Annotated in this window: 51 protein-coding genes and 1 pseudogene (2 of these 52 cut by a window edge); 17 read left to right on the top strand and 35 right to left on the bottom strand. The window is 60.6% G+C overall.

Annotated elements, in window-relative coordinates; all coding sequences use genetic code 11:
• Window positions 1–624: the 5' portion of a bifunctional DNA-formamidopyrimidine glycosylase/DNA-(apurinic or apyrimidinic site) lyase gene (gene mutM, locus BLV61_RS16985; protein WP_047534590.1), read on the bottom strand. It extends 189 nt beyond the left edge of the window; only the first 624 of its 813 coding nucleotides appear in the window; it begins with the start codon at window positions 622–624; its stop codon lies beyond the left edge, outside the window.
• A 44-nt stretch (window positions 625–668) separates the two neighbouring features.
• Window positions 669–1,484 carry an HDOD domain-containing protein gene (locus BLV61_RS16980; RefSeq protein WP_177329364.1) on the bottom strand — a complete coding sequence of 272 codons (816 nt, stop codon included), beginning with the start codon at window positions 1,482–1,484 and terminating at the stop codon, window positions 669–671.
• Window positions 1,485–1,712: 228 nt separating this feature from the next.
• Between BLV61_RS16980 and BLV61_RS16975 the strand changes: the two genes are divergently transcribed.
• From BLV61_RS16975 to ilvD, 4 genes are all read left to right on the top strand, one after another.
• Window positions 1,713–2,909, top strand: a complete 1,197-nt coding sequence (locus tag BLV61_RS16975; protein WP_034147578.1) for a class I SAM-dependent rRNA methyltransferase — start codon at window positions 1,713–1,715, stop codon at window positions 2,907–2,909.
• 200 nt (window positions 2,910–3,109) lie between these two features.
• Window positions 3,110–3,568 (top strand): REP-associated tyrosine transposase, encoded by a 459-nt coding sequence (locus tag BLV61_RS16970; protein WP_090466546.1) that lies wholly within the window; start codon window positions 3,110–3,112, stop codon window positions 3,566–3,568.
• A 203-nt stretch (window positions 3,569–3,771) separates the two neighbouring features.
• Window positions 3,772–4,974: an MFS transporter gene (locus BLV61_RS16960; RefSeq protein WP_090466542.1), complete on the top strand. Its 1,203-nt coding sequence runs from the start codon at window positions 3,772–3,774 to the stop codon at window positions 4,972–4,974.
• A 259-nt stretch (window positions 4,975–5,233) separates the two neighbouring features.
• A complete protein-coding gene (gene ilvD, locus BLV61_RS16955; protein ID WP_047534601.1) occupies window positions 5,234–7,075 on the top strand; it encodes a dihydroxy-acid dehydratase in 1,842 nt (613 codons plus the stop codon).
• 20 nt (window positions 7,076–7,095) lie between these two features.
• On the opposite strand, the pseudogene BLV61_RS32145 reads toward ilvD, so the two are convergent.
• A pseudogene (locus BLV61_RS32145) lies at window positions 7,096–7,221 on the bottom strand (outer membrane lipoprotein carrier protein LolA); the annotation flags it as partial.
• 35 nt (window positions 7,222–7,256) lie between these two features.
• Complete coding sequence (locus BLV61_RS16945) at window positions 7,257–8,312, bottom strand: HAD family hydrolase (protein WP_047534604.1); 1,056 nt, start codon at window positions 8,310–8,312, stop codon at window positions 7,257–7,259.
• A 240-nt stretch (window positions 8,313–8,552) separates the two neighbouring features.
• Here BLV61_RS16945 and BLV61_RS16940 point away from each other — a divergent pair, with 240 nt between their 5' ends.
• A complete protein-coding gene (locus BLV61_RS16940) occupies window positions 8,553–9,944 on the top strand; it encodes an L-cystine transporter (RefSeq protein WP_090466538.1) in 1,392 nt (463 codons plus the stop codon).
• Between the two features lie 122 nt (window positions 9,945–10,066).
• Here BLV61_RS16940 and BLV61_RS16935 read toward each other — a convergent pair whose 3' ends face one another.
• The gene (locus tag BLV61_RS16935; RefSeq protein WP_047534610.1) at window positions 10,067–10,579 is read right to left on the bottom strand and encodes a dihydrofolate reductase; all 513 of its coding nucleotides are present in this window, start codon (window positions 10,577–10,579) and stop codon (window positions 10,067–10,069) included.
• A gap of 100 nt (window positions 10,580–10,679) precedes the next feature.
• Between BLV61_RS16935 and BLV61_RS16930 the strand changes: the two genes are divergently transcribed.
• Both BLV61_RS16930 and BLV61_RS16925 read left to right on the top strand, forming a co-directional pair.
• Complete coding sequence (locus BLV61_RS16930; protein ID WP_090466536.1) at window positions 10,680–12,050, top strand: DUF2868 domain-containing protein; 1,371 nt, start codon at window positions 10,680–10,682, stop codon at window positions 12,048–12,050.
• On the top strand, window positions 12,043–13,407 hold the full coding sequence (locus BLV61_RS16925) for a GTPase/DUF3482 domain-containing protein (protein ID WP_047534616.1): 1,365 nt from the start codon (window positions 12,043–12,045) through the stop codon (window positions 13,405–13,407). The genes BLV61_RS16930 and BLV61_RS16925 overlap by 8 nt, the downstream gene beginning before the upstream one ends.
• 114 nt (window positions 13,408–13,521) lie before the next feature.
• On the opposite strand, the gene BLV61_RS16920 is transcribed toward BLV61_RS16925, so the two are convergent.
• From BLV61_RS16920 to BLV61_RS16890, 7 genes are all read right to left on the bottom strand, one after another.
• The gene (locus tag BLV61_RS16920; protein ID WP_090466534.1) at window positions 13,522–14,079 is read right to left on the bottom strand and encodes a phosphonate degradation HD-domain oxygenase; all 558 of its coding nucleotides are present in this window, start codon (window positions 14,077–14,079) and stop codon (window positions 13,522–13,524) included.
• Window positions 14,079–15,212 (bottom strand): TIGR03364 family FAD-dependent oxidoreductase, encoded by a 1,134-nt coding sequence (locus BLV61_RS16915; RefSeq protein ID WP_090466532.1) that lies wholly within the window; start codon window positions 15,210–15,212, stop codon window positions 14,079–14,081. Before BLV61_RS16915 ends, BLV61_RS16920 begins: the two co-directional genes overlap by 1 nt.
• A gap of 145 nt (window positions 15,213–15,357) precedes the next feature.
• Window positions 15,358–16,383, bottom strand: a complete 1,026-nt coding sequence (locus BLV61_RS16910; protein WP_090466531.1) for a putative 2-aminoethylphosphonate ABC transporter substrate-binding protein — start codon at window positions 16,381–16,383, stop codon at window positions 15,358–15,360.
• A gap of 39 nt (window positions 16,384–16,422) precedes the next feature.
• Window positions 16,423–18,147, bottom strand: a complete 1,725-nt coding sequence (locus BLV61_RS16905; RefSeq protein ID WP_090466528.1) for a putative 2-aminoethylphosphonate ABC transporter permease subunit — start codon at window positions 18,145–18,147, stop codon at window positions 16,423–16,425.
• The gene (locus BLV61_RS16900) at window positions 18,147–19,223 is read right to left on the bottom strand and encodes a putative 2-aminoethylphosphonate ABC transporter ATP-binding protein (protein ID WP_090466526.1); all 1,077 of its coding nucleotides are present in this window, start codon (window positions 19,221–19,223) and stop codon (window positions 18,147–18,149) included. Before BLV61_RS16900 ends, BLV61_RS16905 begins: the two co-directional genes overlap by 1 nt.
• Before the next feature lie 256 nt (window positions 19,224–19,479).
• Window positions 19,480–20,343 carry a LysR family transcriptional regulator gene (locus BLV61_RS16895; RefSeq protein WP_090466523.1) on the bottom strand — a complete coding sequence of 288 codons (864 nt, stop codon included), beginning with the start codon at window positions 20,341–20,343 and terminating at the stop codon, window positions 19,480–19,482.
• A 16-nt stretch (window positions 20,344–20,359) separates the two neighbouring features.
• Window positions 20,360–22,645 (bottom strand): heavy metal translocating P-type ATPase, encoded by a 2,286-nt coding sequence (locus tag BLV61_RS16890; protein WP_090466521.1) that lies wholly within the window; start codon window positions 22,643–22,645, stop codon window positions 20,360–20,362.
• Window positions 22,646–22,730: 85 nt separating this feature from the next.
• Here BLV61_RS16890 and cadR point away from each other — a divergent pair, with 85 nt between their 5' ends.
• On the top strand, window positions 22,731–23,180 hold the full coding sequence (gene cadR, locus BLV61_RS16885) for a Cd(II)/Pb(II)-responsive transcriptional regulator (RefSeq protein WP_090466519.1): 450 nt from the start codon (window positions 22,731–22,733) through the stop codon (window positions 23,178–23,180).
• A 130-nt stretch (window positions 23,181–23,310) separates the two neighbouring features.
• Here cadR and BLV61_RS16880 read toward each other — a convergent pair whose 3' ends face one another.
• From BLV61_RS16880 to BLV61_RS16870, 3 genes are all read right to left on the bottom strand, one after another.
• A complete protein-coding gene (locus tag BLV61_RS16880; protein ID WP_047534640.1) occupies window positions 23,311–24,282 on the bottom strand; it encodes a thymidylate synthase in 972 nt (323 codons plus the stop codon).
• Between the two features lie 48 nt (window positions 24,283–24,330).
• A complete protein-coding gene (lgt, locus tag BLV61_RS16875; protein WP_047534642.1) occupies window positions 24,331–25,143 on the bottom strand; it encodes a prolipoprotein diacylglyceryl transferase in 813 nt (270 codons plus the stop codon).
• A gap of 83 nt (window positions 25,144–25,226) precedes the next feature.
• Window positions 25,227–26,009 (bottom strand): sulfite exporter TauE/SafE family protein, encoded by a 783-nt coding sequence (locus BLV61_RS16870; protein WP_090466516.1) that lies wholly within the window; start codon window positions 26,007–26,009, stop codon window positions 25,227–25,229.
• A 132-nt stretch (window positions 26,010–26,141) separates the two neighbouring features.
• Between BLV61_RS16870 and BLV61_RS16865 the strand changes: the two genes are divergently transcribed.
• Window positions 26,142–26,888 (top strand): NRDE family protein, encoded by a 747-nt coding sequence (locus tag BLV61_RS16865; RefSeq protein ID WP_090466514.1) that lies wholly within the window; start codon window positions 26,142–26,144, stop codon window positions 26,886–26,888.
• 114 nt (window positions 26,889–27,002) lie between these two features.
• Here the strand turns inward: BLV61_RS16865 and ptsP are convergent, their stop codons facing one another.
• Both ptsP and BLV61_RS16855 read right to left on the bottom strand, forming a co-directional pair.
• Entirely contained in the window at window positions 27,003–29,282 is a 2,280-nt protein-coding gene (ptsP, locus tag BLV61_RS16860; protein WP_047534645.1) for a phosphoenolpyruvate--protein phosphotransferase, read from the bottom strand.
• A gap of 22 nt (window positions 29,283–29,304) precedes the next feature.
• Window positions 29,305–29,784 (bottom strand): RNA pyrophosphohydrolase, encoded by a 480-nt coding sequence (locus BLV61_RS16855; RefSeq protein WP_007897732.1) that lies wholly within the window; start codon window positions 29,782–29,784, stop codon window positions 29,305–29,307.
• Between the two features lie 143 nt (window positions 29,785–29,927).
• Between BLV61_RS16855 and BLV61_RS16850 the strand changes: the two genes are divergently transcribed.
• Window positions 29,928–30,584: a histidinol-phosphatase gene (locus BLV61_RS16850; protein ID WP_047534646.1), complete on the top strand. Its 657-nt coding sequence runs from the start codon at window positions 29,928–29,930 to the stop codon at window positions 30,582–30,584.
• 108 nt (window positions 30,585–30,692) lie between these two features.
• Here BLV61_RS16850 and BLV61_RS16845 read toward each other — a convergent pair whose 3' ends face one another.
• Together BLV61_RS16845 and ilvA are read right to left on the bottom strand one after the other, a co-directional pair.
• Window positions 30,693–31,118, bottom strand: a complete 426-nt coding sequence (locus tag BLV61_RS16845) for a DUF2269 domain-containing protein (protein WP_090466512.1) — start codon at window positions 31,116–31,118, stop codon at window positions 30,693–30,695.
• 39 nt (window positions 31,119–31,157) lie between these two features.
• Complete coding sequence (gene ilvA, locus BLV61_RS16840; RefSeq protein WP_090466510.1) at window positions 31,158–32,672, bottom strand: threonine ammonia-lyase, biosynthetic; 1,515 nt, start codon at window positions 32,670–32,672, stop codon at window positions 31,158–31,160.
• A gap of 315 nt (window positions 32,673–32,987) precedes the next feature.
• On the opposite strand from ilvA, the gene rpiA reads away from it, so the two are divergent.
• Window positions 32,988–33,662, top strand: coding sequence for a ribose-5-phosphate isomerase RpiA (gene rpiA, locus BLV61_RS16835; protein ID WP_090466508.1), 675 nt, complete (start codon window positions 32,988–32,990; stop codon window positions 33,660–33,662).
• A gap of 80 nt (window positions 33,663–33,742) precedes the next feature.
• On the opposite strand, the gene BLV61_RS16830 is transcribed toward rpiA, so the two are convergent.
• From BLV61_RS16830 to BLV61_RS16815, 4 genes are all read right to left on the bottom strand, one after another.
• Window positions 33,743–34,660: an SdiA-regulated domain-containing protein gene (locus BLV61_RS16830; protein WP_090466506.1), complete on the bottom strand. Its 918-nt coding sequence runs from the start codon at window positions 34,658–34,660 to the stop codon at window positions 33,743–33,745.
• Between the two features lie 103 nt (window positions 34,661–34,763).
• Window positions 34,764–35,690 carry an SdiA-regulated domain-containing protein gene (locus BLV61_RS16825; protein WP_090466504.1) on the bottom strand — a complete coding sequence of 309 codons (927 nt, stop codon included), beginning with the start codon at window positions 35,688–35,690 and terminating at the stop codon, window positions 34,764–34,766.
• Window positions 35,691–35,858: 168 nt separating this feature from the next.
• Entirely contained in the window at window positions 35,859–36,524 is a 666-nt protein-coding gene (locus tag BLV61_RS16820) for a fumarylacetoacetate hydrolase family protein (RefSeq protein ID WP_047534660.1), read from the bottom strand.
• A 36-nt stretch (window positions 36,525–36,560) separates the two neighbouring features.
• A complete protein-coding gene (locus tag BLV61_RS16815) occupies window positions 36,561–37,955 on the bottom strand; it encodes an FAD-binding oxidoreductase (protein WP_090466502.1) in 1,395 nt (464 codons plus the stop codon).
• A gap of 204 nt (window positions 37,956–38,159) precedes the next feature.
• Here BLV61_RS16815 and serA point away from each other — a divergent pair, with 204 nt between their 5' ends.
• On the top strand, window positions 38,160–39,389 hold the full coding sequence (serA, locus tag BLV61_RS16805) for a phosphoglycerate dehydrogenase (RefSeq protein WP_047534672.1): 1,230 nt from the start codon (window positions 38,160–38,162) through the stop codon (window positions 39,387–39,389).
• Between the two features lie 218 nt (window positions 39,390–39,607).
• Here the strand turns inward: serA and BLV61_RS16800 are convergent, their stop codons facing one another.
• Window positions 39,608–40,033: a DUF4399 domain-containing protein gene (locus BLV61_RS16800; RefSeq protein ID WP_047534675.1), complete on the bottom strand. Its 426-nt coding sequence runs from the start codon at window positions 40,031–40,033 to the stop codon at window positions 39,608–39,610.
• Between the two features lie 135 nt (window positions 40,034–40,168).
• On the opposite strand from BLV61_RS16800, the gene BLV61_RS16795 reads away from it, so the two are divergent.
• On the top strand, window positions 40,169–40,753 hold the full coding sequence (locus BLV61_RS16795; RefSeq protein WP_090466499.1) for a transporter substrate-binding domain-containing protein: 585 nt from the start codon (window positions 40,169–40,171) through the stop codon (window positions 40,751–40,753).
• A gap of 113 nt (window positions 40,754–40,866) precedes the next feature.
• Here the strand turns inward: BLV61_RS16795 and BLV61_RS16790 are convergent, their stop codons facing one another.
• Window positions 40,867–41,361 (bottom strand): 2-thiouracil desulfurase family protein, encoded by a 495-nt coding sequence (locus BLV61_RS16790; RefSeq protein ID WP_047534678.1) that lies wholly within the window; start codon window positions 41,359–41,361, stop codon window positions 40,867–40,869.
• Window positions 41,362–41,363: 2 nt separating this feature from the next.
• On the bottom strand, window positions 41,364–41,996 hold the full coding sequence (locus BLV61_RS16785; protein ID WP_090466497.1) for a 2OG-Fe(II) oxygenase: 633 nt from the start codon (window positions 41,994–41,996) through the stop codon (window positions 41,364–41,366).
• Between the two features lie 108 nt (window positions 41,997–42,104).
• Between BLV61_RS16785 and BLV61_RS16780 the strand changes: the two genes are divergently transcribed.
• Window positions 42,105–42,857: a DUF2059 domain-containing protein gene (locus BLV61_RS16780; protein ID WP_047534682.1), complete on the top strand. Its 753-nt coding sequence runs from the start codon at window positions 42,105–42,107 to the stop codon at window positions 42,855–42,857.
• A 117-nt stretch (window positions 42,858–42,974) separates the two neighbouring features.
• Here the strand turns inward: BLV61_RS16780 and bipL are convergent, their stop codons facing one another.
• A complete protein-coding gene (bipL, locus tag BLV61_RS16775) occupies window positions 42,975–43,925 on the bottom strand; it encodes a phospholipase BipL (RefSeq protein ID WP_090466495.1) in 951 nt (316 codons plus the stop codon).
• A gap of 96 nt (window positions 43,926–44,021) precedes the next feature.
• Between bipL and BLV61_RS16770 the strand changes: the two genes are divergently transcribed.
• Complete coding sequence (locus tag BLV61_RS16770) at window positions 44,022–44,603, top strand: DUF6436 domain-containing protein (protein WP_090466492.1); 582 nt, start codon at window positions 44,022–44,024, stop codon at window positions 44,601–44,603.
• A gap of 112 nt (window positions 44,604–44,715) precedes the next feature.
• Window positions 44,716–47,127 (top strand): penicillin acylase family protein, encoded by a 2,412-nt coding sequence (locus tag BLV61_RS16765; RefSeq protein ID WP_090466490.1) that lies wholly within the window; start codon window positions 44,716–44,718, stop codon window positions 47,125–47,127.
• Window positions 47,128–47,251: 124 nt separating this feature from the next.
• On the opposite strand, the gene BLV61_RS16760 is transcribed toward BLV61_RS16765, so the two are convergent.
• Window positions 47,252–48,217 (bottom strand): GlxA family transcriptional regulator, encoded by a 966-nt coding sequence (locus BLV61_RS16760; RefSeq protein WP_047534694.1) that lies wholly within the window; start codon window positions 48,215–48,217, stop codon window positions 47,252–47,254.
• A 305-nt stretch (window positions 48,218–48,522) separates the two neighbouring features.
• Between BLV61_RS16760 and BLV61_RS16755 the strand changes: the two genes are divergently transcribed.
• Window positions 48,523–49,164: an HD domain-containing protein gene (locus BLV61_RS16755; RefSeq protein ID WP_090466487.1), complete on the top strand. Its 642-nt coding sequence runs from the start codon at window positions 48,523–48,525 to the stop codon at window positions 49,162–49,164.
• Between the two features lie 143 nt (window positions 49,165–49,307).
• On the opposite strand, the gene BLV61_RS16750 is transcribed toward BLV61_RS16755, so the two are convergent.
• The 7 genes from BLV61_RS16750 to BLV61_RS16715 form a co-directional block, all read right to left on the bottom strand.
• On the bottom strand, window positions 49,308–50,198 hold the full coding sequence (locus BLV61_RS16750) for an ABC transporter permease subunit (protein WP_047534698.1): 891 nt from the start codon (window positions 50,196–50,198) through the stop codon (window positions 49,308–49,310).
• Window positions 50,195–51,115 carry an ABC transporter permease subunit gene (locus BLV61_RS16745; RefSeq protein WP_047534701.1) on the bottom strand — a complete coding sequence of 307 codons (921 nt, stop codon included), beginning with the start codon at window positions 51,113–51,115 and terminating at the stop codon, window positions 50,195–50,197. The genes BLV61_RS16750 and BLV61_RS16745 overlap by 4 nt, the downstream gene beginning before the upstream one ends.
• Window positions 51,112–52,254 carry an ABC transporter ATP-binding protein gene (locus BLV61_RS16740; RefSeq protein ID WP_090466485.1) on the bottom strand — a complete coding sequence of 381 codons (1,143 nt, stop codon included), beginning with the start codon at window positions 52,252–52,254 and terminating at the stop codon, window positions 51,112–51,114. The genes BLV61_RS16745 and BLV61_RS16740 overlap by 4 nt, the downstream gene beginning before the upstream one ends.
• Window positions 52,255–52,327: 73 nt before the next feature.
• Window positions 52,328–53,425, bottom strand: coding sequence for a polyamine ABC transporter substrate-binding protein (locus tag BLV61_RS16735; protein WP_090466483.1), 1,098 nt, complete (start codon window positions 53,423–53,425; stop codon window positions 52,328–52,330).
• Between the two features lie 240 nt (window positions 53,426–53,665).
• Window positions 53,666–54,778, bottom strand: a complete 1,113-nt coding sequence (locus BLV61_RS16725; protein ID WP_090466479.1) for a polyamine ABC transporter substrate-binding protein — start codon at window positions 54,776–54,778, stop codon at window positions 53,666–53,668.
• A 168-nt stretch (window positions 54,779–54,946) separates the two neighbouring features.
• Window positions 54,947–56,311, bottom strand: a complete 1,365-nt coding sequence (locus BLV61_RS16720) for an aspartate aminotransferase family protein (RefSeq protein WP_047534711.1) — start codon at window positions 56,309–56,311, stop codon at window positions 54,947–54,949.
• Between the two features lie 61 nt (window positions 56,312–56,372).
• Window positions 56,373–56,773, bottom strand: partial view of a glutamine synthetase family protein gene (locus BLV61_RS16715; RefSeq protein ID WP_047534712.1) — the 3' portion only. The gene runs 958 nt beyond the window's last position; 401 of the gene's 1,359 nt are visible here — the last part of the coding sequence; its start codon lies beyond the right edge, outside the window; its stop codon occupies window positions 56,373–56,375.

Here is a 56,773-nt window from a genome sequence, read left to right as displayed (position 1 = left end):
GGCCAGGATGCGTTTGATTTCGATCGCCAGCTTCAAATAGCGCGCCCGGGAAATGCTCTTGGCCTCGCGACGCGGGTCGATCCCGGCGGCGAACAGCGCTTCGGTCGCGTAGATGTTGCCGACGCCCACCACCACCGCGTTGTCCATGATGAACGGCTTGACCGCCATCGAACGCCCGCGGGACTGCTGGAACAACCGCTCGCCATCGAACAGGTCGGTCAGTGGCTCTGGCCCGAGGCGAATCAACAATTCGTGGTTGAGCGGGTCGAGGCTCCACAACATCGCACCAAACCGTCGCGGGTCGGTGTAGCGCAGGGCCAGGCCCGATTCGAGCTCGATATCCACGTGCTCATGCTTGGCCGCCGGCGTGCCGACCTCCACCAGCCGCAGATTGCCCGACATGCCCAGATGACTGATCAACGTACCGACCTCGGCATTGATCAGCAGGTACTTGGCGCGCCGCTCGACCAGCACGATACGCTGCCCGGACAACCGCACATCGAGGTCTTCGGGAATAGGCCAGCGCAGCCGACGATCGCGCACGATTACCCGACTGACACGCTGGCCTTCCAGGTGCGGTGCAATGCCTCGACGGGTGGTTTCGACTTCTGGCAGTTCAGGCATGGTGCTCTCGAATCGGGCGCTCGAAAAAGAAGAAGGTCCGACACTCAGCGGTGAGTGCCGAGATCGCGAATGGTCTGCTTGAGGGTTTCGAAGTCGTAGTCCGACAAACCGACGTAATCGAGCACCAGATGCCCGATGCTGTTCCATTCGTGGTCTTCGGTCTGATTGCCCAGCACGCGGTAGGACGCACAAATGTGCTCGGCCATCTTCAGGATCGCCAGCAGGTTTTTCAACGTGCTGTTGCGCGACGATTCATCGCTGAAGATCGCCAGGGCATTGTGATGGTTGGCAATCGCAGCCGTTACGTGTTCCGGCAGGCGCCAGGACTTGGCCGTGTAGTAACCGACCACCGCGTGGTTGGTGTTGAACGCTTTGTTCTCGGTATCCACCACCCGGCACTCGGGGCCGGCATTGGCATAGGCCTGTTCCAGAACGCCCATGTAGTCAGGGAAGCGCTGGAGCATCAGCGGTACGCCACAGTCGTGGAACAAGCCCAGGGCATAAGCTTCATCGCCAGCCTGGGTGCCGGTGCGCTTGGCCAGGGTCAGGCAAGTCATCGCCACGTCCTGGGCCGTATCCCAGAAACGGTTCAGGGTGACGATGGTTTCATCGTTCATCTCACCCTTGATCGACTGGGCGTTGATCAGGTTGATGATCGAACGGCTGCCCAGCAGATTCACCGCGCGCTGGATCGAGGCGATCTTGTTCGTCAGGCCGTAATAAGGTGAGTTGACGATCTTCAACAGGGAGCCCGAGAGACCTGGATCCTGGGAAATCAGCTTCGCGATCACCTCCAGATCCGGGTCCGGCATGTACTGCTCCATCTGCAAATCCACCATGATCTGCGGTTGGGCCGGCACACTGATGCCTTGCAGGGATTGCTGGATTTGTTCGGGAGTCAGCTCTTGGGACATAAGTACACACTCTGGGTCAGGCGCAGATTCTAGCGTCTAAAAGCGGGATTCGACATGACAAATCGAGAGACAGGGCTTTATCGCGAGCGGACAGCCCCCTCACCGCATGTCTACCGCTGACCCTGCATACGTCTCAACACGCTATACTCCCGCTCTTTTTTCTGGAGCGACGTCATGTCCCTGCCTAGCCTGCGCCTCAAAGCCAACGCCGACCGTCGTCTGCGCAACGGTCATTTGTGGGTCTATAGCAACGAAATCGATGTAGCGGCGACCCCTTTGCACGGTTTCAAGGCCGGCGACCAGGCGATCCTCGAAGCCGCAGGTGGCAAGCCCCTGGGTATCGTGGCCATGAGCCCGAACAACCTGATCTGCGCCCGCCTGCTGTCGCGCGACATCAAGCTGCCGCTGGACAAGTCGCTGCTGGTGCATCGCCTGAACGTCGCCCTGTCGCTGCGCGATCGCCTGTTCGACAAACCTTTCTATCGCCTGGTCTACGGCGACTCCGACCTGCTGCCAGGTCTGGTGGTCGATCGTTTCGGCGACATCCTGGTCGTGCAGATCGCCTCGGCGACCATGGAAGCCCATAAAGATGACGTGATCGCAGCGCTGACCCAAGTGCTCAAGCCAAGCGGCATTCTGTTCAAGAACGACTCCGCTGCCCGTGATGCCGAAGGCCTCAATCGCTATGTAGAAACCGTCTTCGGCCTGGTGCCGGAGTGGGTTGCACTGGAAGAGAACGGCGTGAAATTCGAAGCGCCCGTCATCCAGGGCCAGAAAACCGGCTGGTTCTACGACCACCGCATGAACCGCGCACGCCTGGCGCCGTACGCCAAGGGCAAGCGCGTACTGGACCTCTACAGCTACATCGGCGGCTGGGGCGTACAGGCTGCTGCCTTCGGCGCCAGTGAAGTGTTCTGCGTCGATGCGTCGGCCTTCGCCCTCGACGGCGTCGAGCGCAACGCCGCGCTGAACGGTTTCGCCGACAAAATGACCTGTATCGAAGGCGACGTCTTCGAAGCCCTGAAAGAGCTGAAAGCCAGCGAAGAACGTTTCGACGTGATCGTGGCCGACCCGCCGGCGTTCATCAAACGCAAGAAGGACATGAAGAACGGCGAAGGCGCCTACCGTCGCCTGAACGAGCAAGCCATGCGCCTGCTCAGCAAGGACGGCATCCTAGTCAGCGCTTCGTGCTCGATGCATTTGCCTGAAGATGACCTGCAGAACATCCTGCTGACCAGCGCCCGTCACCTGGATCGCAACATCCAGATGCTCGAGCGCGGCGGCCAGGGCCCGGATCACCCGGTACACCCGGCCATTGCCGAAACCCGTTACATCAAGAGCATCACCTGCCGCCTGCTGCCAAACAGCTAACACCCCCCTGCAGGAGCGAGCCTGCTCGCGAAAAACGCAAAGACACCGCGGACAACCAGACACACCGCGTTATCGTTGACGTTCATCGCGAGCAGGCTCGCTCCTACAGGTGCAGGACATATCCTGATCCACTGTCGATACGACAACCACCCGCCCCACGCCTACCGTTTTCTCTTCCCACCATTGAAGAGGACAACGGAATGTCCAACACGCCAAAAGCCCATCGATTACGCACAGGTCGACACTCGCAATCCGGTCGCCTCTATCACCTGACCGCTGTCACCCATGAACGACAACCTTTCTTCCAGGATTGGCGCACGGGCCGATTGTTGGTGCACGAGTTCAGAAGGGCTCAGGAAGCCGGCCATGCCACATCTATAGCCTGGGTAGTCATGCCTGATCACTTCCACTGGTTGATTGAATTGCACAACGGTGACTTGCCGAAACTGGTGCAGGCCACCAAATCTCGCTGCACACGCCTCATCAATCAGAAACGAGATCTATATGCTCCTGTATGGCAAAAGGGCTACTTCGACCGAGCCCTGCGTCGAGAGGAAGATCTGAAAGCCATGGCTCGATACATCATCGCCAACCCGCTTCGTGCAGGGCTAGTCGACCATGTCGGTAACTATCCACTCTGGGACGCCATCTGGCTCTAATACCCCCCCTGTAGGAGCGAGCCTGCTCGCGAAAAACGCAAAGACACCGCGGATAGCCAGACACACCGCGTTATCGTTGACGTTCATCGCGAGCAGGCTCGCTCCTACAACAAACTCAGAAAGGGCCCACACCCTGTCGCATTGACTTGCGTCTTCATCAAATCAATTCTCGCTCACCCCTCACGGAACGAGCGCGTTGATGTATGCCGCACGCCAATGACGCCAACGAAAAGCCGTTAATCGTCCTGCTGCTGATGAGCATGACCCTGCTGGGCGTATTCCCGTTAGACGTGGTTCTCCCCTCCTTTCCAGACCTGTCGGCCTGCTTCCGGATTTCGCCTTCCGAAGCTGCCCTGTCTGTCAGCCTGTTCGCCGTCAGTCTGGCGTTCTCCGTAATGCTGGTTGGTCCCCTGTCCGACATGTGGGGCCGCAAGAAGCTGTTGTTGGGCGGTATCGCCATCGCGGCCATTGGTGCGGTGGGATGCGCAGTTTCCAGCGAATACTGTTGGTTCCTGGGTTTTCGTGTGGTCCAGGCAATCGGCTGCGGGGCCTTCTCGCTGTCACAGGCGCTGGTGCAGGATTTGTTCGAAGGCCAGGAAAGGCAGCGACTGAGGATCTGGATGGTGACCGCCAGTGGCGTATTCATTTCGATTTCGCCGTTGCTGGGGACCTGGTTGCAATTGCAGCTTGGCTGGCAAGGCAGCTTTTATGTATTTGTCGCACTGGCCGTTTCAGTCGGGTCAAGCGCCTGCTGGCTGCTCAAGGAGTCTTCAGCCATGCGCACCGCATCGCGAGGGGGATTTTTCAGTGCCTATTGGCATGTCTGTTCGAATGCACGCTTCATGGCTTACTGGCTGATTTCGGCCCTGGCCTTCGCCTGCCATTTTTCGTTCATCGTGACGTCACCCATTATTTTCATGGAACACCTGGCCCTCTCACCCTATGAATACGCCTGGACGCTAATGCTGTACGGCGTTGCGTACGCGAGCGGCGGCGCAGTCGCCAACGCCTTGCAAGAACGCCTGCGAGGGCATACGCAGATCGTTGTTGGCTTGGGGCTGATCGCGGTTTCGGGTGTGCTGATGCTGTGGCTGATTCGCCACTTCGGCCTGTCTGCCGCTGCCGTGCTGGTATCCATGCTGATCTGCACGATCGGGACCACCATCACCAGGCCAGTCGTCAATAACAAGGCGATGAGTATCCACCCGCAATACGCCGGAACCTCGACTTCGGTCGGTGCCGTGCTGATCTTCATGGGCGGCGGCGTCACCAGCGTGGTGATCAATCTCGTGTCCGGGGACCTGACCACGACACTGGCCATTGGTTTTCTGACATTGAGTCTTGCAGGTCTGGGTCTGAATGCGTTGATCGACCACGAGAATCAAAGGGCGCTGGACGGTGTATGACACCTGCCGGTCGTCATCCCGTACGCGCCACCGATACCGGATCGACGCTTCCCGGCATTCCCTCCTGACGCCAGCCGTGTAGAATCGCGACATTCATCGCCAGTCATCCCCCGGCGGGTTTATGAGCTCAAGCTGAAGCGCGCGGCGATCCCGCAAAGTTTTCGGCAACTTCCGGACACACGGCCATTTCTGAGTGTTCCAGACGTCAATAGAAGCTCACTTCCCTTTTGATACCTGATTTAGCCGCCCGGAGTGCTTCATGCCTGATTATCGCTCGAAAACATCCACCCACGGCCGCAACATGGCCGGCGCCCGCGCACTGTGGCGCGCAACAGGGATGAAAGATGACGACTTCAAAAAGCCGATCATCGCCATCGCCAACTCCTTCACCCAGTTCGTACCGGGCCACGTGCACCTCAAGGACCTGGGCCAACTGGTCGCCCGCGAAATCGAACGCGCTGGCGGTGTGGCGAAAGAATTCAACACCATCGCCGTCGATGACGGTATCGCCATGGGCCACGACGGCATGCTGTATTCGCTGCCGAGCCGCGAGATCATCGCCGACTCCGTCGAGTACATGGTCAACGCCCACTGCGCCGACGCGATTGTCTGCATCTCCAACTGCGACAAGATCACCCCTGGCATGCTGATGGCGTCCCTGCGCCTGAACATCCCGGTGATCTTCGTTTCCGGCGGCCCGATGGAAGCCGGCAAGACCAAACTCGCCTCCCACGGCCTCGACCTGGTCGACGCCATGGTGATCGCCGCCGACTCCAGCGCTTCTGACGAGAAAGTCGCCGAGTACGAGCGCAGCGCCTGCCCGACCTGCGGTTCGTGCTCCGGCATGTTCACCGCCAACTCGATGAACTGCCTGGTCGAAGCACTGGGCCTGGCACTGCCGGGCAACGGTTCGACCCTGGCCACCCACAGTGACCGCGAACAGTTGTTCCTGCAGGCCGGCCGCACCATCGTCGAGCTGTGCAAGCGTTACTACGGCGAGAACGACGAGTCGGTATTGCCGCGCAACATCGCCAACTTCAAGGCGTTCGAAAACGCCATGACCCTGGACATCGCCATGGGCGGTTCCACCAACACCATCCTGCACTTGCTGGCCGCTGCCCAGGAAGCCGAGATCGATTTCGACCTGCGCGACATCGACCGTCTGTCCCGTCACGTGCCGCAACTGTGCAAGGTCGCACCGAACATCCAGAAGTACCACATGGAAGACGTGCACCGTGCCGGCGGGATCTTCAGCATCCTCGGCTCGCTGGCTCGTGGCGGCCTGCTGCACACCGACCTGCCGACCGTGCACAGCCGCAGCATGGAAGAAGCCATCGCCAAGTGGGACATCACCCAGACCACCGACGAAGCCGTGCACCACTTCTTCAAGGCCGGCCCGGCAGGCATCCCGACCCAGACCGCGTTCAGCCAGTCGACCCGCTGGGAAACCCTGGACGACGACCGTGAAAACGGCTGCATCCGCAGTGTCGAGCACGCCTACTCGAAAGAGGGCGGCCTGGCCGTGCTGTACGGCAACATCGCGCTTGATGGCTGCGTGGTGAAAACCGCGGGCGTCGACGAGTCGATCCACGTCTTCGAAGGCAATGCGAAGATCTTCGAAAGCCAGGACAGCGCCGTACGCGGCATCCTCGCCGACGAAGTGAAGGAAGGCGACATCGTCATCATTCGCTACGAAGGCCCGAAAGGCGGCCCGGGCATGCAGGAAATGCTGTACCCGACGTCCTACCTGAAATCCAAAGGCCTGGGCAAAGCCTGCGCCCTGCTCACCGACGGCCGTTTCTCCGGTGGCACCTCGGGCCTGTCCATCGGCCACGCTTCGCCTGAAGCGGCTGCCGGTGGCGCCATCGGCCTGGTGCAGGACGGCGACAAAGTGCTGATCGACATTCCGAACCGCTCGATCAACCTGTTGGTCAGCGACGAAGAACTGGCCGCGCGCCGGGTCGAGCAGGACAAGAAAGGCTGGAAGCCGGTGGAAGTGCGTCCACGTAAAGTGACCACCGCCCTGAAGGCCTATGCCCTGCTGGCGACCAGTGCCGACAAGGGCGCAGTACGTAACAAGGCAATGCTCGACGGGCTGTAAGGCTTAACCGTCGAACAAAAAAATACCCCGCCAAGTGCGGGGTATTTTTTTGGACAACATCCGGTCAACTTAGGAGCGAGCCTGCTCGCGAAAAACCTGAGAGCACCGCGGGGTATCAGGCTTCCAGCGTTATCGTTGACGACCATCGCGAGCAGGCTCGCTCCTACAGTGAAGCAAATCCTTACTGAATTTCCTCAGGTTTGACGATCACCCAGTTCTTGTCCGCCGTTACCGCCAGCCCTTCCTTGGCCTGGGCCGCAGCGTTTTTGGCCATCATGCCCTGGATCTGGGTCATGTACTTATCCTTGCGGTTGACCCACAAGTGAATACCGCCCTTGGCCACGTCGACCCCGTGGAACAGCATGTAGCCGTCACTTGTCGGGGTGTCACCGCCGACCAGCACCGGTTTTTTCCACTCGTCGATGTAGGTCAGGATCGCCGCGTGCTTGCCGGCCATCCAGGTCGCAGGTGTCCACAGGTACGGGGTCAGTTCGAGGCCGAGGTTGGCTTTCTCGTCATACTTGCCAGCGGTGATCTGCTTGCGCGCGGTGGTCAGTTCGCCGGTCTTGCGGTCCTTGAGCAGCGTGGTCACGCCGATCACGTTCTGCGGTTTGACGTTGTAGCCGTACTTCGGGTCGGCCGCGACCATGCGCACCAGTTCTTCGGAGGCGGCGGTCATCACGTAGACCTCGATGCCGTTCTCCATCAACTTGTTGTAGAGCTCTTTCTGGCCGGTGAAGATTTTCGGCGGGTTGACGTCGAGGTTCTTGACCACGTCGCCATCGTAATACGTGGTCGGCACCGGTTTGCCGGAGGCCATCATCTCGTCGACATAGCCCTTGAGTTCTTGCAGCGTGAAGCCCGAGAACACCTGGGCAACCCATGGGTAGCAAACCATGTCGTCGACTTCGCAGAGGCGATAGTAGTAGCTGAACAGGCTTTCCTTGTGGTCGGCGGTGTCCTTGAACGGCATCAGTTTCAGGGAGGGATCAAGGGTTTCGCGAGTGATCAGGCCCTTGTTTTCCATGAACGGCAGCAACGACTCTTCGAGGTCGTAGCGGTAACTGGTGTTGTCCATGTCGAACACCGCGTAGTTACCCTTGTTGGCGTTGGCCGCGATCATTGCGTCCAGTGCCTTGGCCTGATCGGCAGGCCAGTGTTTAAGATCCGTTGCAAACACTTGGCCCGCGAGACCCAGGCAAAGTGCTGCTGCCAGAAATTTCGGTGCGAACTTCATCGGCATTTCTCCCTGATAGAAAGACATCGACGCTAACAAATAAGTGTGACAGTCCTCGTCTGTCAGCGACCGCCAACGTACCTATCGCGCCAGTTGCATCTCCGAGAGCGACACACGCTTATTCCAAAAACGACAGTTACGAGATGTTTTTGATATTAATTCATTAGATATCAAGCTGTTAGGCTTGCCGGTTCGCAGCTGCCCCGCAAGGCAGTTGGCACATGTCTAATGGGAGTTCCAATGAATCTGCCACTGATTCTGAATCTGCTGGTGTTCCTCGCCCTGCTCCTGGGCCTGGCACAAACCCGCCGCTCCAACTGGAGCCTGGCGAAAAAAGTCCTGCTCGCACTAGGGCTGGGCGTGGCATTCGGCGTGGCCCTGCACACGGTCTACGGTGCCGGTAACCCGGTGCTCAAAGCCTCGATCGGCTGGTTCGATCTGGTGGGCAACGGCTATGTGCAGTTGCTGCAAATGATCGTGATCCCACTGGTGTTCGCCTCGATCCTCAGCGCCGTGGCCCGTCTGCACAATGCTTCGTCGCTGGGAAAAATCAGCGTCCTGACCATCGGCACGCTGCTGTTTACCACCGCCATCGCGGCGCTGATCGGCATTGGCCTGACCAACCTGTTCGGCCTGACCGCCGAAGGCCTGGTCGCCGGCACCCAGGAGTTGGCCCGCCTGCAAACCATCCAGACCGACTACGCCGGCAAGGTCGCCGACCTGAATGTGCCGCAGCTGTTGCTGTCGTTCATCCCGCAAAACCCGTTCGCCGATCTGGCGCGGGCCAAGCCGACGTCGATTATCAGCGTGGTGATCTTTGCCGCCTTCCTGGGTGTCGCGGCGCTACAACTGCTGAAGGATGACGTGGAAAAAGGTCAGAAAGTGATCAATGCCATCGACACCCTGCAAGCCTGGGTGACGCGCCTGGTACGCCTGGTCATGAAGTTGACCCCGTACGGCGTGTTGGCGCTGATGACCAAAGTGGTCGCCGGCTCCAACCTGCAGGACATCATCAAGCTCGGCAGTTTCGTGGTGGTGTCCTACATTGGCCTGGGCCTGATGTTTGTGGTCCACGGCGTGCTGGTGTCGGCGGCCGGGATCAATCCGCTGCGCTTTTTCCGCAAAATCTGGCCGGTGCTGACGTTCGCTTTCACCAGCCGCTCGAGTGCGGCGACGATCCCGCTGAGCATCGAAGCGCAGACCAGCCGCCTGGGCATTCCACAATCCGTCGCCAGTTTCGCCGCCTCGTTCGGTGCGACCATTGGCCAGAACGGCTGTGCCGGTCTGTACCCGGCGATGTTGGCAGTGATGGTCGCGCCAACCGTGGGCATCAACCCGTTGGACCCGTTGTGGATCGCGACGCTGGTGGCGATTGTGACGCTGAGTTCGGCCGGGGTGGCCGGGGTGGGCGGTGGCGCGACCTTCGCCGCGCTGATCGTGTTGCCGGCAATGGGTTTGCCGGTGTCACTGGTGGCGTTGCTGATTTCGGTCGAGCCGCTGATTGATATGGGGCGCACGGCGTTGAACGTGAGCGGTTCGATCACGGCCGGGGCGATTACCAGTCAGGTGATGCAACAGACGGATAAAGCGTTGCTGGATGCGGATGAGCATTCGGCGTTGGCGCACGCTTAAATTCTTTAGCGTCTGATTTGGCCTCATTGCCAGCAGGCTGGCTCCCACAGGGATTTTGGGTGTTCACACATTCTGTGTTTCACCTCAAACCCACTGTGGGAGCCAGCCTGCTGGCAATGCTTTTAGGCTTTTTCCCAGACTTCGAAGCTGTACGCCGGTTTGTCGCCTTCGGCCGGGTTCGGCACATTGGACACCAGCTTCCACTGGCCCAAATCAAACTCCGGAAACCACGCGTCTCCCTCCGGGCTCAACGCCACACGCGTCAGGTACAGGCGATCGGCCTGCGCCAGCCCTTGCGCATACAACTGTGCGCCGCCAATCAGCATCAGCTCATCGACGCCTTGTGCCTTCGCCCATTCCTCGGCGCGAACCACAGCGGCCTCCAGCGACGGATAGACTTCCGCGCCTTCCAGCACCAGATCGACCTGACGGCTGACCACGATGTTCAAGCGGCCCGGCAGCGGACGACCGAGGGAATCCCAGGTCTTGCGACCCATGATGATCGGCTTGCCCAGGGTGGTGGCCTTGAAGTATTTGAAGTCCCCCGGCAAGTGCCAGGGCATGCTGTTATCGACGCCGATCACACGGTTTTCACCGAGGGCTGCGATCAGGCTGAGGGGGAGTGATTTAGTCATGCCGGCGAGGATACCAGAGGCTCAGCTTCTCGCAACGCAGCCCCCCGACGAGCGCCACAGCGGTTATGCTCACGACTCAATCTAAGCGACGGGATGCCGCGTGACTGAACTGAATACCCTCTGGCTGACAGAAACCATCCGCCTGCGCGAAGCGCACGCCGGCCCACTGGAAGATCAGGAAGCCAATCGCCTCGCCCGCAGCGCCGGCGGTGACTTGCCGACACGCATTCAACGCCGCGCCCTGTGGCTGGCCGAGCGCGATGGCCTGAGCGACGCGCTCAAACACTGGCTGCAAGGTGCGCGGCTGGCGCTGCTGGTATTGGCCGTGCTGTCCGTGATCAGTGGCGCCGGTCTGGCGTTTGCCGCCCTGGGTGACGGCCAGATGCCGGTCAATGTGTTCTGGGCCTTGGGCAGTTTGCTCGGATTGAACCTGATCCTGCTGCTGAGCTGGGCGTTGGGCCTGGTGTTTGCCGGCGAACATGGCGCCAGCCTCGGGCGCTTGTGGCTGTGGCTCAGCGAAAAGCTCGCCCGCGACGCCAAAGCCGCGCAACTGGCCCCGGCCCTGATCCTGATGTTGCAACGACACAAACTCAATCGCTGGGCCATCGGCGTCCTGGTCAACAGCTTGTGGTTGCTGGCGATGCTCAGCGCGCTGGTGATTCTGCTGACGCTGTTGGCGACCCGGCGCTATGGCTTTGTCTGGGAAACCACCATTCTCGGCGCCGATACCTTCATCAGCGTGACCCAGGCGCTCGGTGCGCTGCCGTCCTTGCTCGGGTTCAGCGTGCCGACCGTGGAGATGATCCGCGCCAGTGGCGATGCCGCATTGAACATCGAAAGCGCCCGCCAGGCCTGGGCCGCCTGGCTGGTGGGCGTGCTGCTGGTCTACGGCGTTGTGCCGCGCCTGCTGCTCGCCGGGTTTTGTCTGTGGCGCTGGAAAACCGGCCAGGCGTCCTTGCACCTGGATTTGAACCTGCCCGGCTATGCGCAATTGCGCGAACGCTTGATGCCGACCAGCGAACGCCTGGGCATCAGCGATGCCGCGCCCGAGCAACTTCATCGGGTCGAAAGCGGTGTCAGCGACCAGCAAAGCGATGGCGCGCTGTTGGTGGCCATCGAACTGGACGACCAGCGTCCGTGGCCGCCGCCACTGCCGAAGAATGTGAGTAATGCCGGCATCCTCGACAGTCGCGAATCGCGGCACAAACTCCTCGAACAACTCAGCCGCTTCCCGCCTGCGCGCCTGGCCATCGCTTGCGATCCACGGCGTTCGCCGGATCGCGGCAGTCTTGCGCTGATCGCCGAACTGGCCCGCAGCGCCAGCGCCACCCGCATCTGGTTGCTGCAAGCACCGCCCGGTGAGGCGCTGGACGCCGAGCGCCTTGGCGACTGGCACGTCGCGTTGCAACAGTTGGAGCTGCCATTTGCCGATTGCGCACCGCTCAATTGGCTGGAGACGGGTCATGACTAAACCGCTGAAGCTCGCCGTCGTCGGCCACACCAATGTCGGCAAGACCTCATTGCTGCGCACCCTGACCCGTGACGTCGGCTTTGGTGAAGTGTCCCATCGCCCCAGCACCACGCGACACGTCGAAGGCGCGCGCTTGTCGGTCGACGGCGAGCCCTTGCTCGACCTCTACGACACCCCCGGCCTGGAAGACGCCATCGCCCTGCTCGATTACCTCGAACGCCTGGAGCGCCCCGGCGAACGCCTCGACGGCCCGGCCCGGCTGGCACGCTTCCTCGAGGGCAGCGAAGCACGACAGCGTTTCGAACAGGAAGCCAAGGTGCTGCGGCAATTGCTGGCCTGCGACGCCGGCCTCTATGTGATCGATGCCCGCGAGCCGGTGCTGGCCAAGTACCGCGATGAACTGGAAGTGCTGGCCGGTTGTGGCAAACCGCTGCTGCCGGTGCTGAATTTTGTCAGCAGCGCCAACCACCGCGAACCGGCCTGGCGCGAAGCCCTGGCGCGCCTCGGCCTGCATGCGCTGGTGCGTTTCGACAGCGTCGCACCGCCCGAGGATGGCGAACGCCGACTCTATGAAAGCCTCGCGCTACTGCTCGAACATGCCCGCCCTCAGCTGGAGCGCTTGATTGCCGATCAACAGGCTCAACGCCGGGCACGCCAGCAGAGTGCGGTGCGCTTGATCGCCGAGTTGTTGATCGACTGCGCTGCGTGCCGACGCAGCGTGGCCAGTGACGCCGAACAGGAACAACAAGCCATCGGCGAATTGCGCAAAGCCGTGCGTCAACGGGAACAGCGCTGCGTCGAAGCCTTGCTCAAGCTCTACGCTTTCCGCCCCCAGGATGCGGCGGCCAGTGATCTGCCGCTGCTCGATGGTCGCTGGGGCGATGACCTGTTCAACCCCGAGACCCTCAAGCAACTGGGCGTGCGGGTCGGTGGTGGCATCGCCGCCGGTGCGGCCGCCGGAGCCGGGGTCGATTTGCTGGTCGGCGGCCTGACCCTTGGCGCAGCGGCACTGGCCGGGGCCATCGCGGGTGGCGCCCTGCAAACCGCGCGCAGTTATGGCAGCCGGTTGCTGGGCAAGATCAAAGGCCAGCGCGAACTGACTGTCGATGACAGCGTGTTGCGGTTATTGGCGCTACGCCAACGGCAGCTGCTGCAAGCGCTGGACGCACGAGGGCACGCGGCGATGGACAGCATTCAAGTGGCCACGCCCCAGGACAAGACCTGGCGCGAAGGCAAACTGCCGGAAGCCTTGAACAAGGCGCGGGCGTATCCGCAGTGGTCGTCGCTCAATCCCCATGGGAAGTTGAATCAGGCGGAGCGGCAGGAGCAGATCGAAGTCTTGGCAAAAGATTTATAGCGTCTGGTCTGACGCCATCGCGAGCAGGCTCGCTCCCACAGGGGATTGGTGCCGGTCACAGATCCAATGTGGGAGCGAGCCTGCTCGCGATGGCCGCGACTCGGTGCCAACGGTTTACGCCGCCAACAACCGCGATGCCTTGTCCTTCAATACCGCCAGATCAATGAGCGGCACATGCCTCTCTTTGGCCTGTTCATCCCAGTGCCGCATGCGCAGGCTGATTTCGCACAAAGGATCCCGTTCAAACGCCTGGGCCTGCGCCTCGGTCATCACCCCGCCCTGATACTCCAGCGTCCGGCGGCTGGCTTCGCTCAAGCGTTCGTAGTACCCCGGCTCCTTGAGCGTCAGATAACGCTTGGCCTGAACGTGGTACTCCACCAGGCGCGCCACGCGCTCGCTGAAGCCAGCACTGCGCAAGTAATCGGCACCCAACCGTTCATGGCTGACCACGCCGAAGCCGCCCATGTTCTGCGCACCTTTCGTGCAGATATGCCCGATATCGTGAAAGAACGCCGCCAGCACCACTTCGTCATCGAAGCCTTCGGCCAGCGCACACTGCGCAGCCTGGGACATGTGCTCGATCTGCGACACCGGCTCGCCGATGTAATCGCTGTCGCCAAAACGCTCGTACAACCCGAACACTTCAGCGATCACTTGCTCATGACGCGCCATCAGATTTCTCCAAGAACAGTGGCCACGTTGCGCTCGGCCATCGCGGGCCCGACGCTCATGCCGACGCCGGTGTGCATCAATGCCACACTCAAGCCTTGCGCCGGACGCAGGAACGAAAACGGCCCCGGCCCCCGTGAACCATAGACACCCTGCCAGCGCTCAACCACTTGCACCTTGCAGCCCAGCGTCTGTTCGGCCAGCCCGATCATCCAGTCGTCGACCTGTTCGGCATTGAAGGGCGAGGGATCGCGGCCGTAATGATGGGAATCGCCGATGATCAGCTCGCCATAAGGCGTCGGGCTGATCAGCAGGTGAATGCCGTTTTCGTGCAGATGCGGTGCGTCCCGCAGGATCTCCGCCTGCACCGCCGCGGCTTCCGGCAGGTCGGAGAAGGCGCCGTAATGCACGCCACTCAAACCGGTGAGCAAGGCGTGTTGCAGGTTCAGCTTGATTTGCGGTCGGGCGCGGAGCATTTGCAGGCGGCAGATTTGCGGATCGAGTTCGGCGATCTGCTCGGCCAGCAAGGTCTGATAATCGTGGCCGGAACAGACAATGATCTGCTCGGCACTGAAGCTGCCGGCGGTGCTGTACAAGCGCCCCGGCTCGATATCACACACCAGCGTGGAGAAGTGGAACTCGACGCCCAGGTCGCGGCGCAGGAAATCGATCAGCGCCGGAATCGCTTCGCGGGAATACAACTGTTGATCATCCATGCCGTGCAACGCGGCGCGATGATGACTGAATTGACCGCCATACAAATCGCGCAGGGCGGCACCGCGCAACAGTTCGACGTGATAACCGTGCTCCACGGCGCGACCGGCGCAGAAAGCTTCCAGCAATTGCTCTTCTGCCTCGGTGCGGGCGAACAGGTACGAGCCATTGCGCTTGAGTTGCAGGCCGGCGAGTTGCGCCCAGTCGCCCCAGATGCCGCGACTGGCGCGGGCTAGCTCCAGCATCGGACCCGGCGGTTGGCCGGTGACCAGTGCCTGGCCGAAGTTACGCACCGAAGCACCGACCGGCGTTTCGCTGCGCTCAAAAACGGTGACCTTGAGACCGCGTTTGGCGGCGGCATAGGCGTGGGACAAACCCAGGATGCCAGCGCCGACGATCAGCATGTCGTTGTGTTGTGTCATGTAGATTTTCCCTGAATGGGAGACCGCTACCGCTAGCAGGCTAGCTCCCACAGGAAATCGGGGGTGTTCACAAAGTTTGTGTCCACTGAAGATCCAATGTGGGAGCTAGCCTGCTAGCGATGAGGCCCTGTCAGACTATGAGGAACTACTTGGCCACGACTTTCTCTGACTTGCCGTCATAGCGCTTGCGCCATTCGGTCAGGATCTCGTCGCGGTTTTTCGAGGCCCAGGCAAAGTCGTTCTTGATCAGGCGCTGCTCATAATCGGCCGGCAGTTCGGTCTGCGGCTTGGCGATGCCCGGTTGTGCGAGGACGGCGAAGTTCTCTTTGTAGAGTTCCATGGCCTCCGGGCTGGCCGAGAAGTCCGCGAGTTTCTTCGCCGCGTCTTCGTGTGGCGTGCCTTTGATCACAACGGTGGCTTCAATTTCCCAGCCCAGGCCTTCTTTCGGCAGGATGATGTCCAGCGGCGCGCCTTGGCGCTTGAGCTGTACGGCCGGGTATTCGAAGGAAATACCGATCGGGAATTCACCGGCGGCCGCCAGTTTGCACGGCTTGGAGCCGGAGTGAACGTACTGGCCGATGTTCTGGTGCAGGCCGTCCATGTAGGCCCAGCCTTGCTTCTCGCCGAAGGTTTGCAACCAGGCGCTGACGTCGAGGAAACCGGTGCCGGACGACGCCGGGTTCGGCATGACGATCTTGCCTTTGTACTCAGGCTTGGTCAGGTCCTGCCAGCTCACTGGCTTGCTCAGGCCCTGCTTCTCGGCTTCGACGGTGTTGAAGCAAATGGTCGCGGCCCAGACGTCCATGCCGACCCAGGCTGGCGGGTTGGCGGCGTCGCGGTAGTTGCCGCCGATCTTGCCCAGGTCCTTTGGCGCGTAGCTTTGCAGCATGCCTTGCTGGTCGAGGATTGCCAGGCTCGAAGCGGCCAGACCCCACACGGCATCGGCCTGTGGCCGGGCTTTCTCGGCGAGCAGTTTGGCGGTGATGATCCCGGTGGAGTCACGCACCCACTTGATTTCGACGTCTGGGTTGGCCTTTTCGAAAGCGGCCTTGTAAGCGGTCAACTGTTCGGCTTCGAGGGCGGTGTACACCGTCAACTCGGTTTTCGCCGCGAAGGCGTTCAGGCTGAAAGCGGTGAGGACAGCAGCGGCCAGGGCCATAGGCTTGAACATGATCTTTTCCTGTTTTTGAGTTGAGGGGGTTGTACGCAATCAGTGACCGGGCGCGGTCTGCCGCCAGGCCTGGGAACGGCGCAGCAAGCCGCGCGAAGCCCAGGCCAGCAGCAGGGACACGCCCGCCGAAGTGAACAGAATCAGGGTCGACATCGCCGCTGCGCCACCAACGTTGCCCGCGTCGTCCATGTTCAGCACCGCCACCGCCGCGAGGATGGTGTCGGGGCTGTAGAGGAAGATCGCCGCCGAGACGGTGGTCATGGCCGAGACGAACAGGTAGCGCACGATGTCCAGCAGCGCCGGCAGGCAGATCGGCACGGTGACGCGCAAGTAGTGCCGGTACAGCGGCGCCTTGAGCGAGAGCGCGGCGGCTTCGAACTCGGCATCGAGTTGGCGCAGCGCGGTGGTGGCGGTCATTTGCGCGGTGGTCAAATAGTGAGCAATGGTGCACACGATCAGCAGCGTCATGGTTCCGTAGAGCACATGCAGCGGGTTGCCGGTGAGGTTGAAGAAGAAGACATACCCCAACCCCAGCACCAGGCCCGGCACCGCCATCGGCACGAAACTGAGCATGCGCAGGGTCAGGTTCAGGCCGCGCTGGCCCTTGGTTTTTTCCATCAGATACGCGCCGGTGAAGATCAGCAGGCTGCCGATCAACGCTGTGCCCAGGGCCATCTTCAGGCTGTTGCCATAGGCCAGCCAGCCACCGCCGGCGGTTTCGTTGAACTGGTAATGATTGAGCGACAGCGACAGGTTGTATGGCCAGAACTTCACCAGCGAAGAGAACACCGCCATGCCGAACACCAGCAACAGCGCGGCACTGATCAGCAGGACGATGGCCAGGTAGCAACCGTCGCGCCGCTTCGATGGCGCCGGTTTGAACACCTGGGCCCGCCCGCTCATGGCGTCACCATGACGACGGCGCAACCAGGCATCGACACCGAAACTGAACAGCGCCGGCAGCAGCAACACCATGCCGATCAGCGCACCGCGACCAAACTGTTGCTGGCCGACTACGGCCTTGTAGGCTTCCAGCGCCAGCACTTGATAGTCGCCACCGACCACCACGGGCACGCCGAAGTCGGTGATGGTCAGGGTGAATACCAGGCAGAACGCGGCGAACACGGCCTGACGCGTCGCCGGCCATGTGATGCTGCGAAAGGCTTTTGCCGGGCTCGCGCCCATGCTGGAAGCGGCATCGAACAGCCGCGCATCTGCCAGGGACAAGGCCGACAGCAAAATCATCAGCGCGTGGGGGAAGGTGTAGATGACCTCACCGAGCACAATGCCCCAGAAACCATAGATGTTGTCCGAGAGCAGACCACGCAACAGGCCTTGGTTACCGAACAGGTAAACCAACGCGATCCCCGGCAGCATCGACGGCGCCATCAACGGCAGCAAGGAAATGCCACGCCAGATGCCTTTGGCCGGGATCAAGGTGCGTTGCAGGGCGTAGGCAAACAGGTAGGCCAGCGGTACGACAATGGCCGCGACGCTGAGGGAAACTTTCAGGCTATTGCCCAACAACCAGTGGAAATTGTCGCTGGTCACCAACTCCCTGGCAGCGACCCAACCACCGCCCTGCCCGGCTTCAGCACTGAACCCACGCCAGAAAATCGCCAGCAACGGCATCAACACCGCGACGCCCAGCAACACCAACAAGAGGACTTTGCCGCCGACCACGAACAACCGATCGCCGATCTCGGCACGGGAAGTCTGCCGCACTTGTTTGTGCGGTAGCGGCAGCGCGATGTTTGCGCTCATCAGGCAAACACCTGCAGGCTGCGCGGCGGCAAGGCGACCATGATCTGTTGCGAGCCCAGACGCGGCATGGCTTCCGGCGCCAGTTCGGCCAGCAGCGCGTGCCCCGGCAACTGATCGAGTTCAAAGCTCATGCGGCAGCGATTACCGAGGAAGGTGATTTCGCGAACTTTGGCCGGGAACAGGTTTTCTTCGTGCACCGGCGGGTTGACGTTGATCGCTTCAGGGCGACAGAACAAACGGCCCGAGGCACTTTTGGCGCTGCCGTCGGCCAGGCGCATGTTCATGCCGCCGACCTGGGCGTGACTGTCACTGCTGCGATGGAAGGGCAGCCAGTTACCCTGGCCGACGAACTCCGCCACGAATGGCGTGGCCGGGCGGTTGTAGATTTCCTGTGGGGTGGCGTATTGCTCGACCTTGCCGTTGTTCATCACCGCGATGCGGTCGGCCATCAGCATGGCCTCGTCCTGATTGTGGGTGACCATCAGGGTGGTGATGCCGAGGTTGCGTTGCAGCTGGCGCAGCTCCGTGCACAGATGCTCGCGGACTCGAGCGTCGAGGGCCGACATCGGCTCATCCAGCAGCAACAGCGAAGGTGCCGGTGCCAGGGCGCGCGCCAGGGCAACGCGTTGCTGCTGACCACCGGACAACTGGCCGGGGTACTTTTTCTCACTGCCGCTCAGGCCGACCAGTTCCAGCATCTGACCGACGCGGCGGCGTACTTCATCGCGACCGCTGCCGGCGAGGCCGTAGGCAATGTTCGCTTCGACCGTCAGATTGGGAAACAACGCGTAGGACTGAAACAGAATGCCGTAGTCACGGGCCTGGGGCGCCAGATGGGAAACGTCGCGATCACCCAGGTACAACTCGCCGCCGTCCTGCTTGTCCAGACCGGCGATGCAACGCAGCAAGGTGGTTTTGCCACAGCCCGACGGGCCGAGCAGGCACACCAGCTCACCGGCCGCCACGTCGAGGGAAACGTTATCCAGCGCAGTGAACGCACCAAAGCGTTTCTGGACGCCACGCACTTTCATGGGTGCGCCCGGGTTGGTCAGGGCAGTTGCGATCGAGTGGTTCATGGACAGGCCTCATCAAGCAGATGAAGCTCATCCTAGGGATGTAATGCGTCCGTCATGTGGCAGTGAGGCCAAAACGGCTGATAGTGGTATTCAGGGATTTGGGTTGGGCCTTCAAGGCAGGTGGTGTCTGGACTGACGCCTTCGCGGGCAAGCCCGCTCCCACAGGGTTCTCCAGTGAACACAGATCTTATGAACACCAACGACACCTGTGGGAGCTGGCTTGCCAGCGAAGAGGCCAGCACAGGCAACACAACTCTCAGGCCGGTGACATTTCCTGCGCCAGCCCCAGAAATGCCGCCGGCAACCGCGCGTTTTTCCGCTCCTTGAGGCAGTACAAATACTCGGGGATCTGCGGAGCGTTCTCGATGGTCAGCACCCGCAATTGCGGATCATGTGGGACTTCCTGGCGGGCAATGATGCTGATGCCGATGTTGCGCAGCACCGCCTCACGGATCGACTCGCGACTGCCAATCTCCAACAAAGGCCCAAAACACACGCCTGCACCAGCCAACAGCTCTTCGGTCAGGCGACGGGTGGTCGAGCCCGGCTCACGCATCAGCAGGGTATGCCCCGCCAGTGCCCTGAGCGGCACATGATCGTGCACCGCCAGCGGATGATTGCGATGCACCGCCAGCACCAGCGGATCGCTGCCAAGCACCCGGCGAATCAGACGCGCATCCTCCAGCAGTTGCGAGGATGCCGCGACATCGACCCGATACTCCTCGAGCGCTTCAAGCACTTGTTGCGAGTTGCCGATTTCCACCGACACTTCGACCTGGGGCAAACGCTCACGAAAGGTCTTCACCAGATCGAGGATGTAGTAAGGCGCCGTGGCCGCGATGCGCAGCGTGCCTTGAACCTGGCCGCTGTTGCGCAGGAAAAACTCGATGTCGGCTTCCTGCTGCATCAGCGCCTTGACCATCGGCAACAGCCGCGCGCCCTCGTCGCTGACGCTGAGGCGGCGGCCGCCACGGTAGAACAGTTCTACCGAGTACTGACTCTCGAGGTTGCGAATCTGCGTCGTCACCGTCGGTTGGCTCAGGCCGAGCTTTTTTGCCGCCAGGGTAATGCTGCCCAGGCGCGCCACCATGTAAAAAGCCTTCAGCTCGGCACTCAGCACACCCGTCCCTCTCCTTCTACTTGCGCAACAGGCGCAAACCGTTGAACACCACCAACAGGCTCACGCCCATGTCGGCGAACACCGCCATCCACATGGTCGCGAGTCCGGCGAAGGTTACCCCAAGAAAGACCGCTTTGATGACCAATGCCAACGCGATGTTCTGTTTGAGGATGCTCGAGGTTTGCCGTGACAGGCGAATGAACGCCGGGATTTTGCGCAGATCGTCGTCCATCAGGGCGACATCAGCGGTTTCGATGGCAGTATCGGTACCCGCGGCGGCCATGGCGAAACCGATTTCCGCCCTGGCCAGTGCCGGCGCATCGTTGATACCGTCGCCAACCATTGCGACGCGATGGCCCTGTGCATAAAGCGCTTCGATGGCTTGCAGTTTGTCGGTCGGCAACAGGTCGCCTTTGGCCTCGTCGATACCGACTTGAGCCGCAATGGCCTGGGCGGTGTGCACGTTGTCGCCCGTGAGCATCAGGGTTTTGATGCCCAGCTCATGCAGTTGCTGGATCGCTTCGCGGCTCGATTCCTTGACGGTATCGGCCACGGCGAACAGCGCCAGCGGGCCGGACTGGTCGAGTAACAGCACCACGGATTTGCCCTGTTTTTCCAGCGCGAAGAGTTTCTCTTCCAGTTCAGGCGAGCAGAGATTCAGCTCTTCCACCAGGCGGTGGTTACCCAAGTGATAGACCTGCCCCCCCACCTCGCCGCGCACCCCACGACCGGCCAGGGCCTCGAAGTTATCCACAGTCAGCGGCGCGAGCTGTTTATCCACAGCCGCGTTGGCGATGGCCAGAGACACCGGGTGATCCGAGCGACCGGCCAGCGCCGCCGCAAGGGCCGGGGCCAACGTTGCGGCAACGGGATCGAGTGACAGGTAATCGGTCTGTACCGGTTTGCCATGGGTGATGGTGCCGGTCTTGTCGAGGGCCAGGTAATCGAGCTTGTGACCACCCTCCAGATAAACGCCACCCTTCACCAGAATGCCTTTGCGCGCCGCCGCCGCGAGGCCGCTGACGATGGTCACCGGGGTTGAGATCACCAGGGCGCACGGGCAGGCCACCACCAGCAACACCAATGCGCGGTAGATCCAGTCGAACCACAGCGCGCCCATGAACAACGGCGGGATGACCGCTACCGCCAGGGCCAGGATGAACACGGCCGGGGTGTAGATTTTCGAGAACTGGTCAACGAATCGTTGGGTTGGCGCCCGCGCGCCCTGGGCCTGCTCGACGGCGTGGATGATCCGCGCCAGGGTCGAATTGTTGGCGGCGGCCGTCACGGCGTACTCCAGGGAGCCGGCCTGGTTGATAGTGCCAGCGAACACTTTATCGCCGACGGTTTTCTCCACCGGCAGACTTTCGCCGGTGATCGGCGCCTGATCGATGGTCGACGTGCCGGACAGCACCTCGCCGTCCAGGCCGATGCGCTCACCGGGGCGTACGCGCACCCGTGCACCGAGCTCGATGGTTTTGACGTCCTGTTCGACCCAGGTGCCGTCGGCCTGCTGCACCGTGGCCCGCTCGGGAGTCATCTGCATCAAGCCGCCGATGGCGTTGCGCGCGCGGTCGAGGGATTTGGCTTCGATCAACTCGGCCACGGTGAACAGGAACATCACCATGGCCGCTTCCGGCCACTGCCCGATGAGGATCGCGCCGGTCACCGCGATACTCATCAATGCGTTGATGTTCAGGTTGAGGTTCTTCAGGGCGATCCAGCCCTTTTTATAAGTACCCAGCCCGCCGCTGAGGATCGACACCAGCGCAATGATCGCTACCACCCAGTTCGGCGCGGCACCGGTGAAATGAATGACTTCGGCCAGCAATGCGCCCACGCCGGACAGCGCCAAGGGCCACCAGGGCTTTTTCTCGACGGCCGGGGCTGGCGCTTCAACGCCCTGCTCCAGCGGCTCGGCCTGCATGCCGAGGGACTTGATGGCATCGATGATCGGTGCGGTGTTCGGCAGGTCGTGGGTCACACCCAACACCCGGTTGATCAGGTTGAATTCCAGCTGCTGCACACCCGCCAGCTTGCCGAGTTTGTTCTGGATCAGTGTTTGCTCGGTCGGGCAGTCCATCGCTTCAATGCGGAAACTGCTCAGCCGCGCGCCAGCCGTCGGCGTTTCGCTCAACTTGACCAGCGACGGTGCCGTCACTTTGGCCGAACAGCAGGAATCGCCGTGACCACCATGCTCATGCTTCTGCACAGGCTGCAGCTTGTGGCTGTGATCGTGATCGTGATCGTGATCGTGATCGTGATCAGTCTCGGGTTTGTGGGTGTGAAGGGAATCGCTCATTGGGTCGCGTCCATGAAGGTGCCTGTTGCCAAGTAAAGACCCTGTAGCCACTATAGGGTCAAGCACCCATTTGGAGATTGCCGTCATGAAGATCGGAGAACTGGCCAAACTCACCGACTGCGCCGTGGAGACCATCCGCTACTACGAGCGCGAAAACCTGCTGCCGGAGCCGGCCCGCAGCGACGGCAACTACCGCGTCTACACTCAGGCCCACGCCGAGCGCCTGACTTTCATCCGCAATTGCCGCACCCTCGACATGACCCTCGAAGAAATCCGTAGCCTGCTGGCTTTGCGCGACAGCCCGCAGGATCAGTGCGAAAGCGTGAATGCGCTGATCGACGAACACATCCATCACGTCAAGGCACGGATCGATGGGTTGCTCGCACTACAGGCACAACTGCTCGACCTGCGCCAACGCTGCGGCGAAGGGCCGGATATTGATCAATGCGGGATTTTGCAACGGCTGGAAGTGAGTGGCGGGGTGGTGGCGACGGAGGTTGAGCATTCACATGTGGGCCGTAGCCACGGCCACTGAAAACATGCCCCTTGTAGGAGCGAGCCTGCTCGCGATGGATTCAAGGACGCCGCGTGGTATCAGGCTCCCCGCGTTATCGTTGACCACCATCGCGAGCAGGCTCGCTCCTACAGGGGTACAGCGTACGGCTTCAGACCGCCATCGGCGCCGTCATCGGCGGATGGTGCTCGTAGCCTTCCAGCGAGAAATCGCTCGGCTCGACCAATTCGAGCCATTCCGGCTGGTAGACACCCGTCTTGGCAAACTCCGGCACACGATCACTGATCACCAGTTTCGGCATCGGGAACGGCTCGCGCTTGAGCTGCTCGTTGAGCATGTCCAGGTGGTTTTCGTAGACGTGGGCGTCACCGATGAAATAGGTGAACCAACGCGGCGTGTAGCCGGTCAGGCGACCGATCAGGCTCAGCAGCGCGGCGCCTTCGGTGAGGTTGAACGGCGTGCCCAGGCCCAGGTCGTTGGAGCGGATGTAGAGGGTCAAGGAAATCTCTTTGGTCTCGACATTCGGGTGGAACTGGTACAGCAGGTGGCACGGCGGCAGGGCCATTTCATCGAGCTGGGCGACGTTCCAGCCGTGGAACAGGATGCGGCGGCTGCCCGGGTCCTTGATGATGGTGTCGACGCATTGACGAACCTGGTCGATGGCTTTGTACAGCACCACATAGGCCTGGCCGTCCTCTTCGCCTTCGGCGATCTGGCGGTAGCCTTGTTTCAGGGTCTGCTCGATGGCCGCCTGGTTGTTGACCGGGATCTGTTTGTACGCCGGCCACTTGCGCCATTGCACGCCATAGATCTCGCCGAGGTCGTCTTCGCCCTGACGGAACGGGTTGGCCAGCCACTGGGCGTTTTCGTTGGCGTTCTGGTCCCAGACCTTGCAGCCCAGGGCGCGGAATTCTGCCGCGTTGTTCACGCCACGCAGGAAGCCACACATCTCGCCGATGGCGGATTTGAAGGCCATCTTGCGCGTGGTGATCGCCGGGAAGCCTTCCTTGAGGTCATAGCGCAGCATCGCGCCAGGAAAGCTGATGGTGTTCACGCCCGTGCGGTTGGCCTGTTTGGTGCCGTTCTTGATGACGTGGGCGACCAGTTCGAGATATTGCTTCATGAGTTACCTGTGTCCTTGAACCCGGAGCCGTGGCTCCGGGGTTCGAATTTATACAGCTGCCGCTGGCGTTGCCGGGGCGCGGTGATACGCCAGCCAGATCAGGAACAGCCCGCCAACGATCATCGGCACGCACAGCACCTGGCCCATGGTCAGCCAGTTCCAGGCCAGATAGCCCAGTTGTGCGTCCGGTACGCGGACGAATTCGACGATGAAACGGAAGATGCCGTAGAACAGCGCGAACATCCCGGAAACCGCCATGGTTGGCCGCGGCTTGCGCGAGAACAGCCAGAGGATCAGGAACAGCGCCACGCCTTCGAGGGCGAACTGATACAGCTGCGACGGGTGACGCGGCAACTGCGCCGGATCGCTGAACGGCGGGAAGATCATCGCCCACGGCACGTCGGTCGGCTTGCCCCACAGCTCGGCATTGATGAAGTTGCCGATGCGCCCGGCACCCAGGCCGATCGGCACCATGGGTGCGACGAAGTCCATCAGTTGGAAGAACGACTTGTTGTTCTTTTTACCGAACCACAAGGCCGCCAGCATCACCCCGATGAAGCCGCCGTGGAACGACATGCCGCCCTTCCATACTTCGAAAATCAGCGTCGGATTGGCCAGGTACGCACTCAGATCGTAGAACAGCACGTAGCCGAGGCGGCCGCCGACGATCACCCCCATCGACATCCAGAACACCATGTCGGAGAGCTTTTCCTTGGTCCAGGTCGGGTCGAAGCGGTTCAACCGGCGCGACGCCAGCAGCCAGGCACCGCCGATGCCGATCAGGTACATCAGACCGTACCAGTGGATTTTCAGCGGACCGATGGCCAGGGCCACCGGGTCGATCTGCGGGTAAGGCAGCATTGCGACTCCTCGTTAGAGTTCAAATCTCAAAAATTCCCGGGCGACGCTGCCACCTCAGGATTAAGCCAGGATTGCGCCGGGTGTCAGAGCAAGAAGTTCAGGCCGACGCAGAACAGCAAAGCGGCAAACAGTCTTTTCAGCAACTTGGGCGACAGCTTGTGGGCCAATCGCGCGCCGATGCGGGCGAAGAACATGCTGGTCAGGGCAATGCCCAACAACGCCGGCAAATAAACAAAACCGAGACTATGGGCCGGCAGCAATGGATCGTGCCAGCCTAGAATCATGAAAAATAATGCACTGGACAACGCAATCGGCAAGCCGCAGGCCGATGACGTGGCCACCGCTTGCTGCATCGGCACACTGCGCCAGGTCAGGAACGGCACGGTCAGCGAACCGCCACCAATCCCGAAAATCGCCGACGCCCAGCCAATGACACTGCCGGCCACGGTCAGACCGAATTTACCCGGCACCGTTCGGCTGGCCTTGGGTTTGAGGTCCAGCGCCAGTTGCGCGGCGATGACCAGGGCGAACACACCAATGATTTTCTGCAGGTTTGGCCCGGAGATCGCTTCGGCGGTCAGTGCGCCGAAACCGGCGCCGATCAGGATGCCAACGGTCAGCCAGACGAAAATCGGCCAACGCACGGCGCCGCGCCGGTGATGCTCGCGAATGGCGTTGACCGAAGTAAAAATGATGGTCGCCAGGGACGTGCCGACTGCCAGGTGCGTGAGGATCGACGGATCGAACCCTTGCGCCTTGAAACTAAAGACCAGCACCGGGACGATAATGATCCCGCCGCCGACGCCAAACAGCCCGGCCAGCACGCCGGCACAGGCGCCAAGCGCCAGATAGAGCAGAAATTCCATGGTGCTTCACCACCCAACCCCAAAACCGGAGCGGCATGGTAACGGATGCATGGCCCCCGGCTCCACTGGATGGCGATGGATACCCGCACGATGACTGCGTAGAGTGAGCAAAAAACACACAAGGACAACCTTATGTGCCTGATTGTTTTCGCCTGGCGCCCGGACCATGCCCAACCACTGATCGTGGCGGCCAACCGCGACGAATTCTACGCTCGCCCCAGCCTGCCGCTGGCGCAATGGCCCGAAACACCGCAGGTCCACGCCGGACGCGACCTGGAGGCGGGTGGAACCTGGCTCGGCATTGGCGCCAACGGGCGCTTTGCCGCGCTGACCAATATCCGCGATCCGCATCGACAACCCGGCCGCCGATCCCGCGGTGAACTGGTGGCACGCTTTCTCACCGGCGAACTGCCGATTGATGACTATTTAGACGACGTTGTCGCACGTTCGCCGGAATATGGCGGCTTTAACCTGCTGGTGGGCAACATGCATGAGTTGTGGCACTTCAACGCCCGGGAGTCGGAAGCCGTGATGCTGCAACCGGGAACCTACGGGGTGTCGAATGCCGGGCTGGATACGCCGTGGCCGAAGCTGATCAAGGCGAAAGCAGCCCTGGGCAAAGTACTGGATGATCCCCAGCCTCAAGCATTGTTGGACTTGTTGAGCGATCCGCAGACCGCGCCGTTCGCCGAGCTGCCGGATACGGGGGTGGGACTGGCGACCGAGACGTTGCTGTCGAGCGTGTTCATTGCCAGCCAGAGTTACGGCACTCGGGCGAGTACGGCGCTGATTGTGCACGCGGACGGTTCGCGGCATTTGGTCGAAAGGAGCTTCGGGCCCTATGGCGGACATTTGGGCGAGATAGAGATCAGGCTTTAATTTTGTATTGCATGGACAGGCCTCATCGCGAGCAAGCTCGCTCCCACAAGGGATTTGCGTCGTTCGCAGATCCAGTGTGGGAGCGAGCTTGCTCGCGATGGGGCGGTCAGTGTTTCAGAGGGTTTTGACCGAAGCCGGATTGATCATCCGCGACAACCCAAGGTTCTTCAGCGCCAGTTGCAGCGAGCTGTGGATCACTTGCGGGTTGTCGATGGTCATCAGCTCGGCCAGCAATTCCTTGGCCTTGCTCAGGTTGATCTGGCGCAGCATCCACTTCACTTTCGGCAAGTTGGTGGCGTTCATCGACAGGCTGTCGAAACCCATGGCCATCAACAGCACCGCCGCCGCCGGATCACCGGCCATCTCACCGCAAATGCTCACCGGCTTGCCTTCGGCATGGGCATCGCGCACCACGTTTTGCAGCGCTTGCAACACCGCCGGGTGCAGGTAGTCGTAGAGATCGGCCACCCGTGGGTTGTTACGGTCCACGGCTAGCAGGTACTGGGTCAGGTCGTTGGAGCCGACCGACAGGAAATCCACCTGCCGCGCCAATTCCTTCGTCTGGTACACCGCCGCCGGAATCTCGATCATCACGCCAATGGGCGGCATCGGCACGTCGGTGCCTTCGTCGCGCACTTCGCCCCAGGCCCGGTGAATCAGGTGCAGGGCTTCTTCGAGTTCATGGGTGCCGGAGATCATCGGCAGCAGAATTCGCAGGTTATTCAGGCCTTCGCTGGCCTTGAGCATGGCGCGGGTCTGGACCAGGAAGATTTCCGGGTGGTCGAGCGTCACGCGAATGCCGCGCCAGCCGAGGAACGGGTTGTCTTCCTTGATCGGGAAGTACGACAGCGCCTTGTCGCCGCCGATGTCGAGGCTGCGCATGGTCACCGGTTGCGGGTGGAACGCGGCGAGCTGCTCGCGGTAGATCGCCAATTGTTCCTTTTCGCTCGGGAAGCGCTGGTTGATCATGAACGGCACTTCGGTGCGGTACAGGCCAACGCCTTCGGCACCGCGCTTCTGCGCTCGCGCCACATCCGCCAGCAAGCCGGTGTTGACCCACAGCGGCATGCGGTGGCCATCAACCGTCACGCACGGCAGATCGCGCAGCGCATCGAGGCCCAGTGCCAGCTGTTTCTCTTCCTCGACCACATCGGCGAACTGCTTGCGCAGCACATCGCTCGGGTTGGTGTAGACCTCGCCGTGGTAGCCGTCGACGATCATCTGGATGCCGTCGACCTTGGAGTACGGCAGATCGACCAGGCCCATCACCGTCGGGATACCCATGGCGCGCGCCAGGATCGCCACGTGGGAGTTACCCGAACCGAGTACCGAGACCAGACCCGCCAGCTTGCCTTCCGGCACCTCGCCGAGCATGGCCGGCGTCAGTTCTTCGCTGACCAGAATGGTGTTGTCGGGGTAGACCAGGGTTTGCTGACGCTCTTCCTGCAGGTAAGCGAGCAAGCGCCGACCCAGGTCCTTGACGTCCGAGGCGCGCTCACGCAGGTAGGCGTCGTCCATCAATTCGAAACGGTTGACGTGATCGGTGACCACCTGACGCAACGCGCCCTGGGCCCACTGACCGGTCTTGATCACGGTGGTCACTTCACTGCCGAGCGCCGCGTCGTCGAGCATCATCAGGTAGACGTCGAACAGGGCGCGCTCTTCGGGACGCAACTGGGTGGCGAGCTTGGCGGACAATGCGCGCATGTCGGCGCGCACACCCTCGATGGCGGTCTTGAAAAGCCCCAGCTCGGCGTCGATGTCGATGATGGTTTTGTCGGGCACCACATCCAGGTCGGCCGGAGGCAGCATGACCACTGCCGTACCGACCGCCGCGCCCGGCGAACCCGGTACGCCGACGAATTTGGCTTCCTGAATGCCTTTGCCCTGACGGCCCAGGCCACGGATCGAACCGGTGGCCTCGGCGTGGGCGATAACACCGGCGAGCTGCGCGCTCATGGTCACGAGGAAGGCTTCTTCACCCTCATCGAACTGGCGGCGTTCTTTTTGCTGAATGACCAACACGCCGACGACGCGACGGTGGTGGATGATCGGCGCCCCGAGGAACGAGGCGTAGCGCTCTTCGCCGGTTTCGGCGAAGTAGCGGTAGCGCGGGTGATCCGCGGCATTTTCGAGGTTCAGGGGTTCTTCACGCGTGCCGACCAGGCCGACCAGACCTTCATTGGGCGCCATGCTGACCTTGCCGATCGAGCGCTTGTTCAAGCCCTCGGTGGCCATCAGCACGAAACGGTTGGTCTCGGGGTCAAGCAGGTAGACCGAGCAGACCTGGCTGCCCATGGCCTCTTTGACGCGCAACACAATAATCCCCAACGCCGCCTTGAGATCCTTGGCGGAGTTAACTTCCTGGACGATCTTGCGCAGCGTATTGAGCATGGCTCGGGGTCGAACTCCGTCGTCAGTCGCGCGCTAAAAGGCGCGGGGCAAGCTCTTTGAGGGCGCGTCGATACACCTCGCGCTTGAATGTCACAACCTGGCCCAACGGATACCAATAGCTGACCCAGCGCCAGCCATCGAACTCCGGTTTACCGGTCAAATCCATCCGCACCCGCTGCTCGTTGGAGATCAGGCGCAGGAGAAACCATTTCTGCTTCTGGCCGATGCACAGCGGTTGGCTGTGGGTCCTGACCAGACGTTGCGGCAAACGATAGCGCAACCAGCCCCGGGTGCAGGCGAGAATTTCAACATCTTCGCGCTCCAGGCCCACTTCTTCGTTCAACTCGCGGTACAAGGCGTCTTCCGGCGTCTCCTGGGGGTTGATTCCACCTTGGGGAAACTGCCAGGCATCTTGATTGATACGGCGAGCCCATAGCACCTGTCCGGCATCATTCGTGAGAATGATCCCGACATTAGGACGGAAACCATCGGGGTCGATCACGGCAACAACCTCGCAAACGCATGTCGTCGCATTGTTCCACAAAGGTCGTGAAGGCAGCAACGCGCCGGCCTACCTTATGTGCACTCTTGTGAAAAGTCCGTATTCTGGACGCCTTTCTACAGACTTTTCAGCGAGTAACTGCAATGCGGCTGGCTTTATTCGACTTGGACAACACCCTTCTGGGCGGCGACAGCGACCACGCGTGGGGCGATTACCTTTGTGAGCGCGGCTTCCTCGACGCCGTGGCCTACAAGACACGCAACGACGAGTTCTATCAGGATTACCTGGCTGGCAAGCTGGATAACGACGCCTACCTGAATTTCTGTCTCGAGGTCCTCGGCCGCACCGAAATGGCCACGCTGGATCAATGGCACAACGACTACATGCGCGACTGCATCGAGCCGATCGTACTGCCCAAGGCGATTGAATTGCTGACCAGTCACCGCGAAGCCGGCGACAAGCTGGTGATCATCACCGCCACCAACCGCTTCGTGACCGGACCGATTGCCGCACGCCTGGGCGTCGAAACCCTGATCGCCACCGAGTGCGAGATGGTCGACGGCCGTTACACCGGACGCAGCACAGACGTGCCGTGCTTCCGTGAAGGCAAGGTGACGCGATTGAATCGTTGGCTGGAGGAGACTGGGCATTCGCTGGAAGACAGCTACTTCTATAGCGACTCGATGAATGACCTGGCGTTGCTGGAGCAGGTGGCGAATCCGGTGGCCGTCGATCCGGATGCGAATTTGCGTGCCGAGGCCGAGAAGCGTGGCTGGCCGGTGATTAGTCTGCGCGACTGACTGATGACCCTACTGTAGGAGCGAGCCTGCTCGCGATGGTCGTTAACGAAAACGCGGGGCACCTGATGCCCCGCGGTAATCTTGGTTTTTTCGCGAGCAGGCTCGCTCCTACACTGGCTTGGCGCCCATCAATCCGGCAATGGCGATAAAACACACAAAGCTGAACAACGCCAAGGCAAAACTGAACTTGCCGACACCGCCCGGCGCCTTGCGCAACCGGTTCAAGCGCACCATCAGCCAGAACCACGCCAGCGCCGCCACGGTGTAGAGCACGCTCGACGCCAGCAGCCAGGTCTGCCCAAGCGGCCAGCCCACCAGGTGGACCATCCACCAGCCGGTAAACGGCATGCTCAGTAGCGCCAGCCCCATCAACAGCCAGACAAACACCCGCGGCCTTTGCAGGGTGCGACTTGCCGCCGTCGCATCACCGTTGCGCCGGGCCCGCCAGACCCAGATCCCCAAGCCCAATGCGCCCAGCAGCAACACGACTGTCGCCACCAAGTGCGCCGCTTTCAGGGCCGTCAACGTTTCCATGGCTCGCTTTCCTTATGACTTGCCCATCAGCGTAGCCGTTCAGCCGAGAAACAGCTTATAGGCCGGGTTGTCACTTTCGTCCCAGTACGGGTAGCCGATTTCCTCAAGCGCCGCAGGCACCAGATGACGCTCATCGTGAGGCACCTGCAGCCCGGCAACCACACGGCCATCCGCCGCGCCATGGTTGCGGTAGTGGAACATCGAAATGTTCCAGCGCCCGCCGAGCTTGCTGAGGAAGTTGAACAATGCACCCGGACGCTCAGGGAATTCGAAGCGCAGGATCACTTCATCGACCACCTGGGCCGCACGGCCGCCGACCATGTGGCGAATGTGCAACTTGGCCAGTTCGTTGTCGGTCAGGTCGATCACCGGGAAGCCTTGCTCGCTGAGGCTGGCAATCAGCGCACTGCGCGGGTCGGTTTCCGGGTGCGTCTGCACGCCAACGAAGATGTGCGCCTCGCTGCCGGTGTTGTAGCGATAGTTGAATTCGGTGATCTGGCGCTTGCCGATGGCTTCGCAGAACGCCTTGAAGCTGCCCGGCTTCTCGGGAATGGTCACGGCGATGATGGCTTCGCGACCCTCACCCAGCTCGGCGCGCTCGGCGACGTGGCGCAAACGGTCGAAGTTGACGTTGGCGCCGGAATCGATGGCCACGAAGGTGTGCCCGGTGACGCCGTGCTGCTCGACGTACTTCTTGATCCCCGCCACGCCCAAGGCGCCGGCAGGTTCGGTGATCGAGCGGGTATCGTCGTAGATATCCTTGATCGCGGCGCAGATTTCGTCGGTGCTGACGGTAATCACTTCATCGACATGGTCTTTGCAGATATCAAAGGTGTACTGGCCGATCTGGGCCACCGCGACGCCGTCGGCGAAGATGCCCACGGTCGGCAGCACAACGCGCTCACCGGCCGCCATGGCGGCCTGCAGGCAATTGGAGTCGTCCGGCTCGACGCCGATGATCTTGATTTCGGGACGCAGGTATTTCACGTAAGCCGCGATACCGGCGATCAGCCCGCCACCGCCCACCGGGACGAAAATCGCGTCCAGGCGCCCTGGATGCTGGCGCAGAATCTCCATGGCCACCGTGCCCTGCCCGGCAATGGTGTGGGGATCGTCATAAGGGTGGATGTAGACATAGCCTTTTTCATCGACCAGTTTCAGCGAATAGGCCAGGGCTTCCGGGAACGAATCGCCGTGCAGCACCACTTTGCCGCCACGGGAGCGCACGCCTTCGACCTTGATCTCGGGGGTGGTCTTGGGCATCACGATGGTCGCTTTCACGCCCAACACCTTGGCCGCCAGGGCCAGGCCTTGCGCATGGTTGCCCGCCGAAGCGGTGACCACGCCACGGGCGCGCTCTTCGTCGCTCAATTGGGTCAGCTTGTTGTAAGCGCCGCGAATCTTGAACGAGAACACCGGCTGCAAGTCTTCGCGCTTGAGCAAAATACTGTTGCCCAGCCGCTCGGAGAGCTGACGGGCAGTCTGCAATGGAGTTTCTACGGCAACGTCATAAACGCGCGAGGTGAGGATCTTTTTGACGTACTGTTCAAGCATCGGAAAGCATCACTGAGCGGGTTGGGCAGGACCACGGAGTCTAACCCGGCTTTTAGGCAGGCGACCACACTAAACCGGTGGTTTTAGGTCACCCGAAAGAGATCACTCCCTGTCGGAGCGAGCTTGCTCGCAAAAAACCAAAGGCACCGCGGGGTATCTGGTATTACGCGTTATCGTTCACGACCATCGCGAGCAAGCTCGCTCCTACAGTAATTGGGCGTGCCTCTGACCCGCCAATCGGGCAATGACCTGCCCCGCTCCCAAGGCCTATAATGCTGGCCTTTCGTTTCCCCTATTCGGCACCTCGGAGCCCGCATGACCCAGGATCAACTCAAACAGGCAGTGGCTCAGGCCGCCGTCGACTTCATCCTCCCGAAACTCGATGACAAGAGCATCGTCGGGGTCGGCACCGGCTCCACCGCCAACTGCTTTATCGACGCCCTGGCCCAGCACAAGGGTGCATTCGACGGCGCGGTCGCCAGCTCCGAAGCCACGGCCGCCCGCCTCAAGGGCCACGGCATTCCGGTGTACGAGCTCAATACCGTCAGCGACCTGGAGTTCTACGTCGACGGCGCCGATGAAAGCGACGAACACCTGCACCTGATCAAGGGCGGTGGCGCAGCCTTGACCCGCGAGAAGATCGTCGCGGCCGTGGCCAAGACCTTCATCTGCATCGCCGATGCCAGCAAACTGGTGCCGGTTCTGGGCGCTTTCCCGCTGCCGGTGGAAGTGATCCCGATGGCCCGCAGCCACGTGGCCCGTGAACTGGTGAAACTCGGCGGCGACCCCGTCTACCGTGAAGGCGTGCTGACCGACAACGGCAACATCATCCTCGACGTCTACAACATGCAGATCACCAACCCAGTGGAACTGGAAAAGCAGATCAACGCGATTGTCGGCGTGGTCACCAATGGCCTGTTCGCCGCGCGCCCTGCGGATTTGCTGTTGCTGGGGACCCGTGAAGGCGTGAAGACCCTGCGCGCAGAGTAACCCGGGCTGCCCACTCATTTGTGGGCACATGAAAAACCTGTGGGAGCGGGCTTGTTCCCACAGTTGTTTTGGGGTGTTTATCAGTTCTGCGGCGGCTTCTTGAAGACGTAGAACAAGTTCGGCTCGCTCACCAGATACATCGTGCCGTCGTCGTCCATGGCGATCCCCTCCGCTTGCGGAACGGTCTTTTGCAACCCCTGCCGACCCTTGTTCAGCGACAGGGTGCTCAGCGGTCGACCGTCCACATCCAGCTCAAGAATCAGCCTCGACTCGTCGGACAGCGCCAAAAGGTGGCCACTGCGCTCGTCATATTGCAGGCTCGACAGGTCCCGCACGAACATCCCGGCATCACGCCTGGGATTGTTGATGACATGCACCGCGTAGGATTTTTCCGGGTTGAAATGCGGAAACCCGTGCACTTCGTAGATCAACATCGGGTCGCGCTCCTTGGCGACAAACAGGCGCTTGCCCACCGAGTCGTATGCCAATCCTTCAAACCCCTTGTTGCCGCTCATGTGGACGCCAAGCGTCATCTGTTCGGCGTCCGCCGCATCGAGGAAGGTAGCGCCCTGCTCCAGGTGAATCTTGATCAGGCGCTGCTGGCGCTCGTCAGTGACCACGTAGGTGTCGGCGCTGATGAACTCAACGGCCTCCGGATCGCCGAAGCCGATCAATGCCACGCGACGCAAAATTTTGCCGTCCAGGGACAGCTCGATCAGCTCGGCGTTTTTATTGGTCACGGTGAACAGGCTTTTGCGTACCGGGTCGAAGGTCAACGCCGAAACATCATCATCCAGGCCTTCGATGACTTGTCCCTCCAGCACCACCTGATAGCGGTCCAGGCCAATGGATTGCGCATTCATCGGCTGCCAAAGCGTGTTCAGGTTGAACCAGGCGCGCTCGAACAGGCGCAGGTACTGGCCAACCGCAGACAACACGATCAGCACAATCACCGAGAGCATCACTATCAATGGTTTGGGGCGGGCAAGTCGACGCATTCAGGTAGCTCGGAATCAAAACAGGCGGATGAAATATCACGCCTGTCTGAATTCAAGCTTAAAGGTCATTAGCGCTGAAAAACAATGCAGGAACAGCCGCTGGTCAGCGTTGTTTTTCGAAGCGGTAGAACAGGTTGGGCTCACTCACCATGTACAGCGTGCCGGCCTCGTCCATGGTCACGCCTTCAGCGCGGGGAATGGTATTTTTCAGGCCATTGAAACCACCCAGCAGGGCAATGAAGCTGACCTGCGCGCCCTTTTTATCCAGCTCCAGCAACAGGTGGGAATCGGCGGACAGCACCAGCATGTGCCCGGTCCGCGGATCGATGGCCAGGGCCGAGAGATTGCGCATGTCCAGAGCATGACTGGCAAGCTTGACCTTGTCTCCGGTCAGCACCTTGCCGTCGCCTTTCCAGGTAAACAATGCTGGCGGGCGCTCTTCGCCCAGCATCAATTGCTGATTGCGCGAGTCCCAGGTGACCCCTTCGAACGCCTTGTTCTGGTCTTTCGACGGCCCGAGGTCGTATTTCGGGAAGTTGGCGATGTTCAGCTCGCGGGTGTCGGCATCGACCTTGACGATGGTTATCAGGTGCGCGCGCTCATCGACAATGGCCAGCAAGCCGTTACCCAGCACCGTGACGCCTTCCGGATTGCTCCAGCCCACCAGCGGCATTTTGCGCAGCACATCGCCCTGCAACGTCAACTCGACCAGAAACGGGTTTTTGCCCATGACCGAAAACAGGGTTTTGGTCTGCGGATCGTAGGCCAGGTCCGACGCTTCGTCCTTTTCCATACCCGGCAGGGGCTTGGCGTCGATCACCGCGCGATAATCCGGCAGCCAGACGCTCGCCTGGCGCTCGGCCGGGCTCTTGAACTGCTCGCGCACCCACAACACGCCACGATTGTCCCAATGCATGGCAAACGCGAGGCCGTAGGCAGCGACGACGACCAGCAAAAGCCAGGAATACCAACGCATGGCGAAGCGCGAACGACGGGCAGGTTTCGGCGTGAGCAGCGGTTGGGTGGCCATCGGAGAATGCATCCAGAAATTCAGGCTAAGGGTAATAGCACAGTTGGGATCGGCTCAGACGCCGAAACCCTGGAATTATCCAGACAGAATGTGAAAAAAACGGGAAATGGCGGGAACGTCTTGTGGGAGCGAGCAAGCGCGCGCCCACAAGATTCAGCGGTGTCTCGACTAACGAACGCTACTGGTGAAGCGGCTGGCGCCCGGCAGTTCCAGGACAATCTCATCACCGACATTCAACGGCCCCACGCCCACTGGCGTGCCAGTGAGGATCACATCACCGGCCTGCAGCGAGAAGCAGCCTGCCATGTGCTGGATCATCGGCACGATCGGGTTGAGCATCGCGCTGCTGTTGCCATCCTGGCGAACTTCGCCGTTGATGGTCAGGCGAATGCCGATGTCGGTGAGGTCGGCGAAGGTGCTGCCGGATACGAACGGTGCAATCACCGCCGCGCCGTCGAAGGACTTGGCGATTTCCCAGGGCAGGCCCTTGGATTTCAGCTCGGCCTGCTTGTCGCGCAGGGTCAGGTCCAGGGCCGGGGCGAAACCGGAGATGGCGTCGAGCACTTCTTCACGGCTTGGCTTGGTCGACAATGGCTTGCCGATCAACACCGCGATTTCCGCCTCGTAATGCACCGAACCGCGGTCGGCCGGAATGCTGAAACCACCTTCCAGAGGCACCACGCAACTGCCCGGCTTGATGAACAGCAATGGCTCGGTCGGGACCGGGTTATCCAGTTCCTTGGCGTGTTCCGCGTAGTTACGGCCGATGCACACCACTTTCCCCAGCGGGAAATGAATACGCGTACCGTCGACATACTGGTGCTGATAGCTCATGGACCGACTCCTGGTTCGTAGCGCTTGAATTCGAAATCAAACAGCGAAAATCTTGCCCGGGTTCATGATGCCGTTCGGGTCGAACACCGCTTTGACGGCCTTCATGTACTCGATCTCAACCGGGGAACGGCTGTAGGTCAAGTAATCACGCTTGGTCATGCCAACACCGTGTTCGGCAGAGATCGAACCGTTGTACTTCTCGACGGTTTCGAATACCCACTTGTTGACGGTCGCGCACTTGGCGAAGAACTCGTCCTTGCTCAGGTTGTCGGGCTTGAGGATGTTCAGGTGCAGGTTGCCGTCACCGATGTGACCGAACCAGACGATTTCGAAATCCGGGTAGTGTTCGCCGACGATCGCGTCAATTTCCTTAAGGAACGCCGGGACTTTCGACACAGTGACCGAAATGTCGTTTTTGTATGGCGTCCAGTGGGAAATGGTTTCGGAGATGTATTCGCGCAGTTTCCACAAATTCTGCAGCTGGGTTTCGCTTTGGCTCATCACGCCGTCCAGCACCCAGCCCTGCTCGACGCAGTGCTCGAAGGTTTCCAGCGCGTGATTGGCCACTTCTTCGGTCGTCGCTTCAAATTCGAGCAGTGCGTAGAACGGGCAATCGGTTTCGAACGGCGCCGGCACGTCGCCACGGGCCATGACTTTGGCCAGGGCTTTATCGGAGAAGAATTCGAAGGCGGTCAGGTCGAGCTTGCTCTGGAACGCGTGCAGCACCGGCATGATCGAGTCGAAATCGGCTGTGCCGAGGACCATCGCGGTGAGATTTTTAGGTGCCCGATCCAGACGCATGGTCGCTTCGACCACAAATCCGAGGGTGCCCTCGGCGCCGATGAACAGCTGACGCATGTCGTAGCCGGTGGCGTTCTTGATCAGGTCGCGGTTGAGTTCCAGCACGTCGCCCTTGCCGGTGACCACTTTCATGCCGGCCACCCAGTTACGGGTCATGCCGTAGCGAATCACCTTGATTCCGCCGGCATTGGTGCCGATATTGCCACCAATCTGGCTCGAACCTGCCGAAGCGAAGTCAACCGGGTAGTACAGGCCGTTTTCTTCGGCCACGTTCTGCAAATGCTCGGTCACCACGCCCGGCTGACACACGGCGGTGCGGTCGGTGAGGTTCACATCGAGAATCTGGTTCATGTAGTCGAACGACACGACCACTTCGCCATTAGCGGCCACGGCGGCGGCGGAAAGCCCGGTACGGCCACCGGATGGCACCAGTGCCACCTTGTGTTTATTCGCCCACAGGACAATGGCCTGGACCTGTTCGGTGGTCTTCGGGAACACGATGGCGGTCGGGGCCGGGGCAAAATGCTTGGTCCAATCCTTACCGTAAGCATTCAGGGAGTCGGCATCGGTCAGCACCTTGCCGGGCTCAACCAGGGTCTTCAGCTCATCAATCAGGGCAGGATTGGTCATCGACAGAACTCTCGAACAATTCATGGTCATCCTGAGAACGCTTCACGTCGCAGGAATGAGTGTTTAGCGGGGCGCATATGCTAGCATACCGACCCCGCAGCATAGTGCCCAACGGCTGTTCTGCGGCGACGGCATTCTTGTCGTCCGGGTCAGCGTCTGTTGACCATTTCCTGCCATTTTTCTCCGGGATACAGGTTTACGCAGATGAGCAAGACTTCTCTCGATAAGAGCAAGATCAAGTTCCTTCTTCTCGAAGGCGTCCACCAATCGGCTGTCGACGTCCTCAAGGCGGCGGGCTACACCAGCATCGAGTACCTCACAGGTTCTCTGCCGGAAGCCCAGCTCAAGGAAAAGATCGCAGATGCTCACTTCATCGGCATTCGCTCGCGCACTCAACTGACCGAAGAGATCTTCGATCACGCGAAAAAGCTCGTGGCTGTAGGGTGTTTCTGCATTGGCACCAACCAGGTCGACCTGGACGCGGCCCGCGAGCGCGGTATCGCTGTGTTCAACGCACCGTACTCCAACACGCGTTCCGTTGCCGAGCTGGTGCTGGCCGAGGCAATCCTGTTGCTGCGCGGCATCCCTGAGAAGAACGCTTCCTGCCACCGTGGCGGCTGGATCAAGAGCGCGGCCAACTCCTTCGAAATCCGTGGCAAGAAGCTGGGCATCGTCGGCTACGGCTCGATCGGTACTCAACTGTCGGTCCTGGCTGAAGGCCTGGGCATGCAGGTGTACTTCTACGACACCGTGACCAAGCTGCCATTGGGTAACGCCACCCAGGTCGGCAGCCTGAACGAGCTGCTGGGCATGTCCGACATCGTGACCCTGCACGTGCCGGAAACCGCTGCGACCCAATGGATGATCGGCGAGAAGGAAATCCGCGCCATCAAGAAGGGCGGCATCCTGATCAACGCCGCGCGCGGCACCGTGGTCGAACTGGACCACCTGGCCGCTGCCATCAAGGACAAGCACCTGATCGGCGCTGCCATCGACGTATTCCCGGTGGAGCCACGCTCCAACGACGAAGAGTTCGAAAGCCCGCTGCGTGGCCTGGACAACGTGATCCTGACCCCGCACATCGGTGGTTCCACCGCCGAGGCGCAAGCCAACATCGGTCTGGAAGTGGCAGAAAAACTGGTCAAGTACAGCGACAACGGTACCTCGGTATCGTCCGTGAACTTCCCGGAAGTGGCCCTGCCGGCTCACCCTGGCAAGCACCGCCTGTTGCACATCCACGAGAACATTCCGGGTGTGATGAGCGAGATCAACAAGGTCTTCGCCGAAAACGGCATCAACATTTCCGGTCAGTTCCTGCAGACCAACGAGAAAGTCGGCTACGTGGTTATCGACGTAGACGCCGAGTACTCGGAGCTGGCGCAAGAGAAGCTGCAACACGTCAACGGCACCATCCGTAGCCGCGTGTTGTTCTAGCAGCAGCTACAAGCTGTAAGCTTCAAGCGGCAAGTAGCGATCGCCTCTGCTTTTACTTGAGGCTTATAGCTTGAAGCTTGCAGCTTCTGTTAGAACAGCAGCTACAAGCTGTAAGCTTCAAGCGGCAAGTAGCGTTTGCCTCTGCTTTTACTTGAGGCTTATAGCTTGAAGCTTGCAGCTATAAAAAAGGGAGCCCCAGCGAAGCGGGCTCCCTTTTTTTATTTCACATTGACGGTGATCTTCTTCGAGACGATCGGCGGATCGAACGGCATATGGCCGCTGTCGCCCAATTCCAGCTGAAGAGTGTGTTTGCCCGGTGTCAGGGTTATTTCAGCCTGGGTCTGTGCCTTGCCGAAGTGCAGGTGGTTGGCATCGTTGGGAATCGGCGCGCCCGCCGCCGGCAGTTTGTCGACATCGATCAACAAGTGATGGTGGCCCGTGTTCTTGGTGGTATCGCCTGCTGGCGCCAGCGCGATGTTCTCGACAGCGAATTTGACAACGACAGTTTGCGGAACCGTGGCACCGTCCGCGGGAGAAACAATGGACACTACTGCACCCTCGGGTGCCATTGTGGCCGCGCTGGCCAGCACAGAAACGCCCATCAGCAGGCCAGCCAAAGCAGCACGTGACATAAAGGTTTTCATTCTCTTCTCCAGTTTTTCCGTAAAATCCGCATGACCATCACAACTTCATGGTCAATCGTTGTCGAAGGCACTCGACAACCATAGCAAAGCGAGCCTGAATCAGAGGGTCGCGATAAAAAATTCAAAGGAGTGACCATGCGCTTTCTGCCTGGCCTGATCTGCCTGCTACCCCTTCTGAGCCCTTTGGCTCATGCCGAACTAATTGATGACGTCAACGACCGCGGTGAACTGCGCATAGCCCTTGAGGCTAATACACCCCTTTTCAATTTCAAGAAAGACGACAAGCTTGAGGGCTTCGAAGTTGAATTGGGTCAACTGCTCGCCGACGAACTGGATGTTCGGGCTGACTTCGTCGTCACCGACGGCAGCGATTTGCTGACCGGTGTCGAAAGCGGCAAGTACGACATCGCCATCAATCACATAACAGAGACCCCGGCGCTCAAGGAACGTTTCGACTTCAGCGAACCTTACAGTCGCGCCGATGCACAATTGATCGCGCAGAAGGATGAGCCACGCTCAATGCTGCTGGTGCAATCACTGACAGAAGAGAAGCCGAAAACCCGTTCGCCCGTGAACCTGGCGATTCCGTTTCAGAAGGGCAATCCGGCATTTCATGCCAGCCTGGAAAACGCATTGCAGCGGATCAAGGCCGATGGCCGGCTTCAGGCGCTGGAGGAGAAGTGGTTTGGGGCAGATGCGGGTGTAACGCTGAAACAATGACGCTGTAGGCGCGAGCTTGTTCGCGAAGGACTGCAGTGCGCCGCGTTTACCCAGCTCACACGCGTTATCGTTGACGACCATCGCTGCGATGCGGCGATCCGACAGGCCAGCTCCTACAGGGGTCGGTTCAGCGCCGCGAGGGCTGCCGCCGCTTCAGCCAGCTCCAGCTCGCTGAAGACTTGCACACCGTGGCGCTTGAGCAGTGCAGCCGTCACGCCTTCGCCACTGACTTTCACCCCGCTGAACGTGCCGTCATAGGTCTGCAGATTGCCGCAGGACGGGCTGTTGGCCTTGAGGATGGCAATGCCGATGCCGTGCTGTTGCACCAGCGCCAGTGCCTGACGGGCACCACTCAGAAACTGCGCGCTGACGTCCTCACCCTCGGTCGTCAGCACCGACGCCTGGCCATCCAGCACCTCACCACCCTGCCCACCGGGAATTTCGGCAGCGGCCCGTGGCGTCGGCAATCCTCCGGCGACCTCCGGGCACAACGGCACGACGCGGCCTTCGTCGAGCCATGCCTGAAGCGGATCGAACGGCCCGCTGGCCCCGCCGTCGTAACGTACGCGATGCCCCAGCAGACAGCGGCTTACCAGAATTTTCTGCATGATCAGAACGGCTCGTTGCCGCGACGCCGGAACCATCCGGTCAGCGACAGGCGCTCGCGGGTCGCAGGCAACACTTCATGGGGAACTTCGCCCGACAGGAAGACCACCAGGCAGCCCCCAGTCGGTATCACATCGTATGCCGCACCTTCATCCAGGTACATGCGCAACTGACCACCGTGTTCGGGCAGCCAGGCGTCGTTGAGGTAGACCACCGCCGAGACCATGCGCCGGTCGTCATCGCGAAACCGGTCGACGTGCTTGAGGTAGAACGCCCCCGGCGGGTACATCGCGAAATGGCTTTCGAAATCTTCCAGGCCCAGGAACAGATCGCGGTTCATGGCCTCGCGCAGGCTGTCCATCAGTCCCAGATAGCTGTCGCAAGCCCCGGCCTGGCCGGGCTCGATCCACTGGATATGATCGCCGCGAATGCCCTCGCGAATCTCCGAGGTGGGCCCGCGCCCTACCGCAGCCGGGGCCAGTTCACCCTCGGCAGCACGTTTACGGCACTCGGCCGCCAGTGCTCGGGTCAGATCCAGAGGCAGGAAAATATTCTGCTGCGACCAGCCATTGGCGGCCAGGTCATCGACGATTCGTAACAGCAACGGGTGATCAGAAGGTATTTGCATGGCGCGCATAGTATTCCTGCGCCTGAAAATCCGACAGAGCCACGCAGCGGGTTGATACGAATTCTCGACAAGTCCGTATGCCACACGGAGAATAGTCGCCTGCTGACAGGAGTCCCTATGCGCCGTTTGCTTTTCTCCCTGCTGATGTTCTGCGTTTTGCCCGCTTGGGCAGACGGCCATGACCAGTTGTACAAGGTCGCCGGCTGGCCAGAGCAACGCGCGCATTTCAACGATGCCCTTTCAGCCGCCCAGCAGCGCTACCAGAGCAGCCTGCCACCCGCCGTGTTCCAGGCACTGGTCAACAACAGCAATCAGCGCTTTGACCCCAAAGCCGTGGACCAGCGCGCCGAATCGCAACTGCGCAAGAACCTCGCCGATCCGAAACCGGCACTGAACTTCTTCCAGTCGCCCTTGGGCAAGAAGATCGTGGCCGCCGAATTGCTGGCGACCCGCCGCGATCAACTGGCGAAAAACGCCAAGGGCTTGCCGAAGATGCAGGCCAGCGACAGCCGCCTGTTGATCATCGGTCACCTGGCCCAGGCCCTGCCCGCTCGCGAGGCCGGTGCGGAAGTCAGCCTGGCGATTGCCGGTGTCGCGGCCGACAGCCTGAGCGCGATGATCCCCGGCCTGCTCGGCGCCGGCCAGGCGCAAGGCATGTTGAACGGACAGCGCCAGCGCTTGATGGAGCAGATCGGCAGCGACCTGAACAACACCCTGCTGTATGTCTATCGCGACCTGTCGGATGAAGAACTGGAAGAGTTCGCCACATTTGCCGAGTCGGCAGAGGGCAAGGCTTATTACCAGGCGGCCCTGGCGGCGATTCGGGCGGGGCTGGCGGTGGGGCAAAGCACGTCGAACCTGGCCCAATAATGTTTGGGAGCCCGATCATCGCCATCGCGAGCAGGCTCGCTCCCACAGCTCATTCGTCCATTTTGAAAGGGCACACATCCTGTGGGATCGGTCTTGCCCGCGATGGGGCACGCATGGTCACTGACCATTCCGGCCCTTGATCCGCCTGGTCAAGAACCCGAAGTACTCCCCTCGCAACGCCGGCACTTCATTCGCCAGATGATGCCTTGCCTCAGGCAGCATCAGCACCTGCGGCCGATCAAACTTGCCCCGCAATACCTCAAGGTTATGTTCCCAATCCACGGTCATGTCCGCCTGGCCTTGCACAATCAGTGGTCGCCGGGGGCTCGCCGGTGCGGCTTCGACGCGTTTGATCCAGCGTGCCAGCGCGCCTACCCAAGCCGTCGGCAGACGCAGTGGCTGCAAAGGATCGGCCTGCAGGAAGGGCAAAAATTCCGGGTCGTTGGAGTTTTCGCTGAAGCGTCGGGCAATGGCTTTGACGAAAGGCTTGAGCAGGTAATAGCTGAATTTCGACCAACCCCACGCCCGCGGCCGCACCAGCGGTGCCAGCAGAATCACCTGGCCCTGTGCCGGGCTGCTCGCCCCCGCATTCAGCACATGATCGATCACAATGGCGCCGCCGGTGCTTTGCCCGCACAAATGCCACGGTTGCGGCAGCTCCAGGGATTGCGCCTCGTTGAACAACCCTTGCAGGGTGTCCTGGTATTCGGCGAAATCCCTGATGCTCGCCCGCTCGCCGCTGGACAGCCCATGCCCCGGTAAATCGCAGGCAATCACGGCAAACCCCTGATCCAGCGCCCACTCGATCACGTGCCGATAAAGTCCGGTGTGATCATAAAAGCCATGAAATACAAACAGCGTCGCCTTCGCCCGTTCGGGCCACCAGAACTGGCTGACGACTTCATAGCCATCGACCTGAAAACGCCCCAGTCCGCTGCTTACATTACGCGTAGAAAAATCCAGCCCGTAAAACCGCTGATAAGCCTGTGCCTCTAAAGACAGCGGCTGCCTCTCGGCCAATGGCCGCAGGCTGGCGCGCAGGTGATCAGGGTCGAAGGTGGCCGGCATGAATGATTCCAGAGCGTGAAACGGACTTTATGGATCTGCGATATTCATCTGTCGCAGCAAGCATGGCAAGCTAGCCGACTTTCAAGGAGTGAACCCATGCGCTCGCCCGCCCGTGCCACCCTGTTTGTCAGCCTGTTAGCGCTCGTGTGTGCCGGGGTGCTGTGGGCTGCTTACGACTGGTTTCAGGGACGCTACCTGCGTGCGTTCAGCGAGCATACCGCCTTGTTCTCCGGTGATCCGCTGCGCCTGCCCGCTGACCTCGCCGGCCCTGGCGCCATCCGCCTGGTGCATTTCTGGGACCCGTCCTGTCCGTGCAATGTCGGCAATCAACAACACCTGACCGAACTGGTCGAGCGCTACGTACCGCAGGGCGTGGAATTTTATGCGGTTCAAAAGCCCGGCAGCCATGGCCAGCTACCCGGCACCTTGAGCCGTCTGAAAAGCATCGAGGTTTTGTCCGGTGCCGAGCAAATCCCTGCCAGCCCGGCCGTGGCGATCTGGGATCGCAGCGGCAAACTGGCGTATTTCGGCCCCTACAGCGAGGGCCTGACCTGCAACTCGAGCAACAGCTTTATCGAACCGATTCTGCAAGCACTGAACGAAGGTCGTGAAGTGAGTGCCACGCACACGCTCGCGGTGGGTTGTTACTGCCCCTGGCGCGTCGATACCGCAAAGTAGGGAAACACAGGGCCAGACGAATCCCTCCTACGAGCGATGGGCCAAACCGGCCTGCCATGTTAAACAGTGGCGCCTGGGAATCGCTGTTCACACATGACAACAAGGAGACACCATGAAACGTAGCCTGGCCGCACTCGGTTTGCTGATCGTCGTGCTTGCCGCTGGAGCCGGCTGGTACGTCTACAGCAAACAGCCGTCACGCCAGGGCATGGTGGAACTGCAACACCTGCAAGGTTCGGTCACGGTGCGCTACGACGAACGTGGCATCCCGCACATCCGCGCCGAAAACGAATCCGATCTGTACCGCGCCCTCGGCTACGTCCATGCCCAGGACCGGCTGTTCCAGATGGAAATCCTGCGTCGCCTGGCCCGTGGCGAGCTGGCCGAAGTGCTGGGGCCGAAACTGCTCGACACTGACAAGTTGATGCGCAGCCTGCGCATTCGCGAGCGCGCCGAAACCTACCTCGCGAACCTGGACAAACAATCCCCCGCCTTCATCGCCATGCAGGCCTATCTGGATGGCATCAACCAGTATCAGGACACTCACGCAAAACCCGTGGAGTTCGATGTACTGGGCATCCCCAAGCGCCCGTTCACGGCCCGGGACACCATCAGCATCGCCGGTTACATGGCCTACAGTTTTGCCGCGGCGTTTCGCACCGAACCCCTGCTGACCTACGTGCGCGATCAGTTGGGCGCCGACTACCTGAACATTTTCGATCTCGACTGGCAGCCCAAAGGCGTATTGGCGAAGCGTCACAACGGCACGGCGCTGTCGCTGGCCAGTACAGACTGGAAAGACCTGAACGCCCTCGCCCGCCTTAGCGAACAGGCACTGGCCGACAATGGCCTGCCGCAATTCGAAGGCAGCAACGCCTGGGTCGTCGCCGGCAGCCGAACCAAAAGTGGCAAACCGCTGCTGGCAGGTGACCCGCATATCCGTTTTTCCGCACCATCGGTGTGGTATGAAGCGCAACTCTCGGCGCCGGGTTTCGAACTCTACGGCCACTATCAGGCGTTGATGCCCTTCGCCTCGCTGGGCATGAACCGTGACTTCGGCTGGAGCATCACCATGTTCCAGAACGATGACCTCGACCTGATTGCCGAGAAGGTTAATCCGGATAACCCCAACCAGGTCTGGTATCGCGGCAAATGGATGGACATGGTGACCAGCGAACAGCAAATCGCGGTCAAGGGTCAGGCACCGGTCACACTGGTGTTGCGCCAGTCGCCCCACGGCCCGATCGTCAACGATGCGCTGGGCAGCGGCGTGGGCAAGACGCCGATCGCCATGTGGTGGGGTTTTCTCGAAAGCCAGAACCCGATCCTCGAGGGCTTCTATCAGCTCAATCGCGCCGACACCCTGGCCAAGGCCCGCAGCGCTGCCGCCAAGGTCCAGGCACCCGGCCTGAACATCGTCTGGGCCAACGCCAAGGGTGACATCGGGTGGTGGGCCGCCGCACAGCTACCCAAGCGCCCTGCAGGCGTGCGCCCCGGCTTTATCCTCGACGGCAGCACCGCTGATGCTGACAAGGACGGTTTCTACCCTTTCAGTGCCAACCCGCAGGAAGAAAACCCGGCGCGGGGGTACATCGTCTCGGCCAACTTCCAGCCGGTGTCACCGACAGGCATGGAGATTCCCGGTTATTACAACTTGGCCGACCGTGGTCAGCAGCTCAATCAACAGCTCAGCGACAAGAGTATCAAGTGGGATCTGGAGTCCAGCCAGAAGCTGCAACTGGGCACCACCACCGCCTACGGCCCTCGTCTGTTGGCGCCATTGCTGCCGGTGTTGCGCGCAGTGGTGAGCGACCCCGGCGAACTGAAACTGGTGGAACAACTGGCTCAATGGAAGGGCGACTACCCGCTGGAATCCACCAGTGCCACGGTGTTCAACCAGTTCCTGTTCAATCTGGCTGACGCAACGATGCACGATGAGTTGGGCAACGATTTCTTCGAAACACTGCTCTCGACCCGCGTGATCGACGCCGCGCTACCACGCCTGGCCGCCAGCCCCGACTCACCCTGGTGGGACAATCGCAACACGCTTGGCAAGGAAACCCGGGCCGATACCGTCAAGGCTGCGTGGCAGGCCAGCATCGCCCACCTCAAGACCAACCTCGGTCCGGACTTCGCGCAATGGCAGTGGGGCAAGGCTCATACGCTGACCCATGGCCACCCGTTGGGGCAGCAAAAACCATTGGACCTGATTTTCAATGTCGGCCCGTTCGCGGCCCCCGGCAGCCATGAAGTGCCAAACAACCTGTCGGCCAAGATCGGCCCGGCGCCTTGGCCGGTGACTTATGGCCCGTCGACCCGGCGCCTGATCGACTTCGCCGACCCGGCCCACAGCCTGACCGTCAACCCGGTCGGCCAAAGCGGCGTGCTGTTCGACCGTCACTATGACGATCAGGCCGAGGCCTACATTGAGGGGCTGTATTATCAGGCGCACCTCAATGATGAAGAGGTGACGGCCAATACGCGCAGTACGTTGAAGCTGTTGCCGGCGCGGGGTGCTCAGTAATTTTTTTGGCTGGACTGGCCCCATCGCTAGCAGGCTAGCTCCCACATTGGTCCGGTGCACGCAGCTCCATTGTGGGAGCTAGCCTGCTAGCGATGAGGCCCGCGAGAAGAGCGCAAATCCTGGCTCAAACCATCGCCGCGAAGTTCAGCCTGAACTGTTGCGGCGTCACCCCCAGCCTGCGGTTGAACACACTGCGCATGTGCTGGGCATCGCGGAAGCCGCATTGATAGGCCACTGTCTTGAGCGGCGCACCCGTGCTTTCCAGCATCACCCGCGCCGCGTCTACCCTGGCCCGCTCGACGAATTCGGCCGGGGTGATTTTCGCTTCCCTGGCAAACACCCTGGAAAAGTTGCGCGCGCTCATGTTGGCGGCATTGGCCAGATCGGCGATGGTCAGGTCGCCGGTCAGGTTGGCCAGCACGTAGTGCTGCACCATCGCCACTGCCGAAGTCGGTTCGGCGTGGGGCGTCAGGAACGGGCTGAACTGTGACTGGCCGCCCGAGCGCTGGGTGAACACCACCAGTCGTTTGGCCACGCTCAAGGCCACTTCCGGCCCATGGTCGCGACCCAGCAGGTACAACGACAAATCGATCCCCGCCGTGACGCCGGCCGAGGTGTAGAGCTCGGCATCCTGCACGTACAAGCGATCGGCTTCGACCCGAGTCGTTGGGCAAAGCGCCGCCAACGCGGCGGCATCACTCCAATGCGTAGTCACGGTCCGCCCCTCCAGCAAACCCGCCCGGGCGAGCATGAATGCACCATTGCAGATCGAGCCAAAACGTTGCGCCCGGCCGCAGGCATCGTGCAGCCAGGCATTGAATGCCGCACCGAAATCCGTGAACGGCAACTGAGGTCCACCCGCCACCAACAGCAAGTCGCAGGCCTGCAATGCTTCGCTGAAATGTCGATGGGCGTTGAGTGACAGGCCGTTGGAGCACGCCATCGCGCCGCGCTCGACGCCTATCACTTGCAGCTGATAGTGATCCTCAGGGGCGAGAAATCGATTGGCTTCGGAAAACACGTCCATGGGACCGGTGACGTCCAGCGACTGCACGCCGGCGAATACCACGATGGCAACGGTTTTACTCATGACGTGAATGGCCTTTTATGGATCGGATCACACCGTCTCCTGTAGGAGCGAGCCTGCTCGCGATGGCCGTGAGGGCGCTGTGTTTATCCAGACAGCCCGCGTCATCGTTGACGTCCATCGCGAGCAGGCTCGCTCCTGAAGGGGCTGTGTGCAAACTTAGCCAATCCACACCCAACAAGCGAGGTTGGCGCGATATGCACGCTCATTGGCCGTGATCGCCGCCATGGATCGATTGTCCGCTCCGGGGTGGACGAACAGACTGAAACCCTCAGCGCCGTCACGGCGTTCATCACGAGGGAACTCCCATGAGCACCACCATCGCCGGAATCAAAATCCCCGACAGCGCCTTGGCCAAAGCCACGACCGAATACATCCGCGACATCGAATCAGACCTGCTCTACCACCACTCGCGTCGGGTGTTTCTGTTTGGTGCGTTAAGCGGCGAACGCAAGCAACTGGCCTACAACCCTGAGCTGTTGTACGTCGGCGCGATGTTCCATGACCTCGGCCTGGTGGAAGGCTACCGCAGCGACAACGAGCGCTTCGAAGTCGATGGCGCCAACGCGGCGGCCGCGTTCCTCAAGCCCTACGGGCTCAGCGATGACGATATCGAGCAAGTCTGGTTGTCGATCGCCCTGCACACCACCCCAGGCGTGCCCCGGCATTTGCGGCCAACCGTCGCGCTGGTGACCGCTGGCGTCGAAATGGACGTGCTGGGCATGGACTATGCGGCCTTTACCCCCGTGCAGCGCGAAGCCGTGGTGCATGCGCATCCACGAGGCGAAGGGTTCAAGGAGTGCATCATCTGCGCCTTTGCCGACGGCTTGCGCCATCGTCCACAGACCACGTTCGGCAACGTGAAGACGGATGTGTTGGTGGATCAGGAGCCAGGGTTCAAACCGATGAACTTTGTCGAGGTCATCCGCAATTCTCCCTGGGTTGCCTGATTTCCAAACCACCTGTGGGAGCGAGCCCGCTCGCGAAGGAGTGTCAGTCAACGAAGATGTCGACTGGGAGTCCATCGCGAGCAGGCTCGCTCCTACAGTGGATCAGGGTCAGCCACGAAATGGGGGCCAACCCCACATCAGGCTCAAGCCGCTTCCGGTGCCTGCGCGCGACGCACGTCCGGTTGCTTCCACGAATCGGCCGCGCTTTCTTCGATGGCCTGCTGAATCGCACGCTTGCGCGCTTCTTCTGCGCGTCGGCTGAAGAACCAGACAAGGAACGTCATCAGCGACACCGCCAGCAGAATCAGACTGGCCACGGCGTTGATCTCCGGCTTCACGCCCAGACGTACTGCCGAGAACACCTCCATCGGCAGGGTCGTGGACCCCGGGCCCGACACGAAGCTCGCCAACACCAGGTCATCCAGGGACAGGGCGAAGGACATCATGCCGCCAGCCCCCAGGGATGGCGCGATCATCGGGATGGTGATCAGGAAGAACACCTTCCACGGCCGTGCGCCGAGGTCCATGGCCGCTTCTTCGATGGACAGGTCCAGCTCACGCAAACGCGCCGAGACCACCACCGCCACATACGCCGCACAGAACGTGGTGTGAGCGATCCAGATGGTGACGATGCCGCGTTCCTGCGGCCAGCCGATCATCTGCGCCATGGCCACGAACAGCAGCAACAGCGACAGGCCGGTGATCACCTCGGGCATGACCAGCGGCGCGGTCACGAGGCCGCCGAACAGGGTACGACCCTTGAAGTGGGTGATACGGGTCAGGACGAACGCCGCCAGTGTACCCAGTGCCACCGCCGCTACCGCCGTGTAGCAGGCGATTTCCAGCGAGCGCACCACCGAGCCCATCAGTTGGGTGTTGTCGAGCAGACCGACGTACCACTTGATCGACCAGCCGCCCCACACCGTCACCAGTTTCGAGGCGTTGAACGAGTAGATCACCAGGATCAGCATCGGTGCATAAATGAACAGCAGACCCAATACCAGCATCAGGCTGGAGAAACGGAAGCGCTTCATTCTTTACCCTCCATTTCCTTGGCCTGACTGCGGTTGAACAGGATGATCGGCACAATCAGGATCGCCAGCATCACCACCGCCAGGGCAGAAGCCACCGGCCAGTCACGGTTGTTGAAGAATTCTTGCCAGAGCACTTTACCGATCATCAGGGTTTCCGGACCGCCGAGCAGTTCCGGGATCACGAACTCACCCACCACCGGAATGAACACCAGCATGCAGCCGGCGACTATGCCGTTTTTGGACAATGGAATGGTGATCTTCCAGAAGCTGTTGAACGTGCTCGAACCCAAGTCGGACGCGGCTTCCAGCAGGCTATGGTCGTGCTTCACCAGGTTGGCGTAGAGCGGCAGGATCATGAATGGCAGGTAGGAATAAACCACGCCGATGTAGACCGCCAGGTTGGTATTGAGGATCTGCAGCGGTTCGTTGATCCAGCCCATGCTCATCAGGAAACCGTTGAGCAGACCGTTGTTGCTGAGGATCCCCATCCACGCATACACGCGGATCAGGATCGCGGTCCAGGTCGGCATCATGATCAGCAGGACCAGCACCGTTTGCAGCTCTTTGCGGGCACTGGCGATGGCGTAGGCCATCGGGTAGCCGATCAGCAGGCAGAGGATGGTGCTGATCAGCGCCATCTTCAACGAGCCGAGGTAGGCGGCGATGTACAGCTCGTCGCCGGCCAGCGTCGCGTAGTTGCCCAGGTTCAACAGCACCTGCAGTTTCTGCTCGGCGTAGCTGTAGATCTCGGTGTACGGCGGAATGGCCACGTCGGCTTCGGCGAAGCTGATCTTCAGGACGATGAAGAACGGCAACATGAAGAACAGGAACAGCCAGATGAAAGGAACCCCGATGACCAACTGACGGCCACCGGGAATTATTCGATTGAGGCGGCGTTTGAATTTGCGCATGTTCATGAGCGAAGCACCACGCCGCTGTCGTCTTCCCACCACACGTAAACCTGATCACCCCAGGTCGGCCGCTGGCCACGGCGCTCGGCGTTGGCGACAAACGACTGGACGATCTTGCCGCTCGGCAGTTCGACGTAGAACACCGAGTGACCGCCGAGGTAGGCGATGTCGTGCACCTTGCCGCTGGACCAGTTGTATTCGCAGGTCGGCATGGTTGGGGTCACGAGCAGTTTTTCCGGGCGGATCGCGTAGGTCACGGACTTGTCTTGCACCGAGGTGCTGATGCCGTGGCCGACATAGATCTGGCGATCCAGGTCCTTGCAGGTGATGGTCGCGTGGCCTTCGGCGTCATCGATCACTTCACCGTCGAAGATGTTGACGTTGCCGATGAATTCGCAGACCAGACGGCTGGTCGGGGTTTCGTAGATGTCGATCGGGCTGCCGATCTGGGCGATCCAGCCCAGGTGCATGATCGCGATGCGCTCGGCCATGGTCATGGCCTCTTCCTGATCGTGGGTCACCATGACGCAGGTTACGCCGACGCGCTCGATGATCTCGACCAGCTCCAACTGCATTTGCGAACGCAGTTTCTTGTCCAGTGCCCCCATCGGTTCGTCGAGCAGCAGCAGCTTCGGCCGCTTGGCCAGGGAGCGGGCCAGGGCCACACGCTGACGCTGACCACCGGACAGCTGATGCGGTTTGCGCTTGGCGTACTGGCTCATCTGCACCAGCTTGAGCATGTCGGCCACGCGCGCATCGATTTCCGCGGCTGGCAGTTTGTCCTGCTTGAGGCCGAAGGCAATGTTCTGCGCCACGGTCATGTGCGGGAACAAGGCGTAGGACTGGAACATCATGTTGATCGGCCGCTCGTACGGCGGCATATCGGTGATGTCTACGCCATCGAGGAAGATCCGCCCTTCGGTTGGACGCTCGAAACCTGCGAGCATACGCAGCAAGGTGGATTTGCCCGATCCCGAACCGCCGAGCAGGGCGAAGATTTCGCCTTTCTTGATTTCCAGGGACACGTCGTCCACGGCAATCGTCTCGTCGAACTTCTTCGTGACCCGGTCGATTTTGACCAACACCTCTTTAGGTAATTGGTCGCCCTCGAGGGCTTTCTTATAGGCGCCGGAGGCAACTGCCATTTACGAAACTCCCAGAAAAAAAGAGTGCAGTTCGCTCAAGGTGAGCCAACCTTGGATAGTTTGAGCCTTGAAGCTATTTACCCGACTTGACCGTGGTCCAGCTGCGGGTCATCAAACGCTGAATCTTCGGTGGTAACTCGATGGACACGTAGGTCTTGTCGAGCACGGCTTGCGGTGGATAAACCGCTTCGTCGGTGCGAATGGATTGTTCCATCAGTTTGTCCGCCCCCGGATTAGGGTTGGCATAGCCGACGTAATCACTGACCTGGGCGATCACCTCAGGTTTCAGCAAATAGTTGATGAAGGCATGGGCCTCTTTGTCGTTGGCCGAGTCCTTCGGAATCGCCAGCATATCGAACCAGAGCGCGCCACCTTCTTTCGGAATGGTGTAGGCGATGTTGATGCCTTTCTTGGCTTCTTCGGCGCGGGTGCGGGCCTGGAAAATATCGCCGGAGAATCCGACGGCGATGCAGATATCGCCATTGGCCAGGTCCGAGATGTATTTGGAAGAGTTGAAATAAGTCACGTAAGGCCGCACGGCCAGCAACTTGGCGGTCGCTTTTTCGTAGTCTTTGGGGTCGGTGCTGTTAGCGTTCAGGCCCATATAGTTGAGGACCGTGGGCATCATTTCATCCGCGGAGTCGAGGAACGCCACACCGCACTTCTGCAGCTTCTTGATGTTCTGCGGCTCAAACAACACGCTCCAGGAATCGATTTTGTCGACGCCTAACACTTCCTTGATTTTGTCGACGTTGTAACCGATGCCGTTGGTGCCCCACAGATACGGCACGGCATACAGGTTGCCCGGGTCGTTCTGCTCCAGGCGCTTGAGCAGCGCCGGGTCGAGGTTCGAATAGTTCGGCAACTGCGACTTGTCGAGCTTCTGGAAAGCACCGGCCTTGATCTGCTTGCCGAGGAAGTGGTTGGACGGCACGACCACGTCATACCCGGTATGCCCGGCCAGCAACTTGCCTTCCAGGGTTTCGTTGGAGTCGAAGACGTCATAGACCGGCTTGATACCGGTCTCTTTCTGAAAGTCTGCCAGGGTGGTCTGACCGATGTAGTCCGACCAGTTATAAATATGCACGGTGCCGGCGGCCTGGACATTGACGGCAAGCGTCAACCCGGCGGCAACCAGCATGGCATTGCGCAACAAAGAAAAAATAGGCAAGTGGAGGTCCTCTAAAATTAGTTGGGCCCAAGTTGCCCCGCGTTACATGACAGCCATGGCTGCCTGGCAACAAAACCGGCGCGCAACTTACCCTCGAAAAACCGTTCCAGCAAACTTTATGAAAATCCCTGTAGGAACGAGCTCGCTCGCGATGGTCGTCAACGATGATGCGGAGTGCCTGGCACCCCGCGGTGCTCTCAGGTTCATCGCGAGCGAGCTCGCTCCTACAGGAGTTGTTACTTACTTACCGGATTTGATCTTGGTCCAGCTGCGAGTCAGGATCCGCTGGGTCGCGGCCGGCAAGTCGGCAATCGCGTACAGCTTGGCCTGCACGTCCGCTGGCGGGTAGATGCCTGGATCGCTGGTGATGTCTTTATCCACCAGTGGCGTGGCAGCCGCGTTACCGTTCGGGAAACGCACGGCGTTGGTGATTTCAGCCATGATTTCCGGCTTCTGCAGGAAGGTCATGAACTTGTAGGCGCCTTCGACGTTTTCGGCATCTTTAGGGATGGCGACCATGTCGTAGAAGCTGCCCGCACCTTCTTTCGGAATGTTGTAGCTGACTTTCACCTTGTCACCGGCTTCAGCCGCGCGGGACTTGGCCTGGTAGATGTCGCCCGAGTAACCCACGGCCACGCAGATGTTGCCGTTGGCCAGGTCGGAGATGTACTTGGAAGAGTGGAAATACGCGATCGAAGGACGAACCTTCATGATCAGCGCTTCAGCCTTGTCGATGTCTTCTTTCTTCTGGCTGTCGGTTGGCAGGCCCAGGTAGTGCAGCGCCACCGGAATCATCTCGGTTGGCGAATCGAGCAGGCTGATACCGCACGACTTCAACTTGGCGGCGTTCTCAGGCTTGAAGATCAGATCCCAGGAATCGGTCGGTGCGTCGGCACCCAGTGCAGCCTTGACCTTCTCGGCGTTGAAACCGATACCGATCGAACCCCACATGTACGGGAAGGCGTGTTCGTTGCCCGGGTCGCTGACCGATACGGCCTTGAGCAGGTCGGTGTTCAGGTTTTTCCAGTTTGGCAGCTTGGACTTGTCCAGCTTCTGGTAAACGCCGGCCTTGATCTGCTTGGCCAGGAAATTGTTCGACGGTACGACGATGTCGTAACCGGACTTGCCGGCCAGCAACTTGGCTTCGAGGGTTTCGTTACTGTCGAAGACGTCGTAGACGACTTTGATACCCGACTCGTCTTCAAACTTCTTGATCGTGTCCGGAGCGATGTAGTCGGACCAGTTATAGACGTGCAACACCTTGTCGTCCGCCTGAACCGCGCTCGCCATAATGCCCATCAGGGACATGGCGAGAAGAGTCTTGCCAGCAAACATTTTGCCTAATGCCTTCATGCGTGATGCTCCAAATTTTTCTCTTTTGAACCACTATGTTCAGCGGCCGAACCCGGGCAACTGGAACCGCGGCTAGTCTGGCAAGATCCGAGGCGGTCTTTCAACAAAAGGCCGCCTCTTATGACTGTGCCGAGCGAAAGTTTCATACTCCCGCTCAGAGCCTAGCACTTAGCCCTGCAATGCACTGAGGGTCAGGTCCAGGCACTTGCGTGCCTTGGTCACCAACTCATCGATTTCCGCCAGTGTAATCACCAGGGGTGGCGCGATGATCATGGTGTCGCCCACGGCGCGCATGATCAGACCGTTATCGAAGCAGAACTGCCGGCAGATCATGCCGACGCCCTTGCCTTCGTAACGCTTGCGAGTGGCCTTGTCCTGCACCAACTCGATAGCCCCCAACAGACCGACCCCACGAACTTCGCCCACCAATGGGTGATCGTTCAGTTCCCGCAGACGTTTCTGCAAATACGGTGCCGTTTCGTTGTGCACGCGCTCGATAATTTTTTCTTCGCGCATGATGCGGATGTTTTCCAGTGCCACAGCAGCCGCCACCGGGTGGCCGGAGTAGGTGAAGCCATGGTTGAAATCGCCGCCTTCATTGAGCACCGCCACCACTTCGTCACGCACGATCAGGCCACCCATAGGGATGTAGCCGGAAGTCAGGCCTTTGGCGATGGTCATCATGTCAGGCTTGAGGCCGTAGAAGTCGGAACCGAACCACTCACCGGTGCGGCCGAAACCACAGATCACTTCGTCCGCCACGAACAGGATGTCGTACTTGGCGAGGATTTCCTTGATACGCGGCCAGTAGGTGTCTGGCGGAATGATCACGCCGCCGGCGCCCTGGATCGGCTCGGCAATAAAGGCGCCCACGTTGTCGACGCCGATTTCCAGAATCTTCTCTTCCAACTGATTGGCGGCCCAGACACCGAACTCCTCCGGCGTCATGTCGCCGCCTTCGGCGAACCAGTACGGCTGGGCGATGTGGACGATGCCCGGGATCGGCAAGTCGCCTTGTTCATGCATGTAAGTCATGCCGCCCAGGCTCGCGCCGGCCACGGTGGAACCGTGATAGCCGTTCTTGCGGCTGATGATGACTTTCTTGTTCGGCTGGCCCTTGATCGCCCAGTAGTGACGAACCATGCGCAGCATGGTGTCGTTGCCTTCGGAGCCGGAACCGGTGAAGAACACATGGTTCATGCCTTCAGGCGCGATGTCGGCGATGGCTTTGGCCAGCTCCAGCACCGGTGGGTGAGCGGTCTGGAAGAACAGGTTGTAGTACGGCAGTTCGCGCATTTGTTTGCTGGCGGCATCGGCCAGTTCATCGCGACCGTAACCGATGGCCACGCACCACAGGCCAGCCATACCATCGAGAATCTTGTTGCCTTCGCTGTCCCACAGGTAAACGCCCTTGGCGTTGGTGATGATCCGTGGGCCTTTCTCTTTCAACTGTTTGAAGTCGCTGAACGGGGCCAGGTGGTGATCGTTGCTCAGGGCTTGCCATTCACGGGTTTGCGGGTTGTTGCTGGTCATACCAATCTCCTAAAGAAAATCAGGTGGAGGCGCCGTCTGGCGACAACGGACGCCCGGCGTGTCAGACGGCAAAAAGCAGGAACTCCCGTTCCCACGAACTGATCACGCGCTTGAAGTTTTCATGCTCGGCCCGCTTGACCGCGACGTAGCCAGTAATGAAATTTTTGCCCAGGTACTTCTCGATGGTCGCGCTGTTTTCCATGCGTTCCAGCGCATCTTCGATGGTCAGTGGCAGGCGCAGGTTACGGCGTTCATAGCCACGGCCCACGACCGGCGCACTCGGGTTCAGTCCTTCGACCATGCCGATGTAACCGCAGAGCAGGCTCGCGGCAATCGCCAGGTACGGGTTGGCATCGGCGCCCGGCAGGCGGTTTTCCACCCGACGGTTTTGCGGCCCGGCATCCGGAACCCGCAGGCCCACGGTGCGGTTTTCTTCGCCCCACTCCACGTTTACCGGTGCCG

Origin of the sequence: Pseudomonas mohnii, from assembly GCF_900105115.1 — a bacterium.
Taxonomy (GTDB): domain Bacteria; phylum Pseudomonadota; class Gammaproteobacteria; order Pseudomonadales; family Pseudomonadaceae; genus Aquipseudomonas; species Aquipseudomonas mohnii.
Note: the sequence above shows the minus strand (reverse complement) of the source record. Positions and strands in the feature narration are given on the sequence as shown.

What these genes read in the sequence shown, in the direction of transcription:
- bipL (WP_090466495.1), bottom strand. Translation starts at nt 43,925, where the DNA reads ATGCCGGCCACCTTCGACCCTGATCACCTGCGCGCCAGCCTGCGGCCA.
- BLV61_RS16915 (WP_090466532.1), bottom strand. Translation starts at nt 15,212, where the DNA reads ATGACACAACACAACGACATGCTGATCGTCGGCGCTGGCATCCTGGGT.
- BLV61_RS16800 (WP_047534675.1), bottom strand. Translation starts at nt 40,033, where the DNA reads ATGAAAACCTTTATGTCACGTGCTGCTTTGGCTGGCCTGCTGATGGGC.
- cadR (WP_090466519.1), top strand. Translation starts at nt 22,731, where the DNA reads ATGAAGATCGGAGAACTGGCCAAACTCACCGACTGCGCCGTGGAGACC.
- BLV61_RS16750 (WP_047534698.1), bottom strand. Translation starts at nt 50,198, where the DNA reads ATGAAGCGCTTCCGTTTCTCCAGCCTGATGCTGGTATTGGGTCTGCTG.
- BLV61_RS16725 (WP_090466479.1), bottom strand. Translation starts at nt 54,778, where the DNA reads ATGAAGGCATTAGGCAAAATGTTTGCTGGCAAGACTCTTCTCGCCATG.
- BLV61_RS16790 (WP_047534678.1), bottom strand. Translation starts at nt 41,361, where the DNA reads ATGCAGAAAATTCTGGTAAGCCGCTGTCTGCTGGGGCATCGCGTACGT.
- BLV61_RS16935 (WP_047534610.1), bottom strand. Translation starts at nt 10,579, where the DNA reads ATGACTAAATCACTCCCCCTCAGCCTGATCGCAGCCCTCGGTGAAAAC.
- BLV61_RS16745 (WP_047534701.1), bottom strand. Translation starts at nt 51,115, where the DNA reads ATGAACATGCGCAAATTCAAACGCCGCCTCAATCGAATAATTCCCGGT.
- ilvA (WP_090466510.1), bottom strand. Translation starts at nt 32,672, where the DNA reads ATGCTTGAACAGTACGTCAAAAAGATCCTCACCTCGCGCGTTTATGAC.
- BLV61_RS16740 (WP_090466485.1), bottom strand. Translation starts at nt 52,254, where the DNA reads ATGGCAGTTGCCTCCGGCGCCTATAAGAAAGCCCTCGAGGGCGACCAA.
- BLV61_RS16760 (WP_047534694.1), bottom strand. Translation starts at nt 48,217, where the DNA reads ATGAGTAAAACCGTTGCCATCGTGGTATTCGCCGGCGTGCAGTCGCTG.
- BLV61_RS16825 (WP_090466504.1), bottom strand. Translation starts at nt 35,690, where the DNA reads ATGGCCACCCAACCGCTGCTCACGCCGAAACCTGCCCGTCGTTCGCGC.
- serA (WP_047534672.1), top strand. Translation starts at nt 38,160, where the DNA reads ATGAGCAAGACTTCTCTCGATAAGAGCAAGATCAAGTTCCTTCTTCTC.
- BLV61_RS16945 (WP_047534604.1), bottom strand. Translation starts at nt 8,312, where the DNA reads ATGAAGTTCGCACCGAAATTTCTGGCAGCAGCACTTTGCCTGGGTCTC.
- BLV61_RS16920 (WP_090466534.1), bottom strand. Translation starts at nt 14,079, where the DNA reads ATGGCGCGTCATGAGCAAGTGATCGCTGAAGTGTTCGGGTTGTACGAG.
- BLV61_RS16865 (WP_090466514.1), top strand. Translation starts at nt 26,142, where the DNA reads ATGTGCCTGATTGTTTTCGCCTGGCGCCCGGACCATGCCCAACCACTG.
- BLV61_RS16820 (WP_047534660.1), bottom strand. Translation starts at nt 36,524, where the DNA reads ATGAGCTATCAGCACCAGTATGTCGACGGTACGCGTATTCATTTCCCG.
- BLV61_RS16975 (WP_034147578.1), top strand. Translation starts at nt 1,713, where the DNA reads ATGTCCCTGCCTAGCCTGCGCCTCAAAGCCAACGCCGACCGTCGTCTG.
- BLV61_RS16830 (WP_090466506.1), bottom strand. Translation starts at nt 34,660, where the DNA reads ATGCGTCGACTTGCCCGCCCCAAACCATTGATAGTGATGCTCTCGGTG.
- BLV61_RS16795 (WP_090466499.1), top strand. Translation starts at nt 40,169, where the DNA reads ATGCGCTTTCTGCCTGGCCTGATCTGCCTGCTACCCCTTCTGAGCCCT.
- BLV61_RS16765 (WP_090466490.1), top strand. Translation starts at nt 44,716, where the DNA reads ATGAAACGTAGCCTGGCCGCACTCGGTTTGCTGATCGTCGTGCTTGCC.
- BLV61_RS16890 (WP_090466521.1), bottom strand. Translation starts at nt 22,645, where the DNA reads ATGAGCGATTCCCTTCACACCCACAAACCCGAGACTGATCACGATCAC.
- BLV61_RS16785 (WP_090466497.1), bottom strand. Translation starts at nt 41,996, where the DNA reads ATGCGCGCCATGCAAATACCTTCTGATCACCCGTTGCTGTTACGAATC.
- BLV61_RS16925 (WP_047534616.1), top strand. Translation starts at nt 12,043, where the DNA reads ATGACTAAACCGCTGAAGCTCGCCGTCGTCGGCCACACCAATGTCGGC.
- BLV61_RS16960 (WP_090466542.1), top strand. Translation starts at nt 3,772, where the DNA reads ATGCCGCACGCCAATGACGCCAACGAAAAGCCGTTAATCGTCCTGCTG.
- BLV61_RS16815 (WP_090466502.1), bottom strand. Translation starts at nt 37,955, where the DNA reads ATGACCAATCCTGCCCTGATTGATGAGCTGAAGACCCTGGTTGAGCCC.
- BLV61_RS16780 (WP_047534682.1), top strand. Translation starts at nt 42,105, where the DNA reads ATGCGCCGTTTGCTTTTCTCCCTGCTGATGTTCTGCGTTTTGCCCGCT.
- BLV61_RS16880 (WP_047534640.1), bottom strand. Translation starts at nt 24,282, where the DNA reads ATGAAGCAATATCTCGAACTGGTCGCCCACGTCATCAAGAACGGCACC.
- rpiA (WP_090466508.1), top strand. Translation starts at nt 32,988, where the DNA reads ATGACCCAGGATCAACTCAAACAGGCAGTGGCTCAGGCCGCCGTCGAC.
- BLV61_RS16755 (WP_090466487.1), top strand. Translation starts at nt 48,523, where the DNA reads ATGAGCACCACCATCGCCGGAATCAAAATCCCCGACAGCGCCTTGGCC.
- BLV61_RS16910 (WP_090466531.1), bottom strand. Translation starts at nt 16,383, where the DNA reads ATGTTCAAGCCTATGGCCCTGGCCGCTGCTGTCCTCACCGCTTTCAGC.
- BLV61_RS16845 (WP_090466512.1), bottom strand. Translation starts at nt 31,118, where the DNA reads ATGGAAACGTTGACGGCCCTGAAAGCGGCGCACTTGGTGGCGACAGTC.
- BLV61_RS16850 (WP_047534646.1), top strand. Translation starts at nt 29,928, where the DNA reads ATGCGGCTGGCTTTATTCGACTTGGACAACACCCTTCTGGGCGGCGAC.
- BLV61_RS16720 (WP_047534711.1), bottom strand. Translation starts at nt 56,311, where the DNA reads ATGACCAGCAACAACCCGCAAACCCGTGAATGGCAAGCCCTGAGCAAC.
- lgt (WP_047534642.1), bottom strand. Translation starts at nt 25,143, where the DNA reads ATGCTGCCTTACCCGCAGATCGACCCGGTGGCCCTGGCCATCGGTCCG.
- BLV61_RS16900 (WP_090466526.1), bottom strand. Translation starts at nt 19,223, where the DNA reads ATGAACCACTCGATCGCAACTGCCCTGACCAACCCGGGCGCACCCATG.
- BLV61_RS16905 (WP_090466528.1), bottom strand. Translation starts at nt 18,147, where the DNA reads ATGAGCGCAAACATCGCGCTGCCGCTACCGCACAAACAAGTGCGGCAG.
- BLV61_RS16940 (WP_090466538.1), top strand. Translation starts at nt 8,553, where the DNA reads ATGAATCTGCCACTGATTCTGAATCTGCTGGTGTTCCTCGCCCTGCTC.
- BLV61_RS16770 (WP_090466492.1), top strand. Translation starts at nt 44,022, where the DNA reads ATGCGCTCGCCCGCCCGTGCCACCCTGTTTGTCAGCCTGTTAGCGCTC.
- ilvD (WP_047534601.1), top strand. Translation starts at nt 5,234, where the DNA reads ATGCCTGATTATCGCTCGAAAACATCCACCCACGGCCGCAACATGGCC.
- BLV61_RS16970 (WP_090466546.1), top strand. Translation starts at nt 3,110, where the DNA reads ATGTCCAACACGCCAAAAGCCCATCGATTACGCACAGGTCGACACTCG.
- ptsP (WP_047534645.1), bottom strand. Translation starts at nt 29,282, where the DNA reads ATGCTCAATACGCTGCGCAAGATCGTCCAGGAAGTTAACTCCGCCAAG.
- BLV61_RS16870 (WP_090466516.1), bottom strand. Translation starts at nt 26,009, where the DNA reads ATGGAATTTCTGCTCTATCTGGCGCTTGGCGCCTGTGCCGGCGTGCTG.